Annotated in this window: 50 protein-coding genes and 1 tRNA gene (1 of these 51 running past the window's edge); 35 read left to right on the plus strand and 16 right to left on the minus strand. The window is 48.4% G+C overall.

What is annotated here, in order from left to right; translation table 11 throughout:
• The 4 genes in view from ACVA58_RS21770 to fliJ are tightly spaced (at most 2 nt apart) and all read left to right on the plus strand, a layout consistent with a single transcriptional unit that may run on beyond the window.
• Nucleotides 1-205, plus strand: partial view of a FliG C-terminal domain-containing protein gene (locus ACVA58_RS21770; protein ID WP_446512456.1) — the end only. Its footprint begins 827 nt before the window's first position; the window shows 205 of its 1,032 coding nt (coding positions 828-1,032); its start codon lies off the left edge, out of view; it ends in the stop codon at nucleotides 203-205.
• A gap of 2 nt (nucleotides 206-207) precedes the next feature.
• Complete coding sequence (gene fliH, locus ACVA58_RS21775; protein WP_446512457.1) at nucleotides 208-1,200, plus strand: flagellar assembly protein FliH; 993 nt, start codon at nucleotides 208-210, stop codon at nucleotides 1,198-1,200.
• Nucleotides 1,197-2,537 carry a flagellar protein export ATPase FliI gene (gene fliI / locus ACVA58_RS21780; RefSeq protein WP_446512458.1) on the plus strand — a complete coding sequence of 447 codons (1,341 nt, stop codon included), beginning with the start codon at nucleotides 1,197-1,199 and terminating at the stop codon, nucleotides 2,535-2,537. The genes fliH and fliI overlap by 4 nt, the downstream gene beginning before the upstream one ends.
• Nucleotides 2,530-2,958, plus strand: coding sequence for a flagellar export protein FliJ (gene fliJ, locus ACVA58_RS21785; RefSeq protein WP_446512459.1), 429 nt, complete (start codon nucleotides 2,530-2,532; stop codon nucleotides 2,956-2,958). The genes fliI and fliJ overlap by 8 nt, the downstream gene beginning before the upstream one ends.
• A gap of 89 nt (nucleotides 2,959-3,047) precedes the next feature.
• On the opposite strand, the gene flgN is transcribed toward fliJ, so the two are convergent.
• From flgN to flgA, 3 genes are all read right to left on the minus strand, one after another.
• Nucleotides 3,048-3,482, minus strand: a complete 435-nt coding sequence (gene flgN, locus ACVA58_RS21790) for a flagellar export chaperone FlgN (RefSeq protein ID WP_446512460.1) — start codon at nucleotides 3,480-3,482, stop codon at nucleotides 3,048-3,050.
• Nucleotides 3,483-3,535: 53 nt separating this feature from the next.
• Entirely contained in the window at nucleotides 3,536-3,844 is a 309-nt protein-coding gene (gene flgM, locus ACVA58_RS21795; RefSeq protein WP_446512461.1) for a flagellar biosynthesis anti-sigma factor FlgM, read from the minus strand.
• A 69-nt stretch (nucleotides 3,845-3,913) separates the two neighbouring features.
• Nucleotides 3,914-4,678: a flagellar basal body P-ring formation chaperone FlgA gene (gene flgA / locus ACVA58_RS21800; protein WP_446512462.1), complete on the minus strand. Its 765-nt coding sequence runs from the start codon at nucleotides 4,676-4,678 to the stop codon at nucleotides 3,914-3,916.
• Between the two features lie 214 nt (nucleotides 4,679-4,892).
• Between flgA and flgB the strand changes: the two genes are divergently transcribed.
• The 14 genes from flgB to lafA all read left to right on the plus strand — a co-directional run bounded on the left by flgB (nucleotide 4,893) and on the right by lafA (nucleotide 16,770).
• A complete protein-coding gene (gene flgB, locus ACVA58_RS21805) occupies nucleotides 4,893-5,264 on the plus strand; it encodes a flagellar basal body rod protein FlgB (protein WP_255041026.1) in 372 nt (123 codons plus the stop codon).
• 6 nt (nucleotides 5,265-5,270) lie between these two features.
• Nucleotides 5,271-5,693 carry a flagellar basal body rod protein FlgC gene (flgC, locus tag ACVA58_RS21810; protein WP_446512463.1) on the plus strand — a complete coding sequence of 141 codons (423 nt, stop codon included), beginning with the start codon at nucleotides 5,271-5,273 and terminating at the stop codon, nucleotides 5,691-5,693.
• Nucleotides 5,694-5,703: 10 nt separating this feature from the next.
• Nucleotides 5,704-6,420 (plus strand): flagellar hook capping FlgD N-terminal domain-containing protein, encoded by a 717-nt coding sequence (locus ACVA58_RS21815; protein WP_446512464.1) that lies wholly within the window; start codon nucleotides 5,704-5,706, stop codon nucleotides 6,418-6,420.
• Nucleotides 6,421-6,458: 38 nt separating this feature from the next.
• Nucleotides 6,459-7,661, plus strand: coding sequence for a flagellar hook protein FlgE (gene flgE, locus ACVA58_RS21820; protein WP_446512465.1), 1,203 nt, complete (start codon nucleotides 6,459-6,461; stop codon nucleotides 7,659-7,661).
• 10 nt (nucleotides 7,662-7,671) lie between these two features.
• Nucleotides 7,672-8,403: a flagellar basal body rod protein FlgF gene (locus ACVA58_RS21825; protein ID WP_446512466.1), complete on the plus strand. Its 732-nt coding sequence runs from the start codon at nucleotides 7,672-7,674 to the stop codon at nucleotides 8,401-8,403.
• A 10-nt stretch (nucleotides 8,404-8,413) separates the two neighbouring features.
• Complete coding sequence (gene flgG, locus ACVA58_RS21830; protein WP_446512467.1) at nucleotides 8,414-9,199, plus strand: flagellar basal-body rod protein FlgG; 786 nt, start codon at nucleotides 8,414-8,416, stop codon at nucleotides 9,197-9,199.
• A 3-nt stretch (nucleotides 9,200-9,202) separates the two neighbouring features.
• Nucleotides 9,203-9,901 carry a flagellar basal body L-ring protein FlgH gene (gene flgH / locus ACVA58_RS21835; protein WP_446512468.1) on the plus strand — a complete coding sequence of 233 codons (699 nt, stop codon included), beginning with the start codon at nucleotides 9,203-9,205 and terminating at the stop codon, nucleotides 9,899-9,901.
• 8 nt (nucleotides 9,902-9,909) lie between these two features.
• The gene (locus ACVA58_RS21840; RefSeq protein WP_446512469.1) at nucleotides 9,910-11,031 is read left to right on the plus strand and encodes a flagellar basal body P-ring protein FlgI; all 1,122 of its coding nucleotides are present in this window, start codon (nucleotides 9,910-9,912) and stop codon (nucleotides 11,029-11,031) included.
• Between the two features lie 9 nt (nucleotides 11,032-11,040).
• Nucleotides 11,041-11,538 carry a rod-binding protein gene (locus ACVA58_RS21845; RefSeq protein ID WP_446512470.1) on the plus strand — a complete coding sequence of 166 codons (498 nt, stop codon included), beginning with the start codon at nucleotides 11,041-11,043 and terminating at the stop codon, nucleotides 11,536-11,538.
• Nucleotides 11,535-12,911, plus strand: coding sequence for a flagellar hook-associated protein FlgK (gene flgK, locus ACVA58_RS21850; protein ID WP_446512471.1), 1,377 nt, complete (start codon nucleotides 11,535-11,537; stop codon nucleotides 12,909-12,911). Before ACVA58_RS21845 ends, flgK begins: the two co-directional genes overlap by 4 nt.
• A 10-nt stretch (nucleotides 12,912-12,921) precedes the next feature.
• The gene (gene flgL, locus ACVA58_RS21855; protein ID WP_446512472.1) at nucleotides 12,922-13,827 is read left to right on the plus strand and encodes a flagellar hook-associated protein FlgL; all 906 of its coding nucleotides are present in this window, start codon (nucleotides 12,922-12,924) and stop codon (nucleotides 13,825-13,827) included.
• A gap of 53 nt (nucleotides 13,828-13,880) precedes the next feature.
• On the plus strand, nucleotides 13,881-14,936 hold the full coding sequence (locus ACVA58_RS21860; RefSeq protein WP_446512473.1) for a hypothetical protein: 1,056 nt from the start codon (nucleotides 13,881-13,883) through the stop codon (nucleotides 14,934-14,936).
• 89 nt (nucleotides 14,937-15,025) lie between these two features.
• A complete protein-coding gene (locus ACVA58_RS21865; protein ID WP_446512474.1) occupies nucleotides 15,026-15,622 on the plus strand; it encodes a hypothetical protein in 597 nt (198 codons plus the stop codon).
• A 314-nt stretch (nucleotides 15,623-15,936) separates the two neighbouring features.
• Nucleotides 15,937-16,770 (plus strand): lateral flagellin LafA, encoded by an 834-nt coding sequence (gene lafA / locus ACVA58_RS21870; protein WP_446512475.1) that lies wholly within the window; start codon nucleotides 15,937-15,939, stop codon nucleotides 16,768-16,770.
• Between the two features lie 412 nt (nucleotides 16,771-17,182).
• Here the strand turns inward: lafA and focA are convergent, their stop codons facing one another.
• Nucleotides 17,183-18,631, minus strand: a complete 1,449-nt coding sequence (gene focA / locus ACVA58_RS21875; protein WP_446512476.1) for a formate transporter FocA — start codon at nucleotides 18,629-18,631, stop codon at nucleotides 17,183-17,185.
• A gap of 798 nt (nucleotides 18,632-19,429) precedes the next feature.
• Here focA and fliD point away from each other — a divergent pair.
• Genes fliD through ACVA58_RS21915 form a run of 8 tightly spaced genes read left to right on the plus strand, consistent with a single transcriptional unit; the run spans nucleotide 19,430 to nucleotide 25,676 of the window.
• A complete protein-coding gene (gene fliD / locus ACVA58_RS21880) occupies nucleotides 19,430-20,815 on the plus strand; it encodes a flagellar filament capping protein FliD (protein ID WP_446512477.1) in 1,386 nt (461 codons plus the stop codon).
• Nucleotides 20,816-20,826: 11 nt separating this feature from the next.
• Nucleotides 20,827-21,222, plus strand: coding sequence for a flagellar export chaperone FliS (fliS, locus tag ACVA58_RS21885; RefSeq protein ID WP_446512478.1), 396 nt, complete (start codon nucleotides 20,827-20,829; stop codon nucleotides 21,220-21,222).
• Entirely contained in the window at nucleotides 21,212-21,526 is a 315-nt protein-coding gene (locus ACVA58_RS21890) for a hypothetical protein (RefSeq protein ID WP_446512479.1), read from the plus strand. Before fliS ends, ACVA58_RS21890 begins: the two co-directional genes overlap by 11 nt.
• Nucleotides 21,523-22,614 carry a flagellar hook-length control protein FliK gene (locus ACVA58_RS21895; protein ID WP_446512480.1) on the plus strand — a complete coding sequence of 364 codons (1,092 nt, stop codon included), beginning with the start codon at nucleotides 21,523-21,525 and terminating at the stop codon, nucleotides 22,612-22,614. The genes ACVA58_RS21890 and ACVA58_RS21895 overlap by 4 nt, the downstream gene beginning before the upstream one ends.
• Nucleotides 22,615-22,625: 11 nt before the next feature.
• Complete coding sequence (locus ACVA58_RS21900; RefSeq protein WP_446512481.1) at nucleotides 22,626-23,093, plus strand: flagellar basal body-associated FliL family protein; 468 nt, start codon at nucleotides 22,626-22,628, stop codon at nucleotides 23,091-23,093.
• 12 nt (nucleotides 23,094-23,105) lie between these two features.
• Entirely contained in the window at nucleotides 23,106-23,840 is a 735-nt protein-coding gene (fliA, locus tag ACVA58_RS21905; protein ID WP_446512482.1) for an RNA polymerase sigma factor FliA, read from the plus strand.
• 10 nt (nucleotides 23,841-23,850) lie between these two features.
• Nucleotides 23,851-24,708: a flagellar motor stator protein MotA gene (gene motA, locus ACVA58_RS21910; RefSeq protein WP_255041047.1), complete on the plus strand. Its 858-nt coding sequence runs from the start codon at nucleotides 23,851-23,853 to the stop codon at nucleotides 24,706-24,708.
• Nucleotides 24,705-25,676 carry a flagellar motor protein MotB gene (locus ACVA58_RS21915; protein ID WP_446512483.1) on the plus strand — a complete coding sequence of 324 codons (972 nt, stop codon included), beginning with the start codon at nucleotides 24,705-24,707 and terminating at the stop codon, nucleotides 25,674-25,676. Before motA ends, ACVA58_RS21915 begins: the two co-directional genes overlap by 4 nt.
• A gap of 255 nt (nucleotides 25,677-25,931) precedes the next feature.
• On the opposite strand, the gene ACVA58_RS21920 is transcribed toward ACVA58_RS21915, so the two are convergent.
• Together ACVA58_RS21920 and ACVA58_RS21925 are read right to left on the minus strand one after the other, a co-directional pair.
• A complete protein-coding gene (locus ACVA58_RS21920; protein ID WP_446512484.1) occupies nucleotides 25,932-27,464 on the minus strand; it encodes a hypothetical protein in 1,533 nt (510 codons plus the stop codon).
• Nucleotides 27,465-27,572: 108 nt separating this feature from the next.
• Nucleotides 27,573-28,118 carry a CBS domain-containing protein gene (locus ACVA58_RS21925; protein ID WP_446512485.1) on the minus strand — a complete coding sequence of 182 codons (546 nt, stop codon included), beginning with the start codon at nucleotides 28,116-28,118 and terminating at the stop codon, nucleotides 27,573-27,575.
• Nucleotides 28,119-28,734: 616 nt separating this feature from the next.
• Here ACVA58_RS21925 and ACVA58_RS21930 point away from each other — a divergent pair.
• The gene (locus tag ACVA58_RS21930; RefSeq protein ID WP_446512486.1) at nucleotides 28,735-29,643 is read left to right on the plus strand and encodes a LysR substrate-binding domain-containing protein; all 909 of its coding nucleotides are present in this window, start codon (nucleotides 28,735-28,737) and stop codon (nucleotides 29,641-29,643) included.
• A gap of 361 nt (nucleotides 29,644-30,004) precedes the next feature.
• On the opposite strand, the gene pflA is transcribed toward ACVA58_RS21930, so the two are convergent.
• From pflA to ycaO, 5 genes are all read right to left on the minus strand, one after another.
• Nucleotides 30,005-30,748, minus strand: a complete 744-nt coding sequence (gene pflA, locus ACVA58_RS21935; RefSeq protein ID WP_446512487.1) for a pyruvate formate lyase 1-activating protein — start codon at nucleotides 30,746-30,748, stop codon at nucleotides 30,005-30,007.
• 107 nt (nucleotides 30,749-30,855) lie between these two features.
• Entirely contained in the window at nucleotides 30,856-31,206 is a 351-nt protein-coding gene (locus ACVA58_RS21940; protein ID WP_446512488.1) for an EAL domain-containing protein, read from the minus strand.
• Nucleotides 31,207-31,365: 159 nt separating this feature from the next.
• A complete protein-coding gene (gene pflB / locus ACVA58_RS21945; protein ID WP_446512489.1) occupies nucleotides 31,366-33,642 on the minus strand; it encodes a formate C-acetyltransferase in 2,277 nt (758 codons plus the stop codon).
• A 204-nt stretch (nucleotides 33,643-33,846) separates the two neighbouring features.
• Nucleotides 33,847-35,361, minus strand: a complete 1,515-nt coding sequence (locus tag ACVA58_RS21950) for a DUF3360 family protein (protein ID WP_446512490.1) — start codon at nucleotides 35,359-35,361, stop codon at nucleotides 33,847-33,849.
• A gap of 516 nt (nucleotides 35,362-35,877) precedes the next feature.
• Nucleotides 35,878-37,635 carry a 30S ribosomal protein S12 methylthiotransferase accessory factor YcaO gene (gene ycaO, locus ACVA58_RS21955; protein WP_446512491.1) on the minus strand — a complete coding sequence of 586 codons (1,758 nt, stop codon included), beginning with the start codon at nucleotides 37,633-37,635 and terminating at the stop codon, nucleotides 35,878-35,880.
• A gap of 380 nt (nucleotides 37,636-38,015) precedes the next feature.
• Here ycaO and ACVA58_RS21960 point away from each other — a divergent pair, with 380 nt between their 5' ends.
• Nucleotides 38,016-39,371, plus strand: coding sequence for a M20 family metallopeptidase (locus ACVA58_RS21960; protein ID WP_446512492.1), 1,356 nt, complete (start codon nucleotides 38,016-38,018; stop codon nucleotides 39,369-39,371).
• Nucleotides 39,368-40,849, plus strand: a complete 1,482-nt coding sequence (locus tag ACVA58_RS21965; protein ID WP_446512493.1) for a YfcC family protein — start codon at nucleotides 39,368-39,370, stop codon at nucleotides 40,847-40,849. The genes ACVA58_RS21960 and ACVA58_RS21965 overlap by 4 nt, the downstream gene beginning before the upstream one ends.
• A 73-nt stretch (nucleotides 40,850-40,922) precedes the next feature.
• On the opposite strand, the gene ACVA58_RS21970 is transcribed toward ACVA58_RS21965, so the two are convergent.
• Nucleotides 40,923-42,653 (minus strand): ABC transporter substrate-binding protein, encoded by a 1,731-nt coding sequence (locus ACVA58_RS21970; RefSeq protein ID WP_446512494.1) that lies wholly within the window; start codon nucleotides 42,651-42,653, stop codon nucleotides 40,923-40,925.
• Nucleotides 42,654-42,939: 286 nt separating this feature from the next.
• On the opposite strand from ACVA58_RS21970, the gene ACVA58_RS21975 reads away from it, so the two are divergent.
• The 4 genes from ACVA58_RS21975 (at nucleotide 42,940) to ACVA58_RS21990 (ending at nucleotide 46,117) form a co-directional block, all read left to right on the plus strand.
• Nucleotides 42,940-43,710 carry an ABC transporter ATP-binding protein gene (locus tag ACVA58_RS21975; protein WP_446512495.1) on the plus strand — a complete coding sequence of 257 codons (771 nt, stop codon included), beginning with the start codon at nucleotides 42,940-42,942 and terminating at the stop codon, nucleotides 43,708-43,710.
• A gap of 133 nt (nucleotides 43,711-43,843) precedes the next feature.
• On the plus strand, nucleotides 43,844-44,620 hold the full coding sequence (locus ACVA58_RS21980) for an ABC transporter substrate-binding protein (RefSeq protein WP_446512496.1): 777 nt from the start codon (nucleotides 43,844-43,846) through the stop codon (nucleotides 44,618-44,620).
• 76 nt (nucleotides 44,621-44,696) lie between these two features.
• Nucleotides 44,697-45,437: an ABC transporter permease gene (locus ACVA58_RS21985; protein WP_446512497.1), complete on the plus strand. Its 741-nt coding sequence runs from the start codon at nucleotides 44,697-44,699 to the stop codon at nucleotides 45,435-45,437.
• Between the two features lie 2 nt (nucleotides 45,438-45,439).
• Complete coding sequence (locus ACVA58_RS21990) at nucleotides 45,440-46,117, plus strand: ABC transporter permease (protein WP_446512498.1); 678 nt, start codon at nucleotides 45,440-45,442, stop codon at nucleotides 46,115-46,117.
• Between the two features lie 80 nt (nucleotides 46,118-46,197).
• Here ACVA58_RS21990 and grxB read toward each other — a convergent pair whose 3' ends face one another.
• The gene (gene grxB, locus ACVA58_RS21995; RefSeq protein WP_446512499.1) at nucleotides 46,198-46,848 is read right to left on the minus strand and encodes a glutaredoxin 2; all 651 of its coding nucleotides are present in this window, start codon (nucleotides 46,846-46,848) and stop codon (nucleotides 46,198-46,200) included.
• A 79-nt stretch (nucleotides 46,849-46,927) separates the two neighbouring features.
• A complete protein-coding gene (gene xthA, locus ACVA58_RS22000; RefSeq protein ID WP_107350481.1) occupies nucleotides 46,928-47,734 on the minus strand; it encodes an exodeoxyribonuclease III in 807 nt (268 codons plus the stop codon).
• A 220-nt stretch (nucleotides 47,735-47,954) separates the two neighbouring features.
• Here xthA and ACVA58_RS22005 point away from each other — a divergent pair, with 220 nt between their 5' ends.
• Complete coding sequence (locus ACVA58_RS22005) at nucleotides 47,955-48,206, plus strand: GlsB/YeaQ/YmgE family stress response membrane protein (RefSeq protein WP_446512500.1); 252 nt, start codon at nucleotides 47,955-47,957, stop codon at nucleotides 48,204-48,206.
• 156 nt (nucleotides 48,207-48,362) lie between these two features.
• Entirely contained in the window at nucleotides 48,363-49,328 is a 966-nt protein-coding gene (locus ACVA58_RS22010) for a glutathione S-transferase family protein (RefSeq protein ID WP_446512501.1), read from the plus strand.
• A 28-nt stretch (nucleotides 49,329-49,356) separates the two neighbouring features.
• Here ACVA58_RS22010 and ACVA58_RS22015 read toward each other — a convergent pair whose 3' ends face one another.
• Nucleotides 49,357-51,069 carry a response regulator gene (locus tag ACVA58_RS22015; RefSeq protein WP_446512502.1) on the minus strand — a complete coding sequence of 571 codons (1,713 nt, stop codon included), beginning with the start codon at nucleotides 51,067-51,069 and terminating at the stop codon, nucleotides 49,357-49,359.
• 241 nt (nucleotides 51,070-51,310) lie between these two features.
• Nucleotides 51,311-51,395: transfer RNA gene (locus ACVA58_RS22020), tRNA-Tyr, on the minus strand.
• Between the last annotated feature and the right edge of the window lie 131 nt (nucleotides 51,396-51,526).

Consider the following 51,526-nt stretch of genomic DNA (forward strand, 5'->3'; position numbering starts at 1 on the left):
GGCTGAACCGGCAATGCGCAAAGCATTGCTAACTGTCTTGCCACGCCGTATGCAGCAATCAATGGAAAGTGAAATATCTCAGTTGGGTAAAGTGTCATTACGTCAGGTGCAAGAAGCCCGCTCGGAAATCATGGACTATGTTCGTGATCTGAATGAATCCAAAGTGATTAGCCTGCAGCTATATCAAGAGACCACGGTGGAATAGAGATGTTTAGACGAAATAAAATCATGCGCTTGCAAGCAAGCCAGTTTCGCAGCCATCGTTTCCCGCCGTTGGTTGATCCATCAAGCCTAGTGCCGTCGCCGAAAGTGCAATCTGCAGTATCAGCCCGTAATCATGCAGGCATGGCGTTTGGCGATGGAATCGACAACGGTTTTGATGACGGTTTTGATGACGGACTTTTGATGGATGATGAGTTTGGAGGGGATGAGCTCGGTTTCGATAATTTGGCGATGGATGACTTCGGGCTCGATGAGCTGAATGAGGATGCCCGCCTGATGACTGGAATCGAAGGGGATGTATTACTCGATGTCCCTGCTGAATCCGTTCAGCAAGAAGACTTCCAAGCTCAGTTTAACCAAGGCTTTCAACAGGGTATGACCCGCGGTCACGAGGAAGGATTGCAGCAGGGGATTGAACAGGGCCAGCAGCAAGGCTTCGATCAAGGTGTGCAGCAAGGCCGGGAGCAAGGGATCGCACAGGGGATCAAAGAGGGCAAGGCACAGTTTGTCAAAGCAACCCAGCCCTTTGCCCAAATGCACCAGCAGATGGCTGAGTTGTTTTCCGAACACGAGCGTCGCCAGCGAGAGCAAGTGTGCGAACTGGTGCAGAAAGTCGCTCAACAAGTGATCCGTTGTGAGCTGGCTCTCCAGCCTCAGCAAATCCTGGCTTTGGTTGAAGAAACACTTGAAAACCTGCCTGGTGAGCCTGTCGGTCTGAAAGTCAAAATGGCCAGTGAGGAATTTACTCACCTCGAAAAAGTGGCCAGCGATAAAATTGATGAATGGAACATTGTCTGTGACGACACCCTACGCCAAGGCGAATGTCGGGTTGTAACTAAAAATGCCGAAGCGGATGCAGGCTGCGAACAACGCCTTGATGCTTGTATGTCTGCGGTAAAAGGTCATCTGCTTGATGAGCAAGTGGTACTAGAAGTTAATACTGAAGAACATGATGGGGCGATCAAGCAGGCATCATGAGTAACATAATCGATTACCGGCTAGAGCAAGCACTGGCCTCTCTCGACTCAGTCCCGGTGGCGAAAGTTACCGGGCGGTTGGTGAAAGTCACTGGATTGATGTTAGAAGCTGTCGGTTGCAGACTGCTTACTGGACAGCGATGTCTGGTTGAAACGGGGAATGGCACTAAGATTGAAGCACAGACCGTGGGCTTTAATCGTGAGGTTGCTTATTTGATGCCTGTCAGTAATGCCTCGGGTCTATTCTCTGGAGCCAAAGTTTGGCCACTCGAAGGCGAGAGCCTGATCCGTATTGGTCCACAATGGCTTGGCCGGGTGCTTAATGGCCTTGGTGAGCCTTTAGACCGCTTGGGTCCGGTGCTCGGTCAGGATGATATCAGCCTTGAGAGTGAAAACATCAACCCGATGGCAAGGCGGCCGATTGATGGTGCGCTGGATGTCGGCATCCGGGCTATCAACAGCTTATTGACCCTAGGTAAAGGCCAGCGAATTGGCCTTTTTGCCGGAAGTGGCGTGGGTAAAAGTGTTTTGCTTGGTATGATCACCCGTCAAACCAGTGCCGATGTCGTGGTGGTGGGCTTGATTGGTGAGCGTGGCCGTGAAGTGAAGGAGTTTATTGAACACTCCTTGGGACCTGAGGGTTTGGCGAGGGCGGTAGTGATAGCTGCTCCGGCTGATGAATCGCCCCTGATGCGCTTACGTGCTTCTCAGCTTTGCCATCGGGTGGCGGAATATTACCGTGACCAAGGCAAGGATGTGCTGTTGTTAATGGACTCCCTAACCCGTTTTGCCATGGCGCAGCGGGAGATCGCGCTTGCACTGGGTGAGCCGCCTGCGACCAAAGGTTATCCGCCTTCGGTATTTAGTATGTTACCGCAACTGGTTGAGCGGGCAGGTAACAGTGCCTCGGAGCAGGGTAGTATGAGTGCCATCTATACGGTGTTAACGGAAGGGGATGATCAGCAGGATCCCATCGCTGACAGTGCACGGGCTATTCTCGATGGTCACGTGGTTTTGAACCGCCAACTGGCAGAGGCCGGCCATTATCCAGCCATTGATATTTCCCAATCCATTTCACGTACCATGCCGCAGGTGGTCACGAAAGATCAGTTACGTCATGCCATGCGTTTTAAGCAATTGTACAGCCGTTATCAGGAGGTTCGCGAATTGATCCCATTGGGTGGTTATCAGCCGGGTAACGATCCGGAAATGGATCAAGCGGTACTTGCTCACCCTAAACTGGTGGCTTTCCTGCAACAAGAAATGGATGAGCAAGCGGACTGGGAAACCGTTGATAGACAAATGAGCCAATTGATACAGGAGCTAAACCTTGGCTAAGCAATCAAAGGCATTGGATCGGTTTCGTCAAATCAGGCAGGGTGAGCTGGAAAAGTTGGGACAACAGTACCAACAGAAGCAGCAAGACTGCGCCAATCATCTCGAAAAACTAGAACAGTTGGATGCACTTTACGATTCTTGCCAAGTGGTCGCTGGTGAAACGGCATTGGCGTGGACTAACCGCTTTGCTATTCGTGATCACCTCAAGCACTTAACTGAAATCCAAACTCAAACGCTCGCATTGTCCCAAGCTGAGCAGGTTAGCCTCAAGCAGCATGTTGTCCAGCAGCATGTGAAGGTTAAAAGCTTGGAGAGTGTGATAGATAAACGTCGCCAGCATCATGACAGGCTTGCTGCCAAGAGCGAGCAAAAGCTGATGGATGAAATGGCCATGCAACGGTTTATCCGGCCTACGTTCTAATTTATTGGCAAAGTAAACAAAAACGCCGCAGTACTCACTGCGGCGTTTTCTATTGGGCTTAAGTGACAGAATAGTCGATGGTTTGAAAGTTACGCTGGCTGGTAGGTGGCATCATTGTCTTGGTGCAGCACCTGAGTGAGGATGTCTTGCTGCATCATCAACAAGCGGCTGTTGCGCTCGTTTTGTGCCATGCAGGTATGAACCAGGCTCTTGAGCAGTGCCCATTTTTGGTCGACAGGCTGGCGATACTGGGCTGGTAGGGCAGAGATCAGGCGATTGACACTATCGGGGGAGTTATCCATACCAAGTTGGTTGAGTGTCCACGTCCGTTGATCAGCGCGTTGCTGTAATTGTTGCAGTAAATGCTGATGGGACTCCGCCATCGCGGTGAGTTTATCGCCATTGCGATGCAGCATATTATGATGCTGCACCTTCAATAGTTGATGAAGCTGCTGGTAATCAGCCAGATCACGCTGGATATCTTGAATGAAGCTCTTGATGACTGACGCTGATTTTTGGTTCATGGTATTTAACTTCCGGGGGTGTTAAACGTGATGTTAAATGTGCTCTTGAACAATCAGTCGCGGCTGTGGGCGCCGCGGATGCTGGCAGCCAGTCCATCAAGATCGACTTCGTAATTACCGCTGGCTAGTAAGGTACGGATTTCATTGACCTTAGCCATATCGACATCAGGGATACGCTTAAGCTCTTGCTGTAAGGAATCCATGCTTTGCGCTTGCGGGCTGACATCAGCAGTGGGCTTTTTGACTGAAGAGATCGGCGCTGGTGAGGTTGATACCTCATTACTGGTCGCTTCAGATGTTTTCTTCGGTTGGTTTTGGATTGCAGTGGCTAACTGCAAACTTGCTTTGGTTGACTCGATCATGGCAAATCTCCTGACTTCTTCTCCGATACTAAGGTTAAACGACCAACCAAGCGGCTTGATTAAATCAATTTAGAAAAGCGTAGTGACCAGTCCGGGCTTAGCGATAGCAGCTTTGATCACCTTGCCTGAGCTGGTATTTCTTACCCGTATTTGCTGCTTGGAATACCCGCTTTCTAGCGCAATGCCTGACATATTGGCGCTAAAGTACTCATTGTCGGCTTGAATTATCACCTTGTCACCGGCTGAAACCAGGTAGGCTGGGCTCAGGTGAGAAGGGGAGAGTTGCTGATCGCGGCGGATCTGCCTAAGGGCGCGTTGGCCGATAAAATCTTTCGTTGTGGCAAAGAACTCTCGGTTGATAGACGCGATGTCGGTTGGCTTTAAGACGATATCATCGGCGGTGATGATTTCGTCTTTGCGCAACGTACGTACCGCGAATGCAACAGGGATGGTGACACTGACATCGGCTTGTACCGTCAGTTGCCATGTTGCTGGCTGATGACAACTGACAGCAAACCGTAGTCGCCCTGCTGGGTAACGGCGTCTGTCTGTCCGTTCAATTTTCAAGGGAGAGGCACATTTCTCCATCCGATGGCTGCCGCTAGGCAATCGGAGTGACACTTCAGGTTGGTCGGTTGGCCACTGGTGCTGGTTCGCTGCCCGGCTGACTTCTCCTCTTATCGCATCTGACACTTGATTTTCTATCTGAGTTTCAACCGTTGCAACGGCTGGTTCCGAGATGGTTTGGGCCAACACAGAGGCGCCTGAAACTGCAAAAAATAACAGTGAGGCAATCGCGAAGGTTGTTGCTGAGTTGCGGGTCAATGTCGCCATTTCAATTATTCCATTCTTCATTTTCCTGTGTGCGGAATCGTTTCTGCCTTGGTGTTTCCGCTTGTTTTTCCGTATCGGAAGTGTCACTTCCGCTTTTGATTTTCCCTTGGCTGCGCTGGTTTTTTTATTATTTTAAATCAACGACTTGAAAAGTTGGCATGCATCTTGTTTATAACTGGCAAGTTTATGATTTCTTGTACTTAAAGGACACCAAATGGGAATCAACTTTGACAAAGCCCTCGGGATTCACCCGCACACTTTAAACCTTCGTACCGAGCGTGCCAAGGTGTTGGCCGGTAACTTGGCAAATGTCGATACACCGGGGTTCAAAGCGCGAGATTTTGATTTTCAGGCTGCAATCGCTTCTGTAGAGGCGCAACAGCAAAGCCGCAGTGGCCAGGTAGCGGCGCAAACAGCGCCAGCGTTGCAATACCGTAACCCTTATAACAACACGATGGATGGCAACACTGTCGAACTTGGGGTTGAGCAGGCGCAGTACGCTCAAAATGCCATGGACTTCGAAACCAGCCTGACTTTTTTGAACATGAAATTTCAAGGGCTGGCGACAGCTATTCAAGGACAGTAATCCAGTATGTCATTTAGTGAAATTTACCAAATTGCCGGATCTTCAATGACTGCGCAAACCCTGCGTCTTAATACTATTGCCAGTAATTTGGCGAATGCCGACGCGGGATCAACCACCGAGGCGGGAACATACCGTAGCCGTAAGCCTGTGTTCTCGACGGTGTATGAAAATAACCAGTTTCAGACTAACCAGAGTGCTGGTGCCCGGGTGCAAGTTCTGGATGTGGTGCCCGTTGAAGGTGAACTGGCTCGTCGATATGAACCGGGCAACCCAATTGCTGATGCCGACGGGTATGTGTTTTATCCCAATGTGGATGTGGTGTCGGAAATGGCTGACATGATGTCAGCATCACGCAGTTTTGAAACCAGTGTTGATGTCCTTGGGCGTGCGCGCAGCATGCAGCAAGGTCTGTTGAAATTAGGTCAGTAAGGATATCCCGATGAGCACTCCCTACGTTACTAGTAGCAATGGCACCACAACCACCAGTGGTCAGGATCCAATTGCTAGCAATGGTGGGCAGGATAATACCTTCCTAACGCTGATGATTGCCCAGATCCAAAACCAGACGCCGCTTGATCCTTTGGATACTACCCAGTTCATGAGCCAGTTGGCGCAAATGACCCAAGTAGAAACCATGCAGAACATGAATAGCACTGTCGTCAACCAGATGGTGCTGCTCGACAACATTCAGGTGCTGACCACCGCCGGTATGGTGGGTCAGGACGTGCGTGTGACGACCGACACCTTGGATCTTGAAGGCGAGTCTTTGAGTGCAGTGATTGAGCTCGATAGTGCCGTTGACGATCTCAAGGTCGAAATCCGCAACGATGCTGGTGAATTGGTAGAAACAATTGAACTTGGGGCTAACGGTGAAGGTGAAGTGGCCTTTGTTATCGACCCAGAAACTATGGGCCTTAAAGATGGCCAATACGATCTTACAGTGGTGACCAATGACAGCGACTACAAACCGGATGTCATGATTGCAGGCACCATCGAGAAAATGCGCATTCCACCGGGCGGTGGCTCACCAGAGTTCTTGATCTCTGGCGTGGGCTATGTGCCGTTTTTCAATGTTAACCAATACGGCGATACACAAGGTTCGGATTCTCAGTCTCCGGAACCTACCCCTTTATTTACGTTGGCAGGCCGCCGATAGAGCGGTTTTCAAATATCTAGGTTAGAAGAGAAATAATAATGAGCTTTAACATTGCAATGAGTGGATTGAATACCACCTCTCAGGAATTGAACACGATCAGTAACAACATCGCTAACGTATCCACTGTTGGCTTCAAATCATCTCGCGCGGAATTCTCGGCACTGATGAACGGTGGCATGGGTGGTGGTGTTGAACTGGCGAGCCTGTCCCAATCATTTAACGATGGTGCCTTCAACATGACGGGGCGCACCACCGATTTGGCGATTGGCGGCAATGGCATGTTTGTTCTGCAGGGCGAAGATGGTGCCTACACCTATAGCCGTGCTGGCATGTTTCAGCAAGATAAAGACAACTTCCTAGTTAACAGTGCCGGTCTTCGTTTGCAAGGCTACACCACAGACAGCAACGGTAACCTTCAAACCGGTTCTGTTGGTGATATTCAGGTTTCGACCGGTTCGGTTGCAGCTAAAGCCACGGATCGTGTTGATTTTGCCGCGAACTTGGATGCTGGCGCCTCAGAGATTGTTGATGAAAACGGTGATCGCATTCCGTTTGATCCGGAAGACAGCGATAGCTTCAACTCGTCTTACACGACAACGGTTTATGACTCATTGGGCAATGAGCACACCTTGACCCAGTACTTTGTTAAAACTGGCGATAACGAGTGGGAAGTGCACTACGCCATGAATGGCGAAGTGATGGAAGACGAAAGTGGTCAGGCATTGGAATTCGATGAGAGCGGTAAGTTGGTCGAGCCAACGGGCAACATCAGCCTTTCTTTTGCTCCGGAAGGTGCGGCAGAGATGAACATTGCTCTTTCCATGTCAGGTACGACCCAGTATGGCAGTGAGTTCGCGGTATCGACGAACCGCAGCAATGGCCATACCGCCGGTGAACTGACCGGTATCACTATTGATGACAGCGGTATGGTCTTTGCCAACTATAGCAACGGTGAGCAGATGATGCAGGGCCAAATCGTATTGGCAGACTTCCCTAATACCGGCGGCTTGATGCAGGTGGGCAATACCGGTTGGTCGGCGACACAAGCTTCGGGTCAGCCACTGATCGGCGTACCGGGTACGGGCACTTTAGGCGGGTTGTACTCAGGTTACATTGAGGAATCAAACGTTGATCTAACTGGTGAGCTGGTGGGCCTAATGACGGCGCAGCGTAACTATCAGGCCAATGCCCAGTCACTATCAACCCAGCAGCAGCTTACCCAAGTGCTGTTCAACATGTAAGGGCGATAGTGTGGATCGTTTGATTTATACCGCGGCAAGCGGGGCTGGACGGGTATTTAACGCTCAGCAGGTTCGGGCCAATAACCTAGCCAACATCAATACCCATGGTTTCCGTGCCGATATGGAGCGAGCACAGGCGTTTGCCGTACAGGGCAGCGGCTTTGACAGCCGTACGCTGGTTGAAGCCCAGTCGGCGGGTACCCGTTTTGATGCCGCGGAGCTACAAACCACGGGCCGCGAACTGGATTTGGCTATTCGTGGTGACGGCTTTTTTACCGTTCAGTTGCCAGAAGGCGATGAAGCCTATACCCGTTCAGGGGCGATTGAGCGCACCGAAAACGGTGATCTTATGATTGGTGGTTTGCCTGTAATGGCTGACGGTGGCGATGTGATGAACGTCCCGCTCTACAGCAGCATCGAATTTGGTGACAACGGATTGGTCAATATCGTACCGGAAGGTGAGGTGTTGGCGGTTGAGGTGGGGCGCCTGAAGTTGGTGAACCCGCCAGTGCAGGACTTGGGTAAGCTGGAAAACGGCTTATTTACGACCAATGATCGCCAGCCGCTTAACGATGACGAAACCGTAATGATGGTATCGGGCTTTCTCGAGCAAAGTAACGTTGTGGCCGTAGAAGAAATGGTGGCATCCATGCAACTGAGCCGTAACTTTGAAATGCAGTTAAAGATGATGCAAACCGCAGAAAAAATTGCAGAAGCAGGCAATCGCCTGATCAGAGCGTAAAGGATAAGAGATGAACGCAGCACTATGGATCAGTAAAACTGGCTTGGCCGCCCAAGATACGAAAATGGCGACCATTTCCAACAACCTCGCCAACGTTAATACCGTCGGTTACAAGCGCGACCGCGTGGCGTTTGAAGATCTGTTCTATCAAATCCAGCGCCAACCGGGTGCCATGGCAGATGAAGTCAATGAATTGCCGACCGGTATCCAACTTGGTTCGGGTGTGCGTGTCGTGGGTACTCAAAAGGTCTTTACCGAAGGGATGTACCAAACCACCAACCAAAGTCTGGATGTGGCTATTGATGGTCAAGGCTTCTTTGAACTGGAAACGCCGGATGGTGAGCAGGCATTTACTCGTAATGGCCAGTTCCACATGAACTCTGACGGTTTGTTGGTCAATACTCAGGGCTTGCCGCTGGCTCAGCAAATCCAAGTTCCTGAAGGTGCTGAAACCCTTACCATTGGTAGCGACGGTATCGTAACGGCCAAGATTGCTAATGACGATATGCCACAGGAAATTGGTCAGATCACCTTGGCTAACTTCATCAATCCAGCTGGCCTTGAGGCCCTTGGCGGTAACCTGTTCCGCGCCACGGCATCAAGCGGTGATGTGATTGATGGTATTGCCGGCGAAGGGGCATTCGGTCAGCTTAAGCAAGGAGTGCTGGAAGGCTCGAATGTTCAGGTGGTCGAGGAGATGGTGGATATGATCACTACCCAGCGCGGCTACGAGATGAATGCTAAGGCACTGTCTTCATCGGATGAGATGTTGCAGTACATTTCTCAGGTACTGTAAGCCATGGCAAGACTGACAAAGGTTAAAACTGTGAGACGCTTGGGAGCATGGCTGGCAGCCATGCTTCTGGCTGGTTGTTCATCCACTCCCTCGTTGATGGATGAGCGTCCAGCTCCGGATGACTTGGATTACGCGCCACCGATGCTGGATTACTCACTGCCGGATGCCCGCAGTGGCTCGGTCTACCGTGATGGGTATATGTGGACCCTGTTTCAGGACCGCCGTGCCTACCGTGTTGGCGATATGCTGACGGTATCACTGGATGAAGATACCCGCTCGAGCAAGCAGGCCGATACCAACTTTGGCAAAAATGCCAGTGGTGGCTTGATGGGCAGTTTTGCTACCGGTTCTAGCAGCGGCAGTGCCAGTGGTGATCTTTCCGGTAATCGGGATTTTCGCGGCAGCTCAGCCAGTTCGCAGCGTAACTCTTTGAGTGGCTCCATTACAGTGATGGTGCACGAGGTGCTGCCTAACGGAGTACTGCGGATTAAAGGGGAGAAGTGGATCCGCCTTAACCAAGGTGACGAGTTTATCCGCCTTGATGGCTTGGTGCGGGGGGATGATATCGACAACGGAAACCAAATTTCCTCTCAGCGCGTGGGTGATGCACGTATTACCTATTCCCAAAGCGGTGTATTGGCCGATGCCAATGACGCAGGCTGGTTGAGCAAGCTTTTTGTTAATCCGCTGTTCCCAATCTAAGAGGCATTATGTTTAAGCAACTTATCATTCTATTGACTGTGCTGGTCGTGCCTTTCCTGTTTGTTGATGCCGCCAATGCTGCAACCAATGAGCGCCATTTGATTGATTTGGTGGACATCCAAGGGCTGCGAGAAAATCAGTTGATTGGCTATGGCCTAGTGGTCGGTCTTGATGGGACAGGCGATCGTAATCAGGTGAAATTCACCAGTCAGTCGGTCACGAATATGTTGCGCCAGTTTGGTTTGCAACTACCTGAGAAAATTGACCCTAAGCTGCGTAACGTGGCAGCGGTCAGTGTTCATGCTTCTATTCCACCATTGGCCGGACCGGGGCAGACTATTGATGTAACGGTGTCGTCTATCGGTGATGCCAAAAGCCTGCGTGGTGGCAGCTTGGTGATGACGCCACTGCGCGCGATTGATGGCCAGATCTATGCGGTTGCCCAAGGTAGCTTGGTGGTGGCGGGGGTCAAAGCCGAGGGCCGCTCCGGTTCGAGCATTACGGTCAACGTGCCAACCACTGGCCGTATTCCAGGGGGGGCGATAATCGAAGAGGAAATCCCATCCGATTTCACCTCCCAGCCTAAAGTTACATTGAATTTGCTACGCCCTAACTTCACGACCGCGCGTAATATCTCTCGTCAAATAGACGAGGTATTTGGTCCGGATACAGCGATGGCATTGAGCAATGCTCGGGTCGAAGTTTCTGCGCCGCAGGACTTTGAACAGCGGGTGATCTTCATGTCGATGTTGGAAAATATGACCGTCGATATTGGCCGTCAGCGAGCGCGAGTGGTGTTTAACAGCCGCACCGGTACTGTCGTGGTCGGTAATGGCGTGCGTATTGGCCGGGCTGCAGTGAGTCACGGTAGTCTGACGGTGACCATTGCCGAGTCGTTCAATGTTAGCCAACCTAATGCGTTTGGCGGTGGCAACACGGTCGTGACCCCGGATAGCGAAATTGATATCAGCCACGAACGTAATCCAATGTTCATCTGGCCGGAGGGCGTAGAGCTGGAAACCATCGTTTCAGCCGTCAATAGCCTCGGTGCTTCTCCCGATGATTTGATCGCCATCCTTCAGGCGTTGCATTCTTCGGGTGCATTGGATGCTGAACTGGTTGTGATTTAAGGACAGAGAATGACTGTAACTGTTTTACCGGTCAACACCATGGCGCTACAGCCAATGGCGACCAGCCGCATTGCGGCAAACTCTACGATGGGAACGATAACCACATTCGACAGTCGTCAGTTGACTGATCTGAAAAGCACGGATGACTCGCAGCAGGCGATTCAAACGGTAGCGGAGCAATTTGAATCGCTGTTTTTACAGATGGTACTTAAGCAGATGCGTAAAGCGAGCGAGGCACTCAGTACCGATGATGACAATGCCTTGTTCGGAAGCCGTGAGCACAAGACCTATCAGGAGTTTTTCGATGGCCAGGTGGCTATCGAGATGTCAAAAAGCCAGCTTGGCTTGGCGGAAGTGATTGTCCGCCAACTGGGCGGTGAGTCGGCGTTTAAGGAAGCTAACGATGAAGTCGCTTTAACGTCAAGTAAGGCAGAGCAAGGTCCGATCGCGGGCAGCGCATTTAGCCAGTCTTTGCTGCATTTTAACCGTGAGGGCTCTAACGTATGAGTTTGATGAATATCGGCTTGTCTGGACTACAGGCAAGCCAAGTGGGCATGAATGTGACGGCCCAGAACGTTGCTAACATCAACACCCCGGGCTATAGCCGCCAGCAAGTACACCTGTCGGCGATTGGCTCAACCAGCATGAGCATGAAAGATGCGGGTAACGGTGTGTCGGTCAGTGCCATTCGCCGAGTCACCGACCAGTACCAAACTAACCAGATCTTCCGTGCCGGTTCTATGTTGGGTGCAGCGTCGACATCAGCCCAGCAGCTCAGCCGCTTGGAAACCTTGCTGTCTGGCGATTCGATGGACTTGAGCCAAGGCTTCGACAGCTTTTTCTCGGCGCTAAACGGTGCCAGTGTCTCGCCATACGGTTCGGCTCACCGCTCGCTGATCATCAGTGAGGCAGAAGCCTTGGGTAACCGCTTCAATCAATTGAGCAGCTCGCTGGATGGTCAATACAATGATTTATCACAGCAGCGCAGCAGTGCGGTATCGCAAGCTAACAGCTTGCTTTCGAATATCAGCAAGCTCAACGAAGAGATCCGTAAAGGTGATGCCACGGGGGCCAATACCTCAGCCCTGCAGGATGAGCGCGATGTGTTGATTGCTGAGCTGTCGGAAATTGTGGATGTCCGTATTACCGATGCCGGTGACGGCACGCTGAATATTGCACTGCCTAACGGCCAGCCATTGGTGATGGGTAATCAGGTTGCCCAATTTAGTTTGGAATCGGATCCGAATAACCCGCGCAGCGATGTGCTGTCGTTATCGCTCAATGGCCAAAGCTTCCCGCTAGATGACGACATCGGCGGCAAGCTGGGGGCACTGTCGGCATATGAAAAAGATGTACTGATCCCAACTCAAGAAGCGATCAATGATATCGCCTTTGAGTTTGCCCAAGCCTTTAACGACCAATTGGCCGAAGGTTTTGATCTGAACGGCGAGCCGGGTAAACCCTTGTTTGTTTTTGATCCGGAAAACCCAGCGTCAACGCTGTCTATTAATCCGGATTTTAAACCAGAAGATTTGGCCCTATCGGGTGACGGTACCCCAGGTAATACCGACAATCTGTTGAAACTGATCGAGATTAAAGACCAAGAGTTTGAGATTGGTGAGCTGGGCTCGCAAACCTTAGGCAGCGCGTTTAATTCTCTGCTAGGTGATATTGCAGTGAAAAGCCGTCAGGCGCAATCGGATCACGATGCTGCCAGTAATATTTACCTTCAGGCAACGATTGAGAAATCGGCAACCAGCGGGGTTAACCTTGACGAAGAAGCTGTCAGCCTGATGATGTACCAGCAAGCTTACCAAGCCAACATGCAGGTGATTAGCGCATCGAATCAGATGTTTGCGTCAATCATGCAGCTATTCTAAGGACACCGCCATGCGCGTAAGTACCAATCAATATAGCCAGATGATGTCTGGCAGCCTGAGCCAGAATTCCTTGGGCATCAATAAGATCATGCAGCAGATGGCAACCGGCAAGCGGTTGTTGGTTCCATCTGATGACCCAATGGCCTCGACGCGAGTGATGAACCTCAAGCGTGAGCAGGCTGCAATTAGCCAATATCAGGGCAATATCGAGCAGGCTGATATCGCGCTGAAGAAACAAGAAACGTATCTGAGCAGTGCAACCGATGTCTTGCATCAAGTCCGTGATTTGATGCTATGGGCCGGTAACGGTAGTAACGGTCCTGATGAACGCGCTGCAATGGCCGATGAGCTTGAGCACTTGCAAGACAGCTTGGTGAGTTTGGTTAATTCGAAAGATGAAAACGGTAAGTACCTCTTCTCGGGGAATGAGGTGAACACCCAACCTTTGGTGAAAGATGATGAAGGCAACTGGACTTACCAAGGTGACACCGGCATCCGTGAAGTGGTGGTTGGCGATGGAGTAACGATTCAGCTTAACGTCAATGCTGGGGATATGTTCTTCTCGGGTGGGATGGATATCTTTAATCAGTTAGATGAGCTGGTTGATGCGTTGCGCGATCCTGATTACGTGATGGAAGACAGTGAGCTGATCGGCCGTAGCTTGGATGTGCTGGACGATACCTTGTTGTCAGTATCGGGTACGGTGACCAGTTTAGGTAGCCGCCAGAATGCCTTGACCACGATGCAAGATGGTCACAGTGAAGTTGAGCTATTTAACAATGACTTGATCGGGCAACTCGAAGATCTCGATTACGCCGATGCCATGGTGCAATATAATAACTACCTGTTGGCACTGCAGGCAACCCAGTCGACCTACGCCAAAACAGCTAGCTTGTCTTTGTTTAGTATTATGTAATAGTTGCCCTGCCGGTGATCTCGGCAGGGCATTTTTTGATTGATGGAAAACACATGGTTTCTCAGGTAAATGATCTTCGCTCGGCAGCGGCCGGTGCCAGTCGCCAGCAACAGGTAATTGCAAGGCCAGCCACTAAAACGGCCGCAGTACCTGATAACAAGCAGTCGGATCCATTGCGCCTGTCGCAAACCCTTACCCCTGAACATACCCGCCAGCACAGCTTGATCCAGCGAGCCCAACATAAAGTTGCCGCTTCCCGCGTGGCGGAGTCTAGCCTTAATGACATTGGTCAAAACCTGGCCCAACTGGGTAAGCGGGTAGAGTTTGCCATGCGAGCTGGTAGCGCTTCGCCAAAAATCACTGCTGATATTGAGCAGTTAGCCTGTCGGATGGAACAGCGCCTGCAGCAGGCGACGTATAAAGATCAGTCCGTACTGAGCCGTCAGCTCAAGCCCGTATTCCATGGTGAGCCGCGTACGTCCTTCCAAATCAAAGGACTGGATACCAAACGCAGCAGTCCGCGTGATGAAACGGTCATTTTCAACCTTGCCAAAGGCGGTGCCAATGCGGTGCCGGTTAAACTGGCGGCCAATGCGACGCCAGAGCAGCAAGCGATGCAGTTTCGCCAAGCACTTAACGAGCATGGTATCGGGGTATCACTCAACAAGCAGCGCCAATTGGTGTTCTCGGCCAATGAAGCGGACTGGCAGCACTTGTCGCAAAAAATGCGGGTAGTCGGTCAGGGCGACCGTTTCCCGGCAGGCCAGCCAAATCGGGTCAAACTGGAAACCACCGAAGCTCGGTTTGAGCCGCAAACCTGGCAGACCGGTAACGATCAGCTGCGTCAGACGTTGGTACAAACCCAGCAGATGATGAAGCAAATCAAATCCAGTATTCAAGAGCTTCGTACTCATAACCAAGATGTCATGCAGCGGATTGATACGATCAACCAGCGTAACCGCTATTTAAGTGACAAGGTATTGGACAGCGCAGAAGCGGATTTATCCCGCATACTGCCAAGCGGGGATAACTTTAGCTCGGCCTTCCAAAACTTGAAGGTCCAAGCCAATGTCCACCGCCAAACCGTGGTATCTTTGCTAAGCCGGTAAAATAGCTAAGCGATTAATCACTTAGCCTGTAAAATGTTGCCACTCGTTACCAACAACAGCGCGTGGCAAGTTGATATCGAGGGGTCTCCATGCTGTCACCTATCTCTGCAGCGATTAATAAATTACTGCGAATTGAGCCCCAGCAATTAAAAACGGAACAATTCACGCCGCCGCCGCAAGGCGCTAAGCTAGGTGCCAGCACTGCCAATAACCGCTCTTCGACACCTCAACCCTTGCCACAAGCCCAGTGGCAGGTTGTCCGCATGTTGGCCAATTTAGCAGGCATGTCATTGGGGCAGTCCCAAGCTTATAGCGCGCAAACATTGCAATCACCGAGTTTCCGCCTGACAGGTGGGGAAGGGGAGTTACAATTACGTTTGCAGCTAGAAGGCCAAACCCACACCATTCGCTGGCAGGTCGGCGGTAATCAAACAGAACCCCAGTTGCTCAATTCCACCTTGCCGCCAGCGTTATCATTGGCGTTGTTGCCAACTGTTGATCAAGGTTGGCGCTTGGTCGCCAAAGGTTTTGTGCATAACGAACCGCTGCAATTGTTGTGGTCGCCCTATGGCAATAGCGGTAAAGACGGTTCTGACGCGGACTCTGCTATCTCCCTTAAAGTGTGGCTGCGCACTGGCTTCATTATCACGGTCATCGTATTCTCTCTTTGCTACTGGCTATTTTAATCTTTCTTACTTCTTACTTCTTACTTCTTACTTCTTACTTCTTACTTCTTACTTTTATTTATCTCGTTACTCTCTGTAATTATCCCCCCATAAGAAAATTAATTTATTCTAGCCAATAGCCAATAGCCAATAGCCAATAGCCAATAGCCAATAGCCAATAGCCAATTTTTAAATTTATATTTAAGAAAAAATTATTTTCGTCGTTGGCAAAAAAAAATAAAAAAATTGGCAAAAGTCGGTTTAAGGGGCAGAGATAGGTGTCGTTTTATAGAGGTGTAGACACTAATACAGAATATTAAACAGAGGGCAATAACATGCTATCGATTCATACTAACTACACGTCTCTAATCACTCAGAACAACCTGAACAAAACGTCTGGCGCAATGGATAGCGCGATGCAGCGTATCTCTACTGGTTTCCGCATCAACTCTGCGGCTGATGATGCTGCTGGCCTTCAGATTGCGACTATGCTTGAATCACAATCTAACGGTTTGGCAACTGCTTCTCGTAACTCACAAGATGCGATTTCTATGATGCAAACCGCTGAAGGTGCATTTGATGAAATGACTAACATTGCTCACCGCATGAAAGACCTAGCGACTCAGGCTGCCAACGGTACTAACGGTGATGACGAGCTAGCTGCGATGGACGCTGAATATCAAGAGCTTGCTGACGAACTTGGTAGCATCATGACAAATACCGAGTACGGTGCAGGTAACAAGCTACTTGAAGGCGGTATGTTCGGTACTGGCCCTGTTAACTTCCAAATCGGTGCTAGCTCTGCTGATCAGCTAGAAGTTGATGTATCAACAGAGATTGGTGCGGTATCTACATCGATTGGTGATCTGGGTGATTTGACGACTGCTGCTGGGCAAGGTGCTGAAATGGATAAAATTGATGGCCTTCTTGGTGAAATCGGTGAAGTTCGCTCATCGTTTGGTGCCAACATTAACCGTCTTGACCACACGATCACTAACCTAGGCAACATGCGTGAGAACACTGAAATGGCGAAAGGCCGTATCATGGATACTGACTACGCGGTTGAGTCTTCAAACATGATGAAGAACCAGATGCTAACGCAGATGAGCATGTCTATGCTTTCTCAGGCGAACGGCATGTCTGGCATGGTAATGAGCCTAGTAGGCTAATAAGCCCTAGCCTTTATATCGGGTATATAAAGCGCAATCAAACCACTCCAATTAATCAAGAGCCGCAGCCCCCGCTGCGGCTTTTTTCGTACTCAGAATAAGGGCGTCATATTTGTTACCGAGACACACCACTACGGTATTGTTAATAAATGGCAATAATGCTACCTATCAATATTTTTTGATATTTAAAGTCATAGAATGCCGGATTGGATAAAAGGTTATTGAATTTAATTCTGCAGCTGTGAAAAAGTATTGCGTGGTGTGTATACCCAAGTCAACTCGTCAGTTGGGAGTTCACCAATAGGCCCATGTCGGGGTCAAATAACCTCGAAATAGGTTATTCCAGATAATAAAAAACCGCAGTCTAGACTGCGGTTTTTTGTATTGGTATCTTATCTATGGCCAGCTTTTATTAAACCGCTTCTAATCGTGAGACTTCTTGAGTTGCGCCGTTTTGGTAGACATTGCGCAGCTCAGCCATCACGCTCTCGCGGGTGACGGTACCAATAAACTGGCCATTTTCTAGTACAGCCAGAGTGCGTGGCTTGCTCACTTTCAGCGCTTTAACGCGTTCTTCCAAGGGAAGAGCGGTAGTGCTGGTCGCAATACCCATCGCCGATACCGGGTAGAGCTGTTCTTTATCAATACACATGTATTCGACAATATCGACCAAGCGATCTGTGGCGTCTACAGCAACGACATCACGCTTCATTACATCGACCACTTTTGTTCCCGCAGCTGGCTGATAGTCTTGATACCACAGATCTTTCATCACATCGTACATTGATAGGAAACCGACGAGATGGCCATGCACATCGCAAACCGGCGCGCCAGAGAGGTTGTTTTCCAGCATCATATCGATAGCCTGTGGGAGCTGGGTGTCGGCTGATAGTGTGATCGGCTGTGTATTGGTAACGTCTTGGACAGTAAGGTGCAACAACATATCTGATTCCTTGGCTGATTCGAGTTCCACGCTTTGGGTGATAGAGTGGATGTTCGCTGCCTTTAGTTCAGGACGGCGGAAAATACACCAGTTGGCGAGGCCAACTAATACTGCACCACCGACAATGTTACCCAGCGTAACGGGCAGCAAGTTAGCCATGAGGAAGGTAGGGATATTTAGATCACTGTACTGCTCTGGGCTGGCAGAGACCATTTGCCAAAATTGTTCAGGTGCAAAGTTCTGGATGGTGATGCCCAGCGGTACCATAAACATGTTTGCCACCGAGTGCTCGAAGCCGCTTGAGACGAACATAGAAACCGGTAGCACCATGATCATGGCTTTGCTTAGGGCATTGGCTGAGCTGAAGGTCATCCAAATGGCCAAACAAACCAGAAGGTTACACAATACGCCCAAAGAGAATGCCTGTACTGGGGTGTGGTGAAGTTTATGCTGGGCGATATTGAGGGCATTTAAACCCCACTGACCGTTGTTGAGCATGAACATGCCGGCTGCGCTAATTAGCAATAGCATGAACATGGCACCAATAAAGTTGCCAATATACACCTTGGCCCATAATGAGAGCATCTTTTTAAGGCTGATCTGGCGGTTAGCCCAAGAAATACTGGAAAGCACTGAGCTAGTAAATAGCTCACCACCACATAGGACGATCAATATCAGACCCATGCTGAAAACCATACCACCAACTAAGCGGCTGAGTCCCCATCCGGTTGTCGCGCTACCTGTCGTAACCGTGATGTAAAATACGAAAGCGAGGCCGATAAAAGCCCCCGCCATAATAGCCAGGCCCAGCGTCATACTGCTGGTTTTTTTAGCCTTGCTTAGCGCGAACTTTTCCGCTTCCGCCATCATTTCCTTCGGCGAAAACAGCTGATTATTGCTGGAATCTACGTTACTCATGCTTACCCCAAGTGTTACTTATCCCTTCCTTCGGCGTTAGCCGTTACAAGCTTGAACTTCCTTATCAAGCCATATGCCCAAGTCATAGGCGATGCAATGATAAGAAAAATTGATTGCAATATAAAGCTCAATCATATTTTCTTATATGAAATATATGATTACATTTTCGTATGTTGCGACATAACTAGAAATGGTGGGTGTGCAACATGGCGCAATTCAGGTATGAAGAGGGGTGTCGATCTCCGTTGCTATCTCTACTTGCTTTTGCTCTGCTTTTTAACACATACAAAGTAATCAAAAATTGAAATTGCTCACCAATAAATCTGTTATTAAATGTTTCTGATGTGATGTGATGGTGTGTGGGGACGGGTTTATGCTTTCAATTGGGCTTGTTACCACCCTGGCAATGTCGCAGGGTGCAATCTAAAAGTGGGCCTTTGGGGCGTCCTCATTTCTTCGGTTCTCTAATCTTTAACCCACTCCTTGTTTAGCACGGTTAAATGCCGTTTAAGTCATTAAGACATTCCGTTTTTTTGTCGACTTATATTGATATCAACTTCAACTTTATTGAGCGGAATAAAGATATTTCCGCAGGCGGAAATAAAACTTCCGCTTATTTATAAAGAATGAAATTACATATTTATTCGTTTGGCTAAATAGATTTAAAAATAATCAAACCCGGTCATAAATAGCATTATTTTACTTAATTTAAAGTTGGAATGATTCTTGCTATAAGGTTTCTGCTTTAGATGTTTTTTAGTGAAATTAGCGACTTCTGGCTGAGTGAGGAGAAACGCAATGTCAATGATGGACCCTGCTTCAATGGCGATGCAAATGGTGATGATCCAGCGTCAGCCATTTGATATCCAATATGCTAACCAGCAGAAAACGTATCAGTCGCAATTAGATGCGTGGAAAGATATCGATTCGGCTTTCAGTAGCTTTTCATCAGCGTTAGAACGTATGAACAAGGCAGATAATAGCTTTGTTAAAAATAGCGCGACGACAAGTGAAGATGGTTATATCGATGCTTCGGCGAGTAATTTTGCCCGTAATGGCAGTTACGATTTGTTCGTTAAGCAATTGGCTACCGCTCAACAAGAAGCCTTCACCTTAAAAGGGGAAGATTTGCCTACTGACGGCGTGATCACTATTGAAGTGCCTGGTGGTGAAGCTATTGAAGTCGATTTTTCGACCTTCAACCCTGATGGTGACAAAGATATCCATGATTTGGCTGACTACATCAACGAGTTTGATGAAGGAGTCTCAGCCTCTGTAGTGCGCTCCGGTGATGATGTTAGCCTTGTTCTGAGTAGCACTGAAACCGGTGAAGAGAATGCATTCAAGGTGTCATTTGATCAGGGTATGGGTGATTACTTTGAGCCGCCACAAGTTCTGAGTAAGGCACAAGATGCCATTGTGATGATGGGGGGGGAAGATGGCCTTGAGATCCGTGATAGCTCAAACACTATCGATGGTGCTATTTACGGGGTAACTCTTGAACTAACCAAAGCGCATGAGCCGGGCGATAAGCCGCTAACCCTTGTTGTTGGTAGTGATGAGTCAGCATCGAAAGAGGCGGTTCAGGAATTCGTCGATGCTTACAATGATCTGGTCAAGACTGTTCTTAAGCACACCATGACTGACTACCAGCTCGAACAAGATGAAGACGACAGCAGTAGTGATGATGATGGCGATGACGATGACAGCAGTGACAACAGTATTACTATCACGGAAGCGGGAGCATTAGCCAGTGATTCAACCGCCCGTGGCCTCAAAAATATGCTCAATAACGTTACGCGTGGCCAGTTTGATGAAGGCACGTTGTACAGTATTGGAATAGAAGCCAATCGTGACGGTACATTGAAAATTGATAGTGCTCGCTTTGAAAAGGCGCTCACTGAAACCCCTGAAAAAATCGATGCTATTTTCTTGGGTGAGAACGGTGCACTGACGGCATTGGAAAAGGCTATTGAGCCTTACACCGGATCGTCTAACTCAGGCAGTAACTTGCTGAAAAGCCGTCAAGATACCCTGCAAGGCAATATTGACCGAGTTGACGATAAAAAAGAGCAACTCGATAACCGCATGGAAAAAACCTACAACCGCTATTTGCGTCAATACACCGCAATGCAGCAAACCATGATGCAGATGGAATCGACCGGTTCCATGTTTATGTTTTAGAGGAACAACAAATGTTAATGGATGACTCTGGCTTCGAGGCGTACCAGCAAGTTGATGTAGAAGCACAAGCAGCGGCAGCGAGCCCTTATCAGTTGGTACTGATGTTGGTTGACGGTTTTATGGATAACTTAACCCGCGCCGAAGGCCATATGGCGGCTAGCCGCCTGAAGGAAAAAGGGGAATCTATCGGTAAGTGTATCGACATTATCGGTGGCCTGAATAGTGCGTTGGATATGCGCCAAGGTGGCGAACTGGCTCAGCAGATGAACCAGCTTTACGATTTTTGCAGCATGAAATTGTTTGAAGCCAGCGTCCATAACGATGCGGAGAAATTGGCGGAAGTACGTTCAGTGATGGGGAATATTCAAGAGGGCTGGCATAACTTCGGGGTAACCCATGAAAGTTAACACGACCCAGATAAGACAACTCACTGTGCAGCTTAACCAGAGCTACAAGCGCAAAGAGTGGCAGATGGTGCGCAAGATCGACAAAGAAATTTACAGCATGCTTGCTGACTTAAAAGCCCAGCCAGCCGTTGCCGAATCACTGCGCCGCGACATCCTTCAGCTTAAAAAGGTGCATTTAGCCGCCATGACGGCGTGCGAAATGGAAAAAGAGCACCTTGGACAGATGTTGGCAAAGTTCCAGAATCAGCGTGAAGGGGTATCGGAATACCAGCAGGTCGAGATGGCTGGAGGCTTTATTCGATGAGCCAGATTTCGATGTCACTGCCACAAGGGAATGCGCAAGCCACAACGGCACGTCCATCACAGGTACAAACCGGTGACGGTGGTTCTTGGTTTGACAGTTTTGCAACATTGCTTGGTCTAGATACTGGGGCTGAACTGGCCACGGCTGAGGTGTCCGGCGAGTCGGAGAATAACCCATATTGGTTCGATCTCTATGAGCAGCTTAAAGGGCTGGCAGAGGGTGAAGATTGGGTGTTCAGCAGCGCCAATCCGTTTATGGAACAGTTGCCGCCGGAAGGGCAGTTCCGCCTGATCAATATTACCAATGAACTCAGTAGCGATGTTCGTGAGCAATTGCTAGGCATGATGCGCAGTGCTGACGGCCTGCAAAGTGTATCGGTACAGTTGGGGCAGACACAGCCTGGGATCCCACATTACCTAGCTGCCAATGGCAGTGCCCAGGGCGAGTCTTTGTCGTTTGACCAAGCGATTGAGCGGGTGATTTCCAATGCGATGACGCCAGTCAGGCAGGAAACCACCAATCCTGTGTTACTTCAACAACTCGCGCAAGCAAGCAGTTTTACAACCTTATCGTTGCAAGACTCGCCTAATGTCGCGTCACTCCCAGCAGATGTGCAACCCAACCAAGTGACGGCTTCTCGTGCTGAATGGGCGCCAGTCAAAATGGCGGAAAACCAGCAGCAATGGGGGCAGCAACTGGTGTCAGTACTTAAAGATCGGGTGCAAATGCATCTTAACCAAGATGTCCAGCATGCTCGTATCCGCCTCGACCCCCCTCATCTTGGTAGCTTAGAGCTGTCGGTCAAGGTGGACAACAACAAGATTCAGGTACATATCGCTGCCACAGACCCTGCATTACGCGAGGCCGCGCAGCAGGGCGCCGAGCGTTTGCGCGCCGAGCTTGAAGGCAAGCAGCTCGCGGGCGCGATGGTCGATGTTGATGTGAGCGATCAATCACAGCAGCAAGCGTTTGAACAACAGGAAGATATGTCTTTGGCAATTCAGCCCGTGGTTGAAGAATCTGACTGGCATGAATCAACCGATCTCTTATTAAAGACGGATCAATATCGTCTCACTCGTATGGTGTAAGGAAAATAATAATGGCTAGAACAAACGTAATGAGCACGAAAGTTATTCTGGCGGCACTTGCTGCCTCGGTGCTGATTGCCCTCTCATCGATTGCAACGTACGCGTTTATCGTCAATGACAGCTCGGCAGAGTTCAGTATTTTTGCCCGAAAGGACGCGGATAGCCGTGCTCATTTCATGAACCTCGATAAGTTTGTCATCACCATTGATGGCGAAGAGCGTACTCACTATCTGATGCTGGAATTGGCGCTGAAGACGAACTCGGCAAAGGCGCATGATCAGCTGGTTGAGTTCAAGCCGCTGGCGCGTAATGTACTGCTGAAAATGTTTAGCCAAAGTACCTTCGAAGAGTTGCGCCAAATGAATGAAATCGATCGGTTGCAAACAGAGGTACTGGGGCAGCTTCGCCAGGCAATGGCAGTAAATGGATATGCCTACCAGATTGAAGAAGCGTTGTTTACCAAGCTCGTGCTGCAGTAAAGGAAGGGAATCATGTTAGAAGCACAGCAATTACCGTTTGAGGATGAGTATACCCAGTGGCAAACGAAGCCCTCACAGAATAATGAAGAGCAGGTCTTGCGCCAGCACTTGAAGTTGGTGAAGCGTATTGTTCAACAGCTTCATCACCATGCATCGGGCTGTATGGGGCTGGATGATATGGAGCAAATTGGTTTGCTTGGCTTGCTTGAAGCAACTCGCCGTTATGGTGAAATGGATGAGAATTTCCGCTTTTTTGCTGCTCGCCGTGTCCGCGGAGCCATTTTAGATGAGTTACGTCGTCGTGACTGGCGCCCGCGTCAGCTGCGCCAACAAGTCCATGAACTTAATAAAATATCTAAGCTGTTGACCAAGCAGTTGAAGCGCCATCCGAGCGAACATGAATTGGCGAAAGCAATGAAAATAAGCTTGGAAGAATGCCACCGCCTGCTTTACGCCGCTCAGGCGGAGGAGCTGTATAGCTTAGAGCAGCTATTTGAATCAGACAGCTCCAGTGTCGATTTTGGTCAGAGTGACAGTAATCTTCAGCACTTGATCAACGATGATCTGCTTAAGCATGTGTTGTCTCAATTGCCCAAGCGTGAACAGCTCATCTTGGACTTTTACTACCAGAAGGAGCTTAGCTTGAAGGAAATCGCCATTGTGGTTGGCCTTAGCGAAGCGAGGATCTGCCAGCTTCATAAGCAGGCCATTAAACAAATGAACGCCATGATTAAGAGCGTGATGTAGGAGAAAGGTTATGCAAAAAATTATTGGTATCTTAATCATTATTATCTGTGTGTTCGGTGGCTTTGTGTTTGCGGGGGGATACCTCGGTACCATGTGGCAACCCGCTGAACTGATGATCATTTTGGGCGCCGGTGCCGGTGCTTTGGCTATCGGTAACCCGCACCATGTGATCGTTGAAATGTGGCACCAGACCCGTGGCATCATGACCAAGCGCGATGAGCGCAAACTTTATCGCGAGCTACTTTCACTGATGTATCACCTGCTGGAGCAGGTGCGTCAAAACGGTATGCGGGTGCTTGATGAACATATTGAAGAGCCGCACCAGAGCAGTTTGTTCCTGATCTACCCGGAAGTATTGGAGTATCCGAAGCTGGTTACTTTTATAACCGATAACTTCCGCTTGATGGCGATGGGTAAAATTACCGCTCATGAGCTGGAAAGCATGCTGGAGCTAGAACTCGAAGCTATCGAAGAAGATCTGATGGAACCGTCGCACTCTATGCATCGGGTCGCAGAGGCGATGCCCGGTTTTGGTATTTTGGCGGCAGTGATGGGGATTGTGATCACCATGACCAATATCGATGGGGATATGGCACAAATCGGGATCAGCGTCGCCCATGCTTTGGTGGGTACCTTCCTCGGTATTTTCTTCTGTTACTGTGTGTTTGACCCGATTAGTACTGCCATGGCCAATCAGGTAAAGCGTGAGCTGTCTGCATTTGAGTGTGTAAAAGCCATGATGGTGAGTTACACCGCCGGTAAACCAACGTTGGTTGCTGCGGACTCGGGCCGTAAGTTGATGTTACTCGATGTGAAACCGACCTTTGCCGAGATGGAAGGCTGGGTAACGCAGCAGGTATTCCAATGATGAAGGGCAATACTGCAGATACAGTTATCATAAAAAAGCGCCGTAGCCGTGGTCATGCGGCTCGCCATGGCGGGGCGTGGAAAGTCGCCTTTGCCGATTTCACCTTGGCGATGATGGCATTTTTTATGGTGATGTGGGTGTTGCAGGTGACCACTGAAGATGAAAAGCAGCGCATTGTTGGTCGCCTCAGTGGCCAGCAGCAGTTGCTGGCGCATGATGGCTTGTTTGTGGAGAACAGTCCGTTTGCGGTTGATTTTGGTGGAAAGGCATTGCCAGGCTTGCAGAGCCAGCAACCGAGTAATCCGCAGAATCTGGGTAACTCACTGACTATTAATGTGGTTGATGGCGATGGTGATAATTTTGGTGGGCTGGGAGAAGACGGGCCTTCACTTGTCCCTGGGCGCTATGAAAGCCATGAGCAGATGGTTGTACTGGGCGAGTATTTGAAAGACGTCAGTGAATTTCTTTCTGCCAGCAATCAACTCTCGGTGGAGGTAGTACCGCAAGGGCTTCGGGTACTGGTCAATGACGACAATGAAAAGCCGATGTTCAAACTTGGTGGAGCAGAGCTCACGCCGTTTTTTGAGGATTTGCTGCTGGCGATTGCACCAACGTTTGCCACCATTGAAAACCCGATTATGATTTCTGGCCATGCGGATGCCAGTGGTTTTAGCCGTCGTTCAAGAGGTAATAACTGGGCTTTGTCTGGTGATCGCGCACAAAAAGCGAGGGAAGTGCTGGAGTATGGTGGTATGCCCAGCGAGCGGGTTGCTCAGGTAACGGCAATGTCCGATACTATGCTGCTTGATGAAGACGCCCCCTATAGCCATTTGAACCGCCGTATCGAGATCTTAGTGTTAACCTCGGATACTGAAGAGCAGTTACAGCTGCTGTTTGGCCGAGACAGTGGTGACTCTTCACTGGAAGCGGCTAAGCAAGCCGCGTATGCCAACCAGCCAGTGAGCTGACCTCTCAATCAGGTTCCAACGTCAGCGTGCTAGGTGACGATAAAAGCCTGCCCATAATATTCTATGGGCAGGCTTTTTTTATAGATGTGACCTGTTTTAAGTAAGGTTGTTGAGTGCCCTTGGATACGATACATAGACTGATGAGTTTGCTGAGGTGTTATGTCACTTAAAAAGAAAGGGGGCTGATATGAAATCAGCCCCCTCTATGTTTCATTGAGTCCGTTAAGCTAAACTCGCCAGATTCATAGACCCATGTTAAATCATTAAGGTCGAAGAAATAACGCCAATCAAGCCTGCACTTGCTAGAACCGTCACTGCTTTTTCTGCCATTTTACCGTTGCTTTCAGCAGCTTTGCCGAACATAGCGAAGACAAATGGGTGTACCAGGAAGGTCATTGCAAAAGTAAAGGTGATAAGGCTTGCCGCTGTCGCGCCAAACATACCTTCTTGTACTGCGGCAAACAGACCGAAGTGAGAAAGACCGGAAGCTGCAGACATCGATGCATGCTCAAGTGACATACCGGCTACGCTTAGGATAGTGAAGCTTCCGAAGACAGCCATGATCTGCCAGCCAAGGGAAAATAGCATTAGACCTTTCACTTCTGTCTTTTCACAGCCGTTAGCCGAACGCAGGTTTTTCAGTGAAAGGATAACAAACGCTGCGCCAGCTAGAATCAGGGGTAACGTCCAGCCAACCATTAGTGCTCCGCGCTCTGCACTTGCAGCCAAAATCGTAAATACGAAGATGTGACCGGCAAACGGAATGTTGATCATAATCGGAGCACGAGAAGCCGCTGTGCGACCGAAATCACCGGCAGTACATGCGCCAGTTAGGCCTGAGTGAGACAAGCCACCTGCCAAACCAGGTGCTAGGTTACGTAGATGGTTTGATTTACCGACGAAGATTAGCAGTGCAAGGCCACCGAACATCCAGAAAATCTGACCAGAGAAACCGTATACGATAACACTCTGTAGACCCGGGATACCGAAGGCTTCAACCATGTGAGAACCACCAACCAGGAAGCTACCAGATAACACCAGTGGGATACCCGCGAATAGCAGAGCATTCATTGTTGGGCCATGCTTCCATCTTGGTAGCGCTGCACCCAAGCCTGAAGATAGGATCATCGCAAAGAAGATCTGCGGTAGGCCGATAATTGACGATATCGCAGTGGAAAGCATTAGTGAGAAATTCAAGACGACAATGATCGCAATAACTTCAAATAGACCTTTACGGATGTATTGTGCCTTGTTTGAAATCACGGCTTTGCGGTCAACGAGAATAAACGCCAGCGCCAAGCAGATGTAAGAGAGGAGTAGGAATGACTCACCCATGGCGAAGTCTGAGGTGCGATCCGAAATTAGCGCATCAGCAGTCTGGATCCCGATGAGCAATAGGAATGCACGGATAATATACGTTAATTGCGTACTGCTTGTTCCCAATACCACTTCCTGGGCGGAAGGGGCAAAGAAGTCACACTTTTCATCAAAGTCCTGTTTAGACAGTAGGCGTCTAATTTCCTGTCCACCGACGAAGAATGAGGCGATCAATGCAATTACGGTTGTCTGGCCAATCAGTGCAACAACAGGGAATTGTTCTAATCCCGGTGTCGCCATGCCGCTGTGTACCAATAGTGAGCCTAAAGCAAGGCCAAATACAACGATAACCAACAACGATGAATACTTAGTACCTGCAACGAGGGTACGGGCAACCAATACCATAATTGTTAAAGCGGCTATCGCGATAACAAAATGGTTAAAAGCAAAAAGATGGGAAACTTGTTCCATTTTAACTCCAAAAACTCTTACGATCTGCTCACAGGCGTGCCTCATGTATTCGAAACATGAAGTTCCAATATTAGGCTAGCTGTGAGCGAGTGATTTATTCGTTACTGATTAGGTAACAACCTGTGGGGCAACATTTTTAGCAGCAGGTGCTGATGTTGTCGTATCATTGAATAGGGCGCGAAGGGCTTTCAACACTTCCTGGCGGGATACAACACCGACATATTTACCGTTTTCTAGAACCGGTAGAATTTGTGGTTTGTTAACTTTGATAGATTTAGCTCGCTCTTCAAGCGATAAGGTTGTCATTTGCGTCGCATAGCCCATAGCGGTTGTTGGGTATAGCTGCTCTTTGTCTAGAGCTAAAAACTCCAGAGCGTCTGTCAGGCGGTCTTCGATATCCATGGTAACCAAGTCGGTCTTCATGAGGTTGCCTACTGTTACATCCTCATCGGGTAGGTAGTCTTGGCACCACATTTCGATCATGATGTCGTGAGCAGATAGGAAACCAACTAGGTTGTTATCTACATCACAAACGGGTGCACCGTTAATGTGGTTTTTTGACAATACATCGATAGCCGAAGGCAGACTGGTTTCTACACTCAACGTTGGGGCTTGCGTATTTACAATGTCTCTCACTGTAAGTAATGCGCTCATAACAATCTCCTAAATTCAAAATCAACACTGTTGCAGTAACTCGTCAGAGTCATTGAAAAATGGCTCATTAAGTTGTTGACGGGAATGTTACTCAGCACAGGCGCATTAGTAAAATTGATTTTATTTAGGTTGTCATTCAGTTTTACTGATACTTTGTTTAAAAATATTTCAGAAGATTTCTTCTCAAAACGTCATCAATTTAGATGATAGGGCTGATTGGAGCGCTGGGTTTGTGGGTTTATTAAACAGTGGCTTAATTAAATGAAGTCGCTAGGACTAGGATGAAATGCATCAATATTATTGATAATGGGCTGTTAGTCTAATAAGTTTATCTTATTTAGGGTTTTATGCTTAATTGAGACAGAGAACAAACAAAGCCTGACAATAGGTATTTGCTTACAGATTATCGAGTATTTCCTGCTATATAGCCACTGATGTGCATACGGCATACATTACCCGGCCGTTAAAAGTTGATACAATATTGATTGAGTTTATCCAGCAATCAGATTTATTGATTGGCAAAAATACTCAAGCGTTAGGTATATATACAAACCATTTGGGTATATATGTTACTTTACTGGCGCTGAGCCTATCCGTTGTAAATCTAGGAGTAAAAGTGCGTTATTCGTTGAAACAGTTATCAGTGTTTGATGCGGTTGCTGAATTGGGCAGTGTGAGCCAAGCTGCTGAAAGGTTGGGGGTTACCCAGTCTGCTGCAAGTATGTCTCTTAGCCAATTAGAAAAACTGCTAGGACGCGATCTTTTCATACGCCAAGGAAAAGATATGCGCTTGAGCCATTGGGGCAACTGGTTGCGGCCAAAGGCGCGGCGTTTATTGCAAGATGCCGAGCAGATTGAAGCGGGCTTTTACGATCAACACCTTTTCAGCGGCAGTATTACTATTGGTGCTAGCCAAACACCGGCAGAACACTTGGTCCCTGAGCTTATCAGTATTCTTGATACTGACTTTCCAGAAGTCAGAACGGGAGTGGACGTCAAAAGTAGCCAAGGTGTTATTGAGGGCGTGCTTAACTACAAATATGATATCGGTATTATCGAAGGCCGTTGTGATGATAACCGTACCCATCAAGAAGAGTGGTGTCGTGACCACCTCGTTATTGTCAGCGCCTCTCATCACCCTTTTGCTAAAAACTCTCGAGTCAGCCTGTCGCAGTTAGAGCAAGCGCAGTGGGTATTGCGTGAAGGTGGGGCCGGAACTCGTGCGATTTTTGAAAGTGCGATGGTACCGCTGATCCCAGATTTGGATGTGTGGCGTGAATATTCGCACGTACCGGTGATCCGCTCCATGGTATCCAATGGACATTATCTAACCTGTTTACCCTATTTGGATGTCGCGCCGTATATTGAGCGGGGTGAGCTCGCTGCCTTGAATGTACCAGAGCTAAAAATGGACCGGGCGATCTCGTTTATCTGGCGCAAGGAAATGGGAGAGCACCCGCTGCTGGAATGTATCAAGCGTGAAGGCCACAGAATGATGAAAAATCATAAACTAAAGTCTTCGTGAGGCTATGGCTCAGTCTTTCTAGTTAGGAAGAATCTTGTGGGTGGTGTAGCGTAAATTTATCAGTGATACCACCCTAGTAATAATGCGCCACCTGTTTCATTTTAACTGATGGCATATATCTAATTAACTAATAGGTCAGTAAGTTATATTCCGCGTTGGCCATTTGAGGCCGAAATAATCAGAGCTACTAGATCTTCAAAACAATGCCTTGTCTATAAGCTTATAAATTCTCGCTGAACCTGCATCTTGAAGTCGCTTGGGTATATTAATGTAATTTACTGATATTTATATTTTCCTTATTCACATCAGCCAGAGACAAAAAAGGAGAGCTTGTGCTCTCCTTTGTATTTGCAAATCAATTTTAGTAAATCACTTTTGCTTCTGTGTAGCTGCTGATGATTTCTTTGACTTTTTCCATCACTTCTTTTGATGGTGGCTTCACACCTGTCAGTTGGTAATCAAAGCCCATCGCTTCCCATTTGTGCTCACCGAGTTGGTGGTAAGGAAGAAGCTCAACTTTTTCGATGTTGTCCATATCTTTGATGAAGTCACCCAGTAGGTGAGCAGAGCGCTCATCATCAGTATATCCAGGTACAACAACATAACGGATCCAGGTTTTTTGGCCGCGCTGGTGCAGGTATCGAGCAAAGTCCAATACGCGCTTGTTCGGCACGCCAACAAGGTTTTGGTGGATACTGTCATCCATTTGCTTAAGGTCAAGCATCACTAAGTCAGAAGCGTCGAGCACTTCATCAACGACGTCAGTGTGTTTGCGGATATAACCGTTGGTATCTAGGCAGGTGTGAATACCTTCCGCTTGTGCAGCGCGGAAGAAATCACGTACAAACTCTGGCTGTAACATGGCTTCGCCACCGGAAGCCGTGACACCACCACCGGATGAACGCATGAAGAAGCGGTATGATTTAGCTTCATTGATCAGCTCTTCAACAGTGATTTCCTTGCCGTCATGGAGATCCCAGGTATCACGGTTGTGGCAATATTGGCAGCGCATAAGGCAGCCTTGCATGAACACGATGAAACGAATTCCGGGACCGTCGACAGTACCACAGGACTCAAAAGAGTGGATTCGACCTTTTACTGACATTACTTTGCTTCTCCGCTTGGGGGCGTGTTTTACCTGTTATTTTATTACAAAATAGGCATTCAAAATAGCGAAAAAGCACCTAAAAAGTAAGGATACTACCAGTTGTGTTACACAGCCGCCGTCGGTTGTTTGTCTTTCCAGCTGTGATGCCAATGATGTAATTGGGCTGCAGCCATAGGTCGGCCAATGAAATAGCCCTGTGCATAGTTGCATCCCATTTGATACAGGGTTTGCCATTGGTCGTGTTGCTCGATGCCTTCGGCGATGGTAGCCAATGATAATCTGCTGGCTAGGAGTAGGCTGGCTTCAATGATAGCTCTGGCGCTCTTGCTAGCGGGTAGTGCCTGAACAAACCCCATATCCAGCTTGAGTGACTCGAAAGGCAGTTGATCGAGTTGCTTCAATGAAGAATACCCCGTTCCGAAGTCATCGATAGTAAGGCTGTAGTCATCAAACATGGATATATGGGAGAGGAAGGTAAAAAGATCCAGGCGAAGGAGGGGAGTGATAACATCACTCTGATTGATTGGGATTATATAGAGGCAATAAAAAAGCCGATCTTTGCAGATCGGCTTTTCTTTTCATTGCTTATGACAGCAATGGCCTAAGGCTCTAAATTATAGAGACTCAGTGAAAGTACGAGCGATAACGTCTTTCTGCTGTTCAGCAGTTAGAGAGTTAAAGCGTACAGCGTAACCCGATACACGGATAGTTAGCTGTGGGTAGTTCTCTGGGTGCTTAACCGCGTCTTCTAGAGTTTCGCGGTTAAGAACGTTAACGTTCAGGTGCTGACCACCTTCAATGCCAGACTCGTGGTGGAAGTAACCATCCATAAGGCCTGCAAGGTTAGAACGCTGAGTATCCTGCTCTTTACCTAGTGCGTTAGGTACGATAGAGAAGGTGTAAGAGATACCGTCTTTCGCATCAGCAAATGGTAGTTTACCTACTGAAGTTAGAGACGCTACAGCACCTTTCTCATCACGACCGTGCATTGGGTTTGCACCTGGTGCGAATGGAGCACCTGCTTGACGACCGTCAGGCGTGTTACCAGTCTTCTTACCGTATACCACGTTTGAAGTGATAGTCAGGATAGACTGAGTAGGAACCGCATCACGGTAAGTCTTAAGCTTACGGATCTTGTTCATGAAGCTAGAAACAAGTTCACAAGCGATGTCATCAACGCGAGAGTCGTTGTTACCGAACTTAGGATAGTCGCCTTCGATAGCGAAGTCGATTGCGATACCGTCTTCGTCACGTACAGGCTTAACTTTAGCGAACTTGATAGCAGCTAGTGAGTCAGCAGCAACAGATAGACCAGCGATACCACAAGCCATTGTACGCTTAACGTCACGATCGTGTAGAGCCATAAGCGCTGCTTCGTAGCTGTACTTGTCGTGTGAGTAGTGAATAGCGTTCAGTGCGGTCACGTACTGAGTTGCTAGCCAATCCATTAGGCTGTCAAGACCTGCGTATACTTTGTCGAAGTCTAGAACTTCGTCAAGCATTGGCTCTGCCTTAGGACCTACTTGGATTTTCAGTTTCTCATCCACACCACCGTTGATTACGTAAAGTAGTGTTTTAGCAAGGTTTGCACGTGCGCCGAAGAACTGCATGTGCTTACCGATAACCATTGGTGATACACAACAAGCGATAGCATAGTCATCGTTGTCGAAATCAGGACGCATTAGGTCATCATTTTCGTACTGGATAGAAGAAGTATCGATAGATACCTTCGCACAGAAACGCTTGAAGCCGTCAGGTAGCTGCTCAGACCATAGAACAGTGATGTTCGGCTCTGGAGAAGGACCCATAGTGTATAGCGTGTTTAGGAAACGGAAGTTAGTACGCGATACTAGCGTACGACCATCAACACCCATACCGCCCATTGATTCTGTTGCCCAGATTGGGTCACCAGAGAATAGCTCATCGTACTCAGGAGTACGTAGGAAGCGAACCATACGTAGTTTCATTACGAAGTGGTCGATCATTTCCTGAGCTTGAACCTCAGTGATCTTACCTGCCGCGATATCACGTTCGATGTAGATATCTAGGAAAGTAGACGTACGGCCTAGAGACATTGCCGCGCCGTTCTGAGATTTAACTGCTGCTAGGTAGCCGAAGTATAGCCACTGGACAGCTTCTTGTGCGTTCGTTGCAGGCTCAGAGATGTCACAGCCGTATTTAGCTGCCATTTCTTTCATTTGACCTAGTGCACGGTGCTGCTCTTGAATCTCTTCACGAAGCTGCATAGTCATCTGTAGGTCATCGCCCTTCTCTAGCTTCTCTTGTAGAGAATGGAATTGAGCAACTTTTTCCTTGATTAGGAAGTCGATTCCGTAAAGAGCAACACGACGGTAGTCACCGATGATACGACCACGGCCGTATGCATCAGGAAGACCAGTTAGAACACCAGACTTACGACACTTAAGGATGTCTGGAGAGTAAACGTCGAAAACGCCTTGGTTGTGCGTTTTACGGTACTCAGAGAAGATCTTAGATACTTGTGGGTCAAGAGTACGGCCGTACGCTTTACAAGAACCTTCGATCATGCGCACGCCGCCGTTAGGCATGATTGCACGCTTAAGAGGCGCTTCAGTCTGAAGACCAACGATAGTCTCTAGATCTTTGTTGATGTAACCTGCGTCGTGAGCAGTGATGGTAGAGACAAGAGAAGTATCAAAATCAACAGGAGCGTGAGTGCTGTTTTCCTGCTTGATACCTTCCATTACCTGATCCCAAAGCTTGTTAGTTGCTTCAGTACCTTCAGTAACTAGGAAAGACTCATCACCCTCATATGGAGTGTAGTTTTTCTGGATAAAGTCGCGAACGTTAACGTCGTTCTGCCATTCGCCTGCAGCGAACCCTTCCCAAGCTTTAGCAAATTGCTCTGCCATGACATACCTACCTTTTTAGTAGAAAAAACACGTACTGCGGTGACTGTTGAGCCAGCCTCACCAAATGGTGAACAGCACACTTTATATAAACAATAATACGGATAACCAAAAAGCGTGTCAGGATCGTGACAGTTTGATTATTCGTATTAGTGCTATCGACACTAATGGAGTAGGGCAGTGCATGCACTGCCCTGTATACGTTTGTTACAGTAGCGCTGGAATACCGTATTGGCCTTCAAGCATACCTACTGCCAGCATCGCAACCAAACAAATGATTAGCGCGCCTGCTGGAATGATGATTTTATCGACAATTGACAGCTTAGCTGCACGTTCTTTGTTACCGATAAGACCATTGTTGTCTAGCAGCATGGTTAGTGCCCATGCTAGAACAGGGTTAGCAACGATTGCTGCGAACACACAGATACCAGCAGCCTGTGAGTCCTTGGTGTCTTTTACCATTTGAACACCGGCTTCAAGAAGCGGCAGGAATACACCTACAAGTAGTGCGATACGCATTACTGGTGGCCATACTGCAACATCCATTGGGAAACCAAGGATCGCGACGATGATACACATCACACCCAGTAGAATCGCACCTGCTGGAATTGGACGCTTTGCGATACCAGCCGGGATAATATATGTACCCCAAGATGAAGTGATGTTACAACCACCAACCGCTGTACCTACCATTTGGCGTAGTGAACAAGTTGTCATGGTGTCATCAACGTCCATCAGAACGCGATCAGTGCCTTTCGGGTAGTTCAGTTCTTGGAAGATACGGTGACCCAAGAAGTCTGGTGACCACATAGCTACAGCAAGAATCGCAAATGGAAGAGAAGCAATGAACTGCTCAATACCTGGAAGACCAAGCATCCAACCTTGTTCTGTGCTACCCCACCAGTAAACTGGGTTCAGGTTAGGCAAGCCTGTTTCGGTTTCGAATACTAGGTCAAAGCCCGCACCAAGTGCAAGGGAAACCAGTAAACCGGTTATCGCACAAGCTGGAATCGCCAGCCAACGCTTGTTTACTTTGGCTAGGTAGGCGTAAAGAATAATGTTTACAGCCAGTACGACCAAGCCGATGTAGCCCAAGCTACCTTGTGCAACATCCGCACTCTGAAGGCCGACAGCCCAAGACTGGATATCGCTGATTTGGCTCATCGCACCGGTAAAACCGAGGAAGATGAGCAAGCCACCGGCAACCCCCTCACTGGTGAGGTTGACCAGCTTCGAGCCACCTTTAAAGTAGCTCAGCAACAGGCCGAAGACACCGATAAGGATAGCCAGCGCAAGTGGGTGGGCACCCGCAAGGGCAATGGTACCGATCAACGGGATCATTGGGCCGTGGTTACCCGCCAAGTTGGCACGTGGGTTAAAAAATCCCGAGGCAAGGATACAGAAAAGAAGGGCAGGGATTAGCATTTCAACACGGGCAACTTCGATGGCAAATGATTTGCCAAGTTCCACGTGATCCCAGGCTGCCGTCAGGCCATCAGCCCAAGACATAGCAACCGATGAGTACATCGCGATAATTGCAATCGTACCCGCTAGCGCAGGAACCAGATCTTCAAGCTCAAAACGGAAGTCACGGCCAGGAAGGTTTAGCTTCCAGCGGCGTGGTTTCATGATTTTCAGCTCATGATCAAGATAGTCGGAACGACTAGCGAAGTCAGATGCAGGGCGGTGTTGCTCCTGATAACTTCTTTCTTGTGATGACATAAGTGCCTCGTTCTACATTAAAAAATAATTATTATTTATATTGTTGGTTGAAATTAGCCCAACATATCTGCTTATTGTATAAATTTAAGCCAAGCAGTTGTTAAGTGTAATTTAATTTCACCAAATTTGGCTGCAGTGTACCGCTTGTCCATATAAATGGAATTGATCTCGATCACTCTCGCTAAAATTTTGTAAGTAAATCACCAAAAAAAATTGAGTGTAAAGTGTGATTGTTGCGAAATATGAAAGAAACTTTATAACAAAAGTAAATATGTGAAATGCAATACTGACCGCTGCTTGGCTTTTATTTCATTGTTTTTATTGTGGTTATTTGTTTGATGTGTGCTTTTAACGTGCCACAAAGGTGTTACCTAAAAAGTAGCAGTTAGGTAAAAGCATTTTGTGAAATGCATTCAACTTTTTTTGAATGAAATGAAAGCGCGGATATGTAACCAAAGTACAAAATGAGCCCAGACAGATAGAGCATCAGTCCGGGCGCAATATTGCAATTCTAGCTTAGTTCTTAGTTTTTGCCGCTTGCAGCTTATGGTAAGACTGCAGCAGTTTTTGGTGCGCTGGGAACTGATTCATGGTCAAATCGCCAGCCTTCAACCCATGGAAGCGCACGCTGCCTTCAATCGAGCCCCAAGTTGCAGCAACAGTCTCTGCGCCGAACGTACGTTCGAAATCGGCTTTTAACGTGGCAGGATCTCGTTCTTCGTCCAGAGCCAATCTTAGGCTGTCGACAAGGCAGCGGAAGTAGTTGGCACGATCAACGCTGTAAGTCGACGCGTTGAAGTCACCACTCCATTCTGCGTATTCCAGGGCCAACTCAAGATCACCGCCAGCCAGTGCGATTAAACACTTAAGCTCACCGACTCGCAGGGTTTGCCATGCATTGCCGGTATCGGTCGCCATACCAAGCAATGCCGGTAGGCGTTTATTGTCGTCGAACTCTTCTTCAACAATCTGGAACATTTCGGCATATTGCTCAGCATCCCATTCGATATTCGGTAATGCCAATAGCACCTCGCGTAACTCCAAGGCGACATTGTTGTTGGCTTCAATCAGATCTTCTACCGAAGAATTTTCAGACCAGCCCGGTACGATGATACGGCAGCAATCAACGCCGAGGTGGTCGTAATCGGCGATGTAGGCATCAACCCCTTCAGCATGCAATAGGCCCATTAAATGATTGAAGTGTTCTTCAGATGTCCCCTTGATGCTCCAGTCGGTGAAATCAGAGCCAGATTCAGGCTGGAACAAAAGCGGTGAAACTAAGCCTGCTGATTCCGCTAACTGGTTTTCCGGTGCGTAGCCAGTATTGGCTGCTGAGACTTCGGCAGAATCTACAAGGAGTGCATGAAGCTCATCAAGGCTTCGGCCTTGTAAAATCTCAGTGATAGCGCGCTCGACAGCTACCTCGAAACAAGGGTGAGCACCGAAGGAAGCAAAATTCGCGCTATTGTCTTGGTTGGAGAGAACGACACAGACCACTGGGTACTTACCGCCAAGGGAGGCATCGTAACTGTTGACTTGAAACCCTTTCACCTTGAGTGCGTCTATTGATTGCTGGATTTTGGCAAAACGGCCGAGCACAAGTTCAGGGATTTCCGGCAGGCTGATCTGCTTATCAAAAATGCGGCTTTTGATCTTACGTTCGATGATCTCGCAAAGGGACTGAGTGCGGGCTTCGAATGGGGTATTACCCGAGGAAATACCATTTGACGCATACAAGTTTCCGATGATGTTGACCGGCATGTAAATCGTTTCTTTGTCGCTTTGGCGTACGAACGGCAGGGCGCAGATCCCGCGCTCCATATTGCTTGATTGTAGATCCACCAGATCGGTGCCCAATAGCTCAAGGGTGGGATCGTAAAACTGGGTCAAGCGCTCATCCAAGATCGCTTCCGGAGGCAAGTTTTCTTCAAGATCGATAGGGAACCACTTCTCGTTTGGGAAATGGACGAATTCGCCATTGGCAATCGCTTCGCCCAGATAGTAATCGTGGTAGAAGTCGTTGGTTGCCAAACGCGCGAGATAGTCGCCCAGAGCTGACGCCAGAGCGGCCTTTTGGCTTGTCCCCTTACCGTGGCTGACATTCATCGGTGCATCTATATCGCGGATCTGTACAGACCAGATATTGGGAATCGGATTGTGCCACGAGGCACTTTCAATGCTGTCAATATTGAAGCCAAGAGCTTGTAGTTGAGTTTGGAAACGCTCAATGGTTTCTTCTAGCGTGGCATCTTTACCGGTTATAAATGTTGTCATTATCGATCTCGTCACAAGACAGGAGGTTGAATGGCGCGAAGTATAACTAATTATGAACAAGTTGCCTAAATGTGGCCGGATTAGGCACGCTATTCAATTCGATTACTTGCCCTAAACGAACATATTGATGAAATGGCAAATAGTGCTGATTGAAGTCACTGGGCGATAGAAACATTTTGTCGATATTTTGACCGCAGTCCCATCTTGTGCGGGCGACCAGTGAAAGTAGTCACAGTTATTCCCTATTGCTTATAGCAGAATGAATTGGTCAGACGAGATCCAACTAACTAATAATTCTGATTTAAAATAGATATTCACTACTTATGTCGGTGTGCGTTCGTCTATGCAGACAAAAGTAGATGAAATCAAAGAGGGATACGATGAAAGCAACAATAGCATCAAATATCGACGCACTGCGTGATGACTATATTGCCGCAGTGACGCGATTAGTGGCGATACCCAGTGTGTACCGGGAGGATGATAGTGGTAAGCCGTTTGGCAAGCCGATTGACGACTGCTTGGATGAAACACTGAAGTTATGCCATGACCTTGGGTTTGCCATCTATAAGGATCACAAAGGATATTACGGTTATGCCGAAATCGGTGATGGCGAGCAAATGATAGGGGTGTTGGGCCATTTGGATGTGGTACCAACGGGGGATATATCGGCTTGGCATTCTGATCCGTTTAGTCCGGAAATCCGAGATGGTCGTCTATATGGACGAGGAACCCAAGACGACAAAGGGCCAACGCTGGCCGCTATTTATGCGGTGAAGGCCCTGCTTGATAGCGGTGTGGTGTTGAATAAACGCGTCCGCTTCATTTTCGGTACCGATGAAGAAACCTTGTGGCGTTGTATTGACCGCTACTTGGCAAAAGAAGAAGTACCAAGTTGTGGCTTCACGCCAGACTCCGCTTTCCCGCTAATTCATGCTGAAAAAATGCTGATCCAATCATGGCTCCACGGCCCTGGGGATGCTCTCCTTTCGCTTGATTGCGGTGGTGCCCTGAATGCGGTGCCTGAGCTGGCCAAATATGAAGGTCCGCTATGGGAAGAACTGGCCGCCAAGCTTGATGAATTCGGTTATGACTTTACCGCAGAAGATGCCGAGGTAACGGTATTTGGCAAGGCCGCACACTCTGCGGCTAGCGATACCAAAGGGGTCAACGCGATTGCCCGTCTGTGTTTAGCATTAAGCAGTATAGGGGTGACTCACCCGGCGATTAAATTTGTTGCCGAGCAGGTGGGTGAAGATGCTAATGCCAAAGAAATTTTCGGTCCGATCGAAGATGTCAGCGGCCGCTTGACCTTCAACGTTGCCCAACTTGAACTCAGCGAGCAGACAAGCAAGCTCGGGATTGATATCCGAGTGCCGGTTTCATTCGAAAAAAATGACTTCGATAATGATATTCAGGCGGTGGCCGAACAGTACGGTTTGCGCTATGAGGAATTTGATGTGCTACCTTCCTTGTATATGCCTGCAGAAAGCCCGGTGATCCAAACTCTGATGAAGGCCTATCAAGAAATCAGCGGAGATATGGACAGCGAGCCGATGACATCCGGTGGGGCAACGTATGCCCGTGCGATACCGAATTGCGTGGCCTATGGGGCAATTTTCCCTGGCCGTGACAAAGTAGAGCACATGCCGAATGAATATTTGATTATTGATGACATGCTCAAAGCAATGAATGTGTATGCCAACGCGATTTATCAGCTGCAGGGAGTAGAGCTATGACCACGACTACAGAGGCTGGCAAAATGAAACGTTCTTTCAAAATGCCGACTGTTTATACCATTCTTTTTTCCATTATTGCCCTTGTTGCCTTGCTGACATGGATCATGCCAGCGGGTAAGTATGACTACATAGTTAATGGAACCGATGTGGTGATCCCGGCGGCTGAAGTGCTGGATTACGACGGTGGTGAGCGGTTACTTCCTATTCCTGGTACCTATCAAGAACTGGAATCTTCGCCACAGGGGTTCATTGATATCCTGATGGCCCCGATAAAGGGCTTCCACAAGGCGGTTGATGTTGCCCTGTTTGTGTTGGTGATTGGTGGTTTCCTTGCCGTGACCATGCGCACCGGTGCGATGGACTCCGGTGTGGCTGCGATTGTCCGTAAGTTCCGTGGCCGTGAGCAGATGATGATCCCGGTATTGATTACCTTGTTTGCACTAGGTGGTTCTACCTACGGGATGGCCGAAGAAACCGTGGCCTTTTGGGCGGTGATCCTGCCAGTTATGGCGGTAGCGGGTTACGACCGTATGGTTGCTGCAGGGATTATCCTTTTGGGTTCTGGAGTTGGGGTTTTGGCTTCAACGGTGAACCCATTTGCGACCGGTATTGCCTCAGGGTTTGCCGGCTTACCAATCGGTGACGGCATCGTACTTCGTGTTGTTCAACTCACGATATTGATTGTGTTGGCATCCTGGTACGTAATGCGCTACGCCTCGAAGGTAAAAGCGGACAAATCGAATTCCGTGCTGGCGGATATTGAGTTTAACGACGAATTTTCCCATGTCAGTGAAGATACCGGTGAATTCACTACCAAGCAGAAGTGGACCATGGGGATCTTCTTTGGTGCCTTCTTGGTGATGATTTACGGTGTTATTCCATGGGAAGACATGGGTATTACCGCGATCCCAACGCTGTGGTGGTGGTTCGATGAGCTGTCGACCCTATTTTTGGCGTCAGCTATCTTGATTGCGATCATCAACCGCATGCCTGAAGGGGATTTCATTAGGACCTTCATCGAAGGGGCCAAAGATCTGATCGGTGTTGCACTGGTGGTTGCGGTTGCCCGTGGTATCTATGTGGTGATGGATAACGGTGTGATCATCGATACTATCCTTAATTGGGCTGAAGGTGTGGTGACCGGCCTGTCTTCAGGTGTGTTCGTGGTCGTGACTTACTTTGTCCATATCGTGCTGAGTTTCTTCATTCCATCGACCTCTGGCTTGGCAACAGTATCTATGCCGCTGATGGCTCCGCTGGCGGACTTCTCGGGTATCGGCCGTGATTTGATTATCACTGCTTACCAGTCTGCGAGTGGTTGGATTAACATCTTTGCTCCAACGGCTGGTCACTTGGTTGCCGGTTTGGCATTAGCGAAAATTCCTTACGAGCGCTTCTTGAAGTGGGTGATGCCGTTTGTGGTGATGGTGTTGGTTGTAACCGTTGTGCTGTTGTTCGCAGGTGCAGCACTGGCGTAAGGGGTTCATCCCACCGAAGAAAAGCGAGCCTTCTGGCTCGCTTTTTTATTGCGGCTTTTTAATCAAACTTGTATTAATCAGGCTCGGACACCTGTGTTTTAGGCCTCAAGGAGAGTACATGCAACAGACGTTCGGGAGCTTGTGGCCAGATCAGCGGGCTGGCAACCGGGTTATCCTCAGTAAACCAGCCTTCGAAACGATGGGTATTGTACTGGTAGAACTCAACGGTGTTGTAAAGCGGCACAGTGACTTGCTGGCTGGCAATGATCTGGTTGAGTTCACGGATGATTTGGTGGCGTTGCTGGTTGGTTGTCGCGATCGGAAACTCTGCCAATAGCTTATCGACCCGTGGGTTTTGGTAATAGTGCATCGCATAGCGAGGATAGTGAGGGGCCTGGTAGTTACTGTTGAACGCCATATCAAAGTACTTGAAAGGGGTCGGCCCTTGTGGGTAGTTAGTAATTGCTAACTGAAAGTCGGCATGGGCAAGACGATCGTTGAACTGCTGGAAGTCAGTTTGAACCGTTGTTACCTTGATCCCGACTTGGCGTAACATTTCGCTGACCAATTGGGCTGTCGTATTGAAATCAGACCAACCTTTGGGCGTAATGACAGTCAGTGCTAACGGTTTTCCGTTTGGGAGATCACGCCACCCGTCGCCATTGCTATCGGTTAGGTTAATGCGATCGAACAGATCTTTTGCCAGCATTGGGTTATAGGAGACGTATGGTCGGTATTTTTCGGTGATGATTGGATCAGCCCAGGAGCGGAAGCGTTCACTCATTCCTGAAGCATTGCGGGACGGCTTACCTTGTCCGAAGGCGGCAATATCGATCAATAACTGGCGCTGCAAGGTCATTGAGATTGCACGGCGAAATTCAACATGGTTGAACAGATCACGCACATCAGGATCAGCAGCCTTGAAATTAAACATCAAGCTGACGTTGCTAGCGGGTGGGAGCCAGTATTTAAAGTCGGGTGAATAGGAAGCGTAGTGACGCTCAATATCGGGAATAAAGCTACCAGTCCAATCGAACTCCCCTTTAGAAATTCGCGAAATGAAATCATCATTGGTGGTAACTTTCGGGTAGCGTAAACAGTCGATGTGCAGACTGTCGGCTTGCCAATACTCGGGATTGGCACACTGCAAGTAGCCGTTTTCATCCAACGCTTGTATGTCGGTAAAAGGGCCGGTGCCGATGGGGTTTGAATTGGTGAATTGGGCAAAGTTGTCCACCAACTGCCATTGGTGCTTTGGCACGATGGGAAGCAGGACAAGGGTATAGGCAACCAAGGCATTAGGCTTCTTCAGCCTGAAATGCACCTCATGTTTGTTGCGTTTTTCGATCGATTCGACCCACTGTCCAATGCCGTGTGAGTCAAGTTCTGGATATTTAAGCGCAATGGAAAACGAGAAAATAACATCATCGGCACTGAATGGTTTCCCATCCGACCAAGTAACCCCTTCACGAAGCGAAAAACTGATCCCCATTAAATCTTTGTCGAGCTGGTAGCCCGTCGCCAGACGGTACTCTGGCTTGTTGTTTTGTAGTGTATTGAAGATGACTAAAGGCTCAAACATGAACTCATGCGTTGTAGGCATGCTGGCTTTGGAGAAGGGATTAAAGTTGGCAGTTACCGTATCTTTATACTCCGGTACCACGGTCAGAATTGTTACAGATTGTGGCTGGGAGGCATGTGAATAGTTAAACGGATAAAATGTGCTAAAAACAAGCAGTAACAGGCTAATTGAGTAGCACGTTGAACGCATTGAATTTGCTGTAATTATTGATTTATCAAACATATTTATCCCAGATATCTATTTCTCCACTTAAATTACCGCATGCTGGTAAATAGTTCAATGTAGGTGAAATACACGCTAGTCGCTGTTTTATTCTTAAAATATGACTGGTTATTCTTTCTTTGTGCTGGTTAACGAAATGTTGCCAAATTTTATTTCTAGTGATACCGTCGGTGAAAGTGTTGGTAAAACAGGCAATATCTTGCCCTTTTTAGGCAGCGAGATCCCACTCATCAAAAGATGCAGTTAAGGGATATGGTAATTCACGGAGTAACAGGAGTTGGCGCACATGGCAGGTGAAGTGGCGCTTGATGTCAGGGATTTGCATAAGTCTTTTGGTCAAAACGAAGTCCTAAAAGGTATATCGTTAACGGCCCACCGTGGTGATGTAATTTCAATTATTGGCTCTTCCGGTTCGGGTAAGAGTACTTTTCTGCGTTGTATTAACCTACTGGAAACACCGACTCAAGGCGAGATCTGGGTCAACGGTGAACTGATTAAAATGAAAAATAATCGACAGGGAGAATTTCTTCCTGTTGATGAAAAACAAGTGCAACGCATTCGTTCCCGTCTCGCGATGGTTTTTCAGGGCTTTAACCTATGGTCACATATGACAGTGCTGGGCAATGTTATCGAGGCTCCTGTACATGTACTGGGGGTGCCCAAGGCTGAGGCGATTGAGCGTGGTGAGGCATTGCTGAAAAAGGTCGGCCTGTATGAGCGTCGTAATTATTACCCTGGCCATTTATCTGGTGGGCAGCAGCAACGAGCAGCGATTGCCCGGGCGCTGGCGGTAGATCCAGAAGTCATGCTGTTTGATGAGCCGACATCGGCCCTTGACCCTGAATTGGTGGGTGAAGTGCTGGGGGTAATGCAAGACTTGGCACAAGAAGGCCGGACTATGTTGGTGGTGACCCACGAGATGGCTTTTGCCCGCGATGTGTCTAATCAGGTGATGTTTCTGCATCAGGGGAAAGTGGAAGAGCAGGGCGATCCAGCCAAGCTGTTTTCAAGCCCTGAGTCTGAACGTCTGCAGCAGTTTATTTCATCGATCTACTAAGCACCGTGTAACAAGTAACTCATATAGCAACGTGTGATCCATGGGTGCCTGTTTGGGGATAGGTTACCTGCAAGGCTATGGGTCACAAGTGAAGAGCAACACAACAGACTAAAAAGTACAGCAGGAGTAAAAAATGAAAAAATGGATTTTGGCAGCAGCCGTTGTGGCAGCTTTGGGTACCACAGCGGTACAGGCAAAAGAGTGGAAAACGGTGCGTTTCGGTATTGAAGGCGCTTACCCTCCGTTTAGCTGGACCGAGCCAAATGGCGAGTTACGAGGCTTCGATGTGGACATGGCTAATGCGCTGTGTAAAGAGCTAGAAGCAGAATGTAAGATCGTTGCACAAGACTGGGATGGCATTATTCCATCACTGCTAGCACGTAAGTACGATGCGATTATCGCGGCGATGTCTATCACCGAAGAGCGTAAGAAGCGTGTCGACTTTACAGGCAAATACGCCCTTATTCCGAACAAGTTTGTTGCCAAAAAAGGTACTGACATTGATTTCACCAAAGAAGGGCTTAATGGGGTCAAAGTGGGTGTCCAGCGAGCGACGACACATGACAAATACCTCACCGATAACTTTGATGGTTCAGTAGAAGTTGTTCGCTACGGCTCATTTGATGACGCTTACCTAGACCTGAAAGCCGGTCGTATTGCCACTGTGCTAGGTGATGCCTCTGCACTTGAAGAAGGTTTGTTGAACAAGCCGGGTGGTGACGGTTATGAGTTTATCGGTCCATCTCTGACTGATCCACAATGGTTCGGAGACGGCTTTGGTATTGCCGTTCGCAAGCAAGATAAAGATCTGACCAAGCAGCTTGATGAAGCCATCAAATCATTGCGTGAAAAAGGGGTTTACCAGCAGATCGCATCGAAGTACTTTGCTTACGATGTTTACGGTGACTAATCAGTAGAACCTTGCTGTGCTCCTGAAAGGAAGCCTTTCAGGAGCACTCTCCTAAGCAGTAAGAAGGAGCTTCCTTTTGATTGATTTGAAAGGTTATGAATGGTCGCTGGTGGAAGGGGCATGGCTTACCCTGCAAGTTGCTTTGCTATCATTGGTGCTGGCGATGGTACTGGGTATGCTGGGAGCACTTGCTAAGCTATCCCCTTACCGCTGGGCGCGCGCCATTGCCACATTCTATACCACAGTGATCCGTGGCATTCCTGATCTGGTATTGATGATGCTGATCTTCTTTGGCGGCCAGATGCTGCTCAACGATAGCCTTTACCGGATCAATGAGTTTATCAATGGTTATTTTACGTCTTCGGATCCAAACCATGAGTGGACCGCCTATCTACCCGATTATATTGAGATAAGCCCGTTTATTGCCGGGATCTTAACGATTGGCTTTATCTTCGGTGCCTACATGGCAGAGACTTTCCGTGGCGCGATTATGGCTGTCGATAAAGGGGAGCTGGAAGCAGGCAAAGCCTATGGTATGAGTGGTTTCCTTTCTTTTCGCCGTATCTTGTTGCCGCAGATGGTTCGCCATGCCTTGCCGGGGTTTGGTAACAATTGGCTGGTATTGCTGAAAACTACAGCTTTGGTGTCAGTGATCGGGCTTGATGACATGGTACGTAAAGGTTCTCTGGCGGCAGGGACGACTCAAATGCCATTTACCTTCTATATGGCGGTAGCGGTTATTTTCCTTCTCTTTACGTCGCTCTCGACCACTGGCCTAAAGTGGGCTGAGCGTCGATTCAGTATTCACACGAGGTAGGTATGGACTTTAGTATTCTGACTGACTCGTGGCCAATTTATTGGCAGGGGTTGTATACCACCGTATGGCTGGTGGCCGTTGCCTTGGTGGTTGGCTTGGTGATTGCGATTCCGATAGGTATTGCTCGTAACAGCAAGATGCCATTGATTTATCTTCCGGCCTGGGCATTCATCTATTTTTTTCGTGGCACTCCGCTACTGATCCAGCTGTATTTGATTTACTACGGCCTGAGTCAATTGATTGTTGTGCAAGGCACAATGTGGCAGGAGGCGTGGTTCTGTGCGTTAGTCGCCTTTGTTCTCAATACCGCAGCCTATACCGCAGAGATTGTTCGTGGTTCGATAAACAGTATGCCGAAAGGCGAAATTGAAGCGGCAAAAGCTTATGGCATGAGCCCCGCTCAGGCGTTCCGTCGGATCATTTTGCCAAGCTCATTGCGTCGTGCTTTGCCTGCCTACAGTAACGAAGTTATCTTCATGCTCCATGGCTCGGCAGTGGCCGGTATCGTGACGATTGTCGATCTCACCGGGGCGGCAAAAATCGTTAACTCCCGCTACTACGCACCATTTGAATCTTACCTGTTCGCCGGTATGTTCTATATGATACTGACGTTTATTATCTTGTGGGGGTTCCGCAAGCTTGAGGGGCGCTGGATGAGGCATATGCGGCCATTGTCGTAACGTTGCGCTGCGATGCTTGATTCAAATAATAACAAACCCAGCCAATTCGCTGGGTTTGTTTATTTCAGGTATCAGTGCTTTTACACCGCGATATCGTCATACAGCGATGTCGACGTCAGTGCTGCCACTTCGTCGATGTACTGGCGGATACGGTCAGGGAACTGGACGCCTTTCACGACGGTGAGGTTGCGCAGTGATGGGAATAGGTTGACGTCGTCATAGCTCAGGACATTGTTACGCTCAGACGGCAATTGAAGCCAGGATAGCAGCTCGAAAGAAGCATTGAGTTCGACCTGGTACTGTTTAGATTTGCCGAAGGCATCTTCAAAGTCCTGCTCGATCATCGCCGTTTTGTTCTTGGTAAACCACGCTTTGGCCTCTTCGCATTGGAACTCAGGCAATTCGACCTTCATCCAGCGCGGGTATAGCAAGCGACTGCTGAATGGACGGGCGACAGTAGACCAAGCGCTGATGTTGTCGTCACTACTACCGGTCGCTAATACTGGATTGCCATCTAGGGCGTCGATATAAGCGACGATATCCAAACTTTCAGCCATGTAGCTGCCATCTTCTTTTTGCAAGATAGGCACGAGATTCGCACCGACTTTGTCGATACGTGCATCCACATCATGGTTTTGTAGGTAGACCAGTTCAATATCGGCCTTTTTCAAACCCGCTACCATCATGGTCTTGATACAGAAAGGGCAGTGATCAAATACAAACAGTTTCATCTTCTTTCCTTGTGAGTCAACTTGTGCACTGAAATTGCCAGTGAGGGGGGAGTTGCTCCCCGCTCACTGATATCATTTGTTACTTGAACGTCGACCAGATAGGGGCATGATCAGACGGCTTTTCGATTCCACGCAATTCGTAGTCGATGCCCGCTTCAATGCAGCGCTCAGCCAGCGAAGGCGTTGCCAACACAACATCAATGCGCAGGCCACGGTTATCCACGAAGCCTTTCGAGCGATAGTCAAACCACGAGAACTGATCGTCAACCTCAGGGTGAAGTTGGCGGAAGGTGTCAACAAAACCCCAGTCCAGCAAGGTTTTAAGCCATTCGCGCTCAATAGGCTGGAACGAACACTTGCCGGTTTTCAGCCAACGCTTGGCATTGGCCGGCCCGATACCGATATCCAGATCAATCGAGCTGATGTTGATGTCACCCATCACAATCACTTCTTCGTCGTTGTTGTGGTGATCGTTAAGGTAGGTCATCAGATCCGCATAGAACTTCTCTTTGGCCGGGAACTTGGTCTCGTGGTTGATGTTATCACCCTGCGGGAAGTAGCCGTTCAATACTGTTACTTTGCGGCCATCTTCCTGCTCGAAGGTTGCCATGATCATGCGGCGCTGGGCTTCTTCGTCATCGGTCGGAAAGCCTTTGCGAACTTCTATTGGCTCTTGCTTGCACAGCATTGCCACGCCATAGTGGGCTTTCTGGCCGTGGTGGTAGACCTTGTAACCCATGGCTTCGACGTCTTCAATCGGGAAGGCTTCGTCATGGACCTTGATTTCCTGTAAGCCGATCACATCCGGCTGGTGCTTGTCGATAAGGGCCTGAAGTTGGTGAAGACGAGCACGAAGGCCGTTGATATTGAAGGAAATGACTTTCATTATTTTATCCAATCCGGTTTGGTCATAGGACTATTTGGTCCCGAGCAATGCTATCGATACTAACACACATTACTAAAGCCATTGAACTGCCTCAATAAAGATCTATGGGGTTGGGATTTGGCAATAAGAGAGTGGGGATAAGCTTGATCTGTTAAAGGTGAAAAACCTCTACTAAGCTGTAGCTACATCAACGGCTAACAACATAATGAGAGGGTAACTGATGGGCATTTTTTCATGGATCATCTTAGGGTTAATTGCCGGAGCATTGGCTAAATGGTTGATGCCTGGGGATGATGGTGGTGGCTGGGTGGCAACTATGGGCTTGGGTATCGTAGGGGCTTTTGTTGGAGGTTGGGTCGGTTCATTTATTGGCCTTGGTGCGGCGACCGGTGTGAATTTTGGCAGCTTGGTGACGGCGACATTCGGGGCGTTGATCGTGTTGTTCGTCTATAACAAATTCCTACGCAAGTAGTGGAGCGGGCCAATGGCTGAAGTTGTTCAAGGAAGTTGATGATCTTGTTCAGTTCCAGCCCCCGGACATCTTGCAAGTAGCTTCTTATAATCGATGCATAGCTGGCAGACATGCATAGTTGAAAAATACATAGGCGATTAAAGCGAGGAGCGGCTGATGGGCAAGTTAGTAAAAGGTGTTTGGCATGACGTTTGGTATGACACTGAAAGCAGCAAAGGCGAATTTATCCGTGAGGATGCGGGTTTTCGTCACTGGTTGACTGCCGACGGCAGCGCAGGACCAAATGGTGAAACCGGTTTCGAGGCTGAATCTGGCCGTTACCACCTCTTTGTTTCGCTAGCTTGTCCGTGGGCGCATCGCACCTTGATTTTCCGTGCCCTGAAAGGGTTGGCGCCCCATATTGGCGTTACTGTCGTTAGTCCGGATATGCAGACCAAAGGCTGGACGTTTTCACAACCGGAGCCTCTGTATGGTTTTGAATACCTGCACCAGGTTTATACCAAGGCCAAGAGTGATTATACCGGTAGGGTAACGGTTCCTGTGCTTTGGGATAAGAAAACAGAAACCATTGTCAGCAATGAGTCGTCTGAAATTATCCGCATGTTCAATGAGGCGTTCAATGACATCACGGGCGATCAACAGGACTTTTATCCTACGGCGCTGCGCCAAGAAATAGAACAGTGGAATAATTTTATTTATCCCAATATCAACAATGGGGTATACCGCTGCGGCTTTGCTACCACCCAAGAGGCGTATGAAGAAGCTTTTGACAACCTGTTTAGCTCACTAGATAAGCTTGAGAGCCATTTGGCGACAAGCCGATATTTGGTAGGAAACACACTGACTGAAGCGGATTGGCGATTGTTCACCACCTTGGTGCGCTTTGATGCGGCGTATGTCGGGCATTTCAAGTGCAACCTTAAACGGGTTGCAGACTATCCGAATATTCAGGGGTACCTCAAAGAGCTTTACCAGTACCCGGCAATCGCTGACACGGTCGATTTATACCATATCAAGCGCCATTATTACTTTAGTCACAATATGATTAACCCTACAGGCATTGTCCCAAAAGGGCCTAAACTGGATTTATTATCACCACACGGGCGCGATAGCCTAAAATAACAGCCTCTTATTGAATACGTCCAAATGCCTATCCAGCGTTTTCTACCTCAAGAAAACGTTGGGTTTGTTTTTTGTAGGTGAGTGCCACTTTATGTAGGTGAGGCGAGGCCCGTTTGCTGGTCATCCCCTCTAAGATTTGCTTGCGCCAGGTTTCCAAATCTCCGGGGAGAGGCATGGAGCTAATAGCTTTCATATTGCTTCTTATATCCTCTTCACTACCCGTATTGAGATCCAGCATACATTGCAGGTAGCCAAGGTTAGCTTCACTGCAAAGTGGGTATTCATGGACAATATCCTGATAGCGGAAAAAGGCTTGCTCTGGTGAGGTTTGCAACATTCGATAAGCCTCTTTTAATTGGCTTTCTAGTTGTTTTATCCTTTCGGCAAGGTGGCTTTGCTGCTTGATATCATTGAGCCTGTTTTGGCTGTGGCCATCAAAGCGATTTCGCTTCTCAATTGCCTGCATTACGCTGCTGATTAATTGCGTTTCACCAAAATGCACCAGTAGGGGAAGAGTGTCTGCCAAAACCACCGATGGTAGCTTTGGGATTTTGTTGAAAAAGTATGAGAGCCCCAGCAGCAACCGCCGCTTGGCCTTCAGGGGATGAGCATTGCCCAGTAGCAATCGGCTCGTGATGATATGGCTGTAAGTGGCTAAGAAGGGTTTTTGTGCTGGCATCACTCTAGAATGAGCGCGATTGTTGATTTTTTGTAGCTCAAGTTTGAGCTGGTGGCGTTGAATCAGTGACGGTTGGTTAAAATAGACCTGCTCGAAAATAGCCATATACTCCGCTAGGCAGATGATCCATTCGACATCGATGATGGGGAGATGATTCGCTAGGCTATGTCCAGCTTTGATGACTTCTTCAACTCGGTCTAGATCGGCAGCCAGTTGCGCCACTCGAAGTGCGCGGTAGCTAATGCTCGGTGTGAGTTTGAGTGCTTTCTGGGCACTGTTCAGCGCATCGTAATAAGCGTTGTCCTGCTCTTGGTAATTGGCAAGGTAATCGTATAGCTCAATATGAAGTGGTGATTGCTGAAGTTGGCATTCCAGTAAATGTATCGCTGCTTTGAGCTGGTTATTATGGTGCAGTATCTTGGCCAGAATCAGGCTTAGCTTCGGTGATGGGTGATGCTTTTTCAGGATATTGGCGTATTTCTCGGCTTGAAGCCATTGGCCGTCTTCGATCATTAAATCTAGTAGCAGTCCTTCAAGCTTGTGGTGGTAGCCAGCATACATCAATTGCTTTTTACATTGGACAATAGCTTTTTGCCGGTCTTGATTGAGTAGTGCCTTGTAAACGGGGGTGCGAATGGCACATTCATGAAGCGTTGTTGTCAGTTTGGCTTTGACTATGTCGGTAGTGATTGGTTTAGCCATGAAGCTGTCTGGCTCCACCGACATACTGGTTAAAATTACTTCGGCAGAATTATCGCCTGAAATCATGATTATCCCACAGTAGGGGGAAATGAGCTTTTTGCGGCGCAGTAAGTTAATCAGTTCAGTTCCCGTAAATGGGCCTTCGAGGTGGTAGTCAATAAGCAGGACATCAAACGAATTATGTTCGCAATGCTGCATGGCTTGTTTGTAGCCAAGCGCAGTGTCTACATGAGCTAACCCAATTTGTAGCAAAATGGATTTGAGCATAGTGGTAGAAAGGCGCTGATCGTCGACAATCAAGGCTTTTACTGCGTGCAGGGGCAATGCTTGTCTTCCTGACTGGTTTTGATTTATTGGCATGTCCCTATTCCAAATCATATGCTACAAATTGAATTTTAGGCATACATAAGGCATTTAGCCAAATTATACCAACCTACATAAATATTTGATCAACTACTTATCCAGATTGGTATTAGGGATTCGGTTTGTGAATTGAGAGTAGAATTTTGATTGTGAAATTGGGGAAGGGAGTAAAATTTAGGGGGAACTAGAATTCAGGTATGAAAAAAGCCAGTAGTTTTCACTACTGGCTTTAGGATGATGGTGGAGGGAGATGGATTCGAACCATCGAAGGCGGAGCCGTCAGATTTACAGTCTGATCCCTTTGGCCACTCGGGAACCCCTCCACGGGGTGTTGCTAATTGTTGGCTTTACTAAGCCGGAAAACTGTTGGCCACTCATACGAGTAAACAATTTTCAAAATGATGGTGGAGGGAGATGGATTCGAACCATCGAAGGCAGAGCCGTCAGATTTACA

Source organism: Photobacterium sp. DNB22_13_2, from assembly GCF_052873915.1.

Excerpts from the sequence above, each read along its gene's own strand:
- ACVA58_RS21815 (WP_446512464.1), top strand. The coding sequence starts at position 5,704 with ATGAGCACTCCCTACGTTACTAGTAGCAATGGCACCACAACCACCAGT.
- focA (WP_446512476.1), bottom strand. The coding sequence starts at position 18,631 with ATGAGTAACGTAGATTCCAGCAATAATCAGCTGTTTTCGCCGAAGGAA.
- fliI (WP_446512458.1), top strand. The coding sequence starts at position 1,197 with ATGAGTAACATAATCGATTACCGGCTAGAGCAAGCACTGGCCTCTCTC.
- flgA (WP_446512462.1), bottom strand. The coding sequence starts at position 4,678 with ATGGCGACATTGACCCGCAACTCAGCAACAACCTTCGCGATTGCCTCA.
- fliD (WP_446512477.1), top strand. The coding sequence starts at position 19,430 with ATGTCAATGATGGACCCTGCTTCAATGGCGATGCAAATGGTGATGATC.
- ACVA58_RS21990 (WP_446512498.1), top strand. The coding sequence starts at position 45,440 with ATGGACTTTAGTATTCTGACTGACTCGTGGCCAATTTATTGGCAGGGG.
- flgH (WP_446512468.1), top strand. The coding sequence starts at position 9,203 with ATGGCAAGACTGACAAAGGTTAAAACTGTGAGACGCTTGGGAGCATGG.
- ACVA58_RS21865 (WP_446512474.1), top strand. The coding sequence starts at position 15,026 with ATGCTGTCACCTATCTCTGCAGCGATTAATAAATTACTGCGAATTGAG.
- fliH (WP_446512457.1), top strand. The coding sequence starts at position 208 with ATGTTTAGACGAAATAAAATCATGCGCTTGCAAGCAAGCCAGTTTCGC.
- xthA (WP_107350481.1), bottom strand. The coding sequence starts at position 47,734 with ATGAAAGTCATTTCCTTCAATATCAACGGCCTTCGTGCTCGTCTTCAC.
- flgM (WP_446512461.1), bottom strand. The coding sequence starts at position 3,844 with ATGATCGAGTCAACCAAAGCAAGTTTGCAGTTAGCCACTGCAATCCAA.
- ACVA58_RS21840 (WP_446512469.1), top strand. The coding sequence starts at position 9,910 with ATGTTTAAGCAACTTATCATTCTATTGACTGTGCTGGTCGTGCCTTTC.
- flgB (WP_255041026.1), top strand. The coding sequence starts at position 4,893 with ATGGGAATCAACTTTGACAAAGCCCTCGGGATTCACCCGCACACTTTA.
- ACVA58_RS21980 (WP_446512496.1), top strand. The coding sequence starts at position 43,844 with ATGAAAAAATGGATTTTGGCAGCAGCCGTTGTGGCAGCTTTGGGTACC.
- ACVA58_RS21920 (WP_446512484.1), bottom strand. The coding sequence starts at position 27,464 with ATGGAACAAGTTTCCCATCTTTTTGCTTTTAACCATTTTGTTATCGCG.
- ACVA58_RS21890 (WP_446512479.1), top strand. The coding sequence starts at position 21,212 with ATGAAAGTTAACACGACCCAGATAAGACAACTCACTGTGCAGCTTAAC.
- ACVA58_RS22005 (WP_446512500.1), top strand. The coding sequence starts at position 47,955 with ATGGGCATTTTTTCATGGATCATCTTAGGGTTAATTGCCGGAGCATTG.
- grxB (WP_446512499.1), bottom strand. The coding sequence starts at position 46,848 with ATGAAACTGTTTGTATTTGATCACTGCCCTTTCTGTATCAAGACCATG.
- pflA (WP_446512487.1), bottom strand. The coding sequence starts at position 30,748 with ATGTCAGTAAAAGGTCGAATCCACTCTTTTGAGTCCTGTGGTACTGTC.
- ACVA58_RS21940 (WP_446512488.1), bottom strand. The coding sequence starts at position 31,206 with ATGTTTGATGACTACAGCCTTACTATCGATGACTTCGGAACGGGGTAT.
- ACVA58_RS21860 (WP_446512473.1), top strand. The coding sequence starts at position 13,881 with ATGGTTTCTCAGGTAAATGATCTTCGCTCGGCAGCGGCCGGTGCCAGT.
- flgG (WP_446512467.1), top strand. The coding sequence starts at position 8,414 with ATGAACGCAGCACTATGGATCAGTAAAACTGGCTTGGCCGCCCAAGAT.
- ACVA58_RS21845 (WP_446512470.1), top strand. The coding sequence starts at position 11,041 with ATGACTGTAACTGTTTTACCGGTCAACACCATGGCGCTACAGCCAATG.
- pflB (WP_446512489.1), bottom strand. The coding sequence starts at position 33,642 with ATGGCAGAGCAATTTGCTAAAGCTTGGGAAGGGTTCGCTGCAGGCGAA.
- flgL (WP_446512472.1), top strand. The coding sequence starts at position 12,922 with ATGCGCGTAAGTACCAATCAATATAGCCAGATGATGTCTGGCAGCCTG.
- flgE (WP_446512465.1), top strand. The coding sequence starts at position 6,459 with ATGAGCTTTAACATTGCAATGAGTGGATTGAATACCACCTCTCAGGAA.
- ACVA58_RS22010 (WP_446512501.1), top strand. The coding sequence starts at position 48,363 with ATGGGCAAGTTAGTAAAAGGTGTTTGGCATGACGTTTGGTATGACACT.
- ACVA58_RS22015 (WP_446512502.1), bottom strand. The coding sequence starts at position 51,069 with ATGCCAATAAATCAAAACCAGTCAGGAAGACAAGCATTGCCCCTGCAC.
- lafA (WP_446512475.1), top strand. The coding sequence starts at position 15,937 with ATGCTATCGATTCATACTAACTACACGTCTCTAATCACTCAGAACAAC.
- flgC (WP_446512463.1), top strand. The coding sequence starts at position 5,271 with ATGTCATTTAGTGAAATTTACCAAATTGCCGGATCTTCAATGACTGCG.
- fliS (WP_446512478.1), top strand. The coding sequence starts at position 20,827 with ATGTTAATGGATGACTCTGGCTTCGAGGCGTACCAGCAAGTTGATGTA.
- ACVA58_RS21950 (WP_446512490.1), bottom strand. The coding sequence starts at position 35,361 with ATGTCATCACAAGAAAGAAGTTATCAGGAGCAACACCGCCCTGCATCT.
- flgK (WP_446512471.1), top strand. The coding sequence starts at position 11,535 with ATGAGTTTGATGAATATCGGCTTGTCTGGACTACAGGCAAGCCAAGTG.
- ACVA58_RS21970 (WP_446512494.1), bottom strand. The coding sequence starts at position 42,653 with ATGTTTGATAAATCAATAATTACAGCAAATTCAATGCGTTCAACGTGC.
- ycaO (WP_446512491.1), bottom strand. The coding sequence starts at position 37,635 with ATGACAACATTTATAACCGGTAAAGATGCCACGCTAGAAGAAACCATT.
- ACVA58_RS21965 (WP_446512493.1), top strand. The coding sequence starts at position 39,368 with ATGACCACGACTACAGAGGCTGGCAAAATGAAACGTTCTTTCAAAATG.
- ACVA58_RS21925 (WP_446512485.1), bottom strand. The coding sequence starts at position 28,118 with ATGAGCGCATTACTTACAGTGAGAGACATTGTAAATACGCAAGCCCCA.
- ACVA58_RS21960 (WP_446512492.1), top strand. The coding sequence starts at position 38,016 with ATGAAAGCAACAATAGCATCAAATATCGACGCACTGCGTGATGACTAT.
- motA (WP_255041047.1), top strand. The coding sequence starts at position 23,851 with ATGCAAAAAATTATTGGTATCTTAATCATTATTATCTGTGTGTTCGGT.
- fliA (WP_446512482.1), top strand. The coding sequence starts at position 23,106 with ATGTTAGAAGCACAGCAATTACCGTTTGAGGATGAGTATACCCAGTGG.
- flgN (WP_446512460.1), bottom strand. The coding sequence starts at position 3,482 with ATGAACCAAAAATCAGCGTCAGTCATCAAGAGCTTCATTCAAGATATC.
- ACVA58_RS21975 (WP_446512495.1), top strand. The coding sequence starts at position 42,940 with ATGGCAGGTGAAGTGGCGCTTGATGTCAGGGATTTGCATAAGTCTTTT.
- ACVA58_RS21900 (WP_446512481.1), top strand. The coding sequence starts at position 22,626 with ATGGCTAGAACAAACGTAATGAGCACGAAAGTTATTCTGGCGGCACTT.
- ACVA58_RS21915 (WP_446512483.1), top strand. The coding sequence starts at position 24,705 with ATGATGAAGGGCAATACTGCAGATACAGTTATCATAAAAAAGCGCCGT.
- ACVA58_RS21895 (WP_446512480.1), top strand. The coding sequence starts at position 21,523 with ATGAGCCAGATTTCGATGTCACTGCCACAAGGGAATGCGCAAGCCACA.